Origin of the sequence: Mesorhizobium sp. BR1-1-16, from assembly GCF_020165495.1 — a bacterium.
In the GTDB taxonomy this organism is placed as follows: Bacteria; Pseudomonadota; Alphaproteobacteria; order Rhizobiales; family Kaistiaceae; genus Kaistia.
The window spans coordinates 285,275-341,829 of the sequence record NZ_JAIUIE010000005.1; the positions used below are offsets into that span (position 1 = coordinate 285,275).

At 66.6% G+C, this 56,555-nt stretch carries 57 protein-coding genes and 1 pseudogene (2 of these 58 running past the window's edge); 15 read left to right on the forward strand and 43 right to left on the reverse strand.

Annotated features, from left to right (window positions below; all coding sequences use genetic code 11):
- The 3 genes in view from LB518_RS13960 to LB518_RS13970 are tightly spaced (at most 30 nt apart) and all read right to left on the reverse strand, a layout consistent with a single transcriptional unit that may run on beyond the window.
- A protein-coding gene (locus LB518_RS13960; protein WP_224578121.1) for a DUF1272 domain-containing protein crosses the window boundary here: on the reverse strand, window positions 1-4 show its start. Its footprint begins 266 nt before the window's first position; 4 of the gene's 270 nt are visible here — the first part of the coding sequence; the start codon lies at window positions 2-4; its stop codon lies beyond the left edge, outside the window.
- Between the two features lie 7 nt (window positions 5-11).
- The gene (locus LB518_RS13965; protein WP_073053052.1) at window positions 12-314 is read right to left on the reverse strand and encodes an urease subunit gamma; all 303 of its coding nucleotides are present in this window, start codon (window positions 312-314) and stop codon (window positions 12-14) included.
- A 30-nt stretch (window positions 315-344) separates the two neighbouring features.
- Window positions 345-1,217: an urease accessory protein UreD gene (locus LB518_RS13970; protein ID WP_224578122.1), complete on the reverse strand. Its 873-nt coding sequence runs from the start codon at window positions 1,215-1,217 to the stop codon at window positions 345-347.
- A gap of 234 nt (window positions 1,218-1,451) precedes the next feature.
- Here LB518_RS13970 and LB518_RS13975 point away from each other — a divergent pair, with 234 nt between their 5' ends.
- Together LB518_RS13975 and LB518_RS13980 are read left to right on the forward strand one after the other, a co-directional pair.
- Complete coding sequence (locus tag LB518_RS13975; protein WP_224578123.1) at window positions 1,452-2,765, forward strand: D-alanyl-D-alanine carboxypeptidase family protein; 1,314 nt, start codon at window positions 1,452-1,454, stop codon at window positions 2,763-2,765.
- The gene (locus LB518_RS13980; protein WP_224578124.1) at window positions 2,762-3,898 is read left to right on the forward strand and encodes a CobW family GTP-binding protein; all 1,137 of its coding nucleotides are present in this window, start codon (window positions 2,762-2,764) and stop codon (window positions 3,896-3,898) included. The genes LB518_RS13975 and LB518_RS13980 overlap by 4 nt, the downstream gene beginning before the upstream one ends.
- 22 nt (window positions 3,899-3,920) lie before the next feature.
- On the opposite strand, the gene LB518_RS13985 is transcribed toward LB518_RS13980, so the two are convergent.
- The 3 genes from LB518_RS13985 to acnA all read right to left on the reverse strand — a co-directional run bounded on the left by LB518_RS13985 (window position 3,921) and on the right by acnA (window position 8,215).
- On the reverse strand, window positions 3,921-4,583 hold the full coding sequence (locus LB518_RS13985; protein ID WP_224578125.1) for an HAD family hydrolase: 663 nt from the start codon (window positions 4,581-4,583) through the stop codon (window positions 3,921-3,923).
- Window positions 4,584-4,619: 36 nt separating this feature from the next.
- On the reverse strand, window positions 4,620-5,384 hold the full coding sequence (locus LB518_RS13990) for a DUF1223 domain-containing protein (protein ID WP_224578126.1): 765 nt from the start codon (window positions 5,382-5,384) through the stop codon (window positions 4,620-4,622).
- A gap of 137 nt (window positions 5,385-5,521) precedes the next feature.
- On the reverse strand, window positions 5,522-8,215 hold the full coding sequence (gene acnA / locus LB518_RS13995; RefSeq protein WP_224578127.1) for an aconitate hydratase AcnA: 2,694 nt from the start codon (window positions 8,213-8,215) through the stop codon (window positions 5,522-5,524).
- Window positions 8,216-8,520: 305 nt separating this feature from the next.
- Here acnA and ccmA point away from each other — a divergent pair, with 305 nt between their 5' ends.
- Window positions 8,521-9,111 (forward strand): heme ABC exporter ATP-binding protein CcmA, encoded by a 591-nt coding sequence (gene ccmA, locus LB518_RS14000; protein WP_224578198.1) that lies wholly within the window; start codon window positions 8,521-8,523, stop codon window positions 9,109-9,111.
- Window positions 9,112-9,130: 19 nt separating this feature from the next.
- The gene (ccmB, locus tag LB518_RS14005; RefSeq protein ID WP_224578128.1) at window positions 9,131-9,799 is read left to right on the forward strand and encodes a heme exporter protein CcmB; all 669 of its coding nucleotides are present in this window, start codon (window positions 9,131-9,133) and stop codon (window positions 9,797-9,799) included.
- On the opposite strand, the gene putA is transcribed toward ccmB, so the two are convergent.
- Complete coding sequence (gene putA, locus LB518_RS14010; protein ID WP_224578129.1) at window positions 9,796-13,644, reverse strand: trifunctional transcriptional regulator/proline dehydrogenase/L-glutamate gamma-semialdehyde dehydrogenase; 3,849 nt, start codon at window positions 13,642-13,644, stop codon at window positions 9,796-9,798. The two genes, ccmB and putA, sit on opposite strands and share 4 nt — an antisense overlap.
- A gap of 311 nt (window positions 13,645-13,955) precedes the next feature.
- Between putA and LB518_RS14015 the strand changes: the two genes are divergently transcribed.
- From LB518_RS14015 to LB518_RS14035, 5 genes are all read left to right on the forward strand, one after another.
- Window positions 13,956-14,516 carry a F0F1 ATP synthase subunit delta gene (locus LB518_RS14015; RefSeq protein ID WP_224578130.1) on the forward strand — a complete coding sequence of 187 codons (561 nt, stop codon included), beginning with the start codon at window positions 13,956-13,958 and terminating at the stop codon, window positions 14,514-14,516.
- On the forward strand, window positions 14,516-16,045 hold the full coding sequence (gene atpA, locus LB518_RS14020; RefSeq protein WP_224578131.1) for a F0F1 ATP synthase subunit alpha: 1,530 nt from the start codon (window positions 14,516-14,518) through the stop codon (window positions 16,043-16,045). The genes LB518_RS14015 and atpA overlap by 1 nt, the downstream gene beginning before the upstream one ends.
- A gap of 63 nt (window positions 16,046-16,108) precedes the next feature.
- Entirely contained in the window at window positions 16,109-16,990 is an 882-nt protein-coding gene (locus tag LB518_RS14025; RefSeq protein ID WP_224578132.1) for a F0F1 ATP synthase subunit gamma, read from the forward strand.
- Window positions 16,991-17,016: 26 nt separating this feature from the next.
- Complete coding sequence (gene atpD, locus LB518_RS14030) at window positions 17,017-18,465, forward strand: F0F1 ATP synthase subunit beta (RefSeq protein WP_224578133.1); 1,449 nt, start codon at window positions 17,017-17,019, stop codon at window positions 18,463-18,465.
- A 27-nt stretch (window positions 18,466-18,492) separates the two neighbouring features.
- Complete coding sequence (locus LB518_RS14035) at window positions 18,493-18,897, forward strand: F0F1 ATP synthase subunit epsilon (RefSeq protein WP_224578134.1); 405 nt, start codon at window positions 18,493-18,495, stop codon at window positions 18,895-18,897.
- Between the two features lie 84 nt (window positions 18,898-18,981).
- On the opposite strand, the gene LB518_RS14040 is transcribed toward LB518_RS14035, so the two are convergent.
- The 23 genes and pseudogenes from LB518_RS14040 to phaR form a co-directional block, all read right to left on the reverse strand.
- A complete protein-coding gene (locus tag LB518_RS14040) occupies window positions 18,982-19,311 on the reverse strand; it encodes an RcnB family protein (RefSeq protein ID WP_224578135.1) in 330 nt (109 codons plus the stop codon).
- Window positions 19,312-19,474: 163 nt separating this feature from the next.
- On the reverse strand, window positions 19,475-19,993 hold the full coding sequence (locus tag LB518_RS14045) for an RNA pyrophosphohydrolase (protein ID WP_224578136.1): 519 nt from the start codon (window positions 19,991-19,993) through the stop codon (window positions 19,475-19,477).
- A gap of 29 nt (window positions 19,994-20,022) precedes the next feature.
- Window positions 20,023-20,292 carry a hypothetical protein gene (locus tag LB518_RS14050; protein ID WP_224578137.1) on the reverse strand — a complete coding sequence of 90 codons (270 nt, stop codon included), beginning with the start codon at window positions 20,290-20,292 and terminating at the stop codon, window positions 20,023-20,025.
- 74 nt (window positions 20,293-20,366) lie between these two features.
- Window positions 20,367-21,701: a S41 family peptidase gene (locus tag LB518_RS14055; protein WP_224578138.1), complete on the reverse strand. Its 1,335-nt coding sequence runs from the start codon at window positions 21,699-21,701 to the stop codon at window positions 20,367-20,369.
- Entirely contained in the window at window positions 21,698-23,068 is a 1,371-nt protein-coding gene (locus tag LB518_RS14060) for a murein hydrolase activator EnvC family protein (RefSeq protein WP_224578139.1), read from the reverse strand. The genes LB518_RS14055 and LB518_RS14060 overlap by 4 nt, the downstream gene beginning before the upstream one ends.
- A 111-nt stretch (window positions 23,069-23,179) precedes the next feature.
- Complete coding sequence (gene rlmH, locus LB518_RS14065; RefSeq protein ID WP_224578140.1) at window positions 23,180-23,659, reverse strand: 23S rRNA (pseudouridine(1915)-N(3))-methyltransferase RlmH; 480 nt, start codon at window positions 23,657-23,659, stop codon at window positions 23,180-23,182.
- Between the two features lie 15 nt (window positions 23,660-23,674).
- Entirely contained in the window at window positions 23,675-24,187 is a 513-nt protein-coding gene (gene rsfS / locus LB518_RS14070) for a ribosome silencing factor (protein WP_502845831.1), read from the reverse strand.
- 43 nt (window positions 24,188-24,230) lie between these two features.
- Window positions 24,231-24,872 (reverse strand): nicotinate-nucleotide adenylyltransferase, encoded by a 642-nt coding sequence (locus LB518_RS14075; RefSeq protein WP_224578200.1) that lies wholly within the window; start codon window positions 24,870-24,872, stop codon window positions 24,231-24,233.
- Between the two features lie 2 nt (window positions 24,873-24,874).
- Complete coding sequence (locus LB518_RS14080; RefSeq protein ID WP_224578141.1) at window positions 24,875-26,170, reverse strand: glutamate-5-semialdehyde dehydrogenase; 1,296 nt, start codon at window positions 26,168-26,170, stop codon at window positions 24,875-24,877.
- Window positions 26,171-26,181: 11 nt separating this feature from the next.
- Complete coding sequence (proB, locus tag LB518_RS14085) at window positions 26,182-27,357, reverse strand: glutamate 5-kinase (protein WP_224578142.1); 1,176 nt, start codon at window positions 27,355-27,357, stop codon at window positions 26,182-26,184.
- Window positions 27,354-28,397, reverse strand: coding sequence for a GTPase ObgE (gene obgE / locus LB518_RS14090; protein ID WP_224578143.1), 1,044 nt, complete (start codon window positions 28,395-28,397; stop codon window positions 27,354-27,356). Before obgE ends, proB begins: the two co-directional genes overlap by 4 nt.
- Window positions 28,394-28,948, reverse strand: coding sequence for a GNAT family N-acetyltransferase (locus LB518_RS14095; RefSeq protein ID WP_224578144.1), 555 nt, complete (start codon window positions 28,946-28,948; stop codon window positions 28,394-28,396). Before LB518_RS14095 ends, obgE begins: the two co-directional genes overlap by 4 nt.
- A complete protein-coding gene (locus LB518_RS14100; RefSeq protein ID WP_224578145.1) occupies window positions 28,923-29,648 on the reverse strand; it encodes a GNAT family N-acetyltransferase in 726 nt (241 codons plus the stop codon). The genes LB518_RS14095 and LB518_RS14100 overlap by 26 nt, the downstream gene beginning before the upstream one ends.
- Before the next feature lie 117 nt (window positions 29,649-29,765).
- On the reverse strand, window positions 29,766-30,038 hold the full coding sequence (gene rpmA / locus LB518_RS14105; protein ID WP_224578146.1) for a 50S ribosomal protein L27: 273 nt from the start codon (window positions 30,036-30,038) through the stop codon (window positions 29,766-29,768).
- Window positions 30,039-30,152: 114 nt separating this feature from the next.
- Window positions 30,153-30,461: pseudogene (gene rplU / locus LB518_RS14110) on the reverse strand (50S ribosomal protein L21); the annotation flags it as partial.
- A 180-nt stretch (window positions 30,462-30,641) separates the two neighbouring features.
- Window positions 30,642-31,346 (reverse strand): tRNA (guanosine(37)-N1)-methyltransferase TrmD, encoded by a 705-nt coding sequence (gene trmD / locus LB518_RS14115; protein ID WP_224578148.1) that lies wholly within the window; start codon window positions 31,344-31,346, stop codon window positions 30,642-30,644.
- Entirely contained in the window at window positions 31,343-31,894 is a 552-nt protein-coding gene (rimM, locus tag LB518_RS14120) for a ribosome maturation factor RimM (RefSeq protein ID WP_224578149.1), read from the reverse strand. The genes trmD and rimM overlap by 4 nt, the downstream gene beginning before the upstream one ends.
- Complete coding sequence (locus LB518_RS14125) at window positions 31,887-32,048, reverse strand: hypothetical protein (RefSeq protein ID WP_224578150.1); 162 nt, start codon at window positions 32,046-32,048, stop codon at window positions 31,887-31,889. Before LB518_RS14125 ends, rimM begins: the two co-directional genes overlap by 8 nt.
- Before the next feature lie 48 nt (window positions 32,049-32,096).
- Entirely contained in the window at window positions 32,097-32,459 is a 363-nt protein-coding gene (rpsP, locus tag LB518_RS14130) for a 30S ribosomal protein S16 (RefSeq protein WP_224578151.1), read from the reverse strand.
- Between the two features lie 61 nt (window positions 32,460-32,520).
- Window positions 32,521-34,068, reverse strand: coding sequence for a signal recognition particle protein (ffh, locus tag LB518_RS14135; protein WP_224578152.1), 1,548 nt, complete (start codon window positions 34,066-34,068; stop codon window positions 32,521-32,523).
- A 301-nt stretch (window positions 34,069-34,369) separates the two neighbouring features.
- Window positions 34,370-34,885 carry an invasion associated locus B family protein gene (locus tag LB518_RS14140; RefSeq protein WP_224578153.1) on the reverse strand — a complete coding sequence of 172 codons (516 nt, stop codon included), beginning with the start codon at window positions 34,883-34,885 and terminating at the stop codon, window positions 34,370-34,372.
- Window positions 34,886-35,087: 202 nt separating this feature from the next.
- The gene (locus LB518_RS14145) at window positions 35,088-35,471 is read right to left on the reverse strand and encodes a YkvA family protein (protein WP_224578154.1); all 384 of its coding nucleotides are present in this window, start codon (window positions 35,469-35,471) and stop codon (window positions 35,088-35,090) included.
- Window positions 35,472-35,585: 114 nt separating this feature from the next.
- On the reverse strand, window positions 35,586-36,179 hold the full coding sequence (gene phaR / locus LB518_RS14150; RefSeq protein ID WP_224578201.1) for a polyhydroxyalkanoate synthesis repressor PhaR: 594 nt from the start codon (window positions 36,177-36,179) through the stop codon (window positions 35,586-35,588).
- Window positions 36,180-36,467: 288 nt separating this feature from the next.
- Between phaR and LB518_RS14155 the strand changes: the two genes are divergently transcribed.
- Entirely contained in the window at window positions 36,468-37,649 is a 1,182-nt protein-coding gene (locus LB518_RS14155; protein WP_224578155.1) for an acetyl-CoA C-acetyltransferase, read from the forward strand.
- 55 nt (window positions 37,650-37,704) lie between these two features.
- The gene (gene phbB / locus LB518_RS14160; protein WP_224578156.1) at window positions 37,705-38,433 is read left to right on the forward strand and encodes an acetoacetyl-CoA reductase; all 729 of its coding nucleotides are present in this window, start codon (window positions 37,705-37,707) and stop codon (window positions 38,431-38,433) included.
- 39 nt (window positions 38,434-38,472) lie between these two features.
- Here the strand turns inward: phbB and LB518_RS14165 are convergent, their stop codons facing one another.
- The 5 genes from LB518_RS14165 to htpX all read right to left on the reverse strand — a co-directional run bounded on the left by LB518_RS14165 (window position 38,473) and on the right by htpX (window position 46,259).
- Window positions 38,473-40,233, reverse strand: coding sequence for an NYN domain-containing protein (locus LB518_RS14165; RefSeq protein ID WP_224578157.1), 1,761 nt, complete (start codon window positions 40,231-40,233; stop codon window positions 38,473-38,475).
- A gap of 96 nt (window positions 40,234-40,329) precedes the next feature.
- Window positions 40,330-41,946, reverse strand: coding sequence for a bifunctional phosphoribosylaminoimidazolecarboxamide formyltransferase/IMP cyclohydrolase (gene purH / locus LB518_RS14170; RefSeq protein WP_224578158.1), 1,617 nt, complete (start codon window positions 41,944-41,946; stop codon window positions 40,330-40,332).
- Between the two features lie 83 nt (window positions 41,947-42,029).
- Window positions 42,030-43,802, reverse strand: coding sequence for a heparinase II/III family protein (locus LB518_RS14175; protein WP_224578159.1), 1,773 nt, complete (start codon window positions 43,800-43,802; stop codon window positions 42,030-42,032).
- 148 nt (window positions 43,803-43,950) lie between these two features.
- Window positions 43,951-45,318: an RsmB/NOP family class I SAM-dependent RNA methyltransferase gene (locus LB518_RS14180; RefSeq protein ID WP_224578160.1), complete on the reverse strand. Its 1,368-nt coding sequence runs from the start codon at window positions 45,316-45,318 to the stop codon at window positions 43,951-43,953.
- Window positions 45,315-46,259 carry a zinc metalloprotease HtpX gene (gene htpX / locus LB518_RS14185; RefSeq protein WP_224578161.1) on the reverse strand — a complete coding sequence of 315 codons (945 nt, stop codon included), beginning with the start codon at window positions 46,257-46,259 and terminating at the stop codon, window positions 45,315-45,317. Before htpX ends, LB518_RS14180 begins: the two co-directional genes overlap by 4 nt.
- A gap of 119 nt (window positions 46,260-46,378) precedes the next feature.
- Here htpX and LB518_RS14190 point away from each other — a divergent pair, with 119 nt between their 5' ends.
- Together LB518_RS14190 and LB518_RS14195 are read left to right on the forward strand one after the other, a co-directional pair.
- Complete coding sequence (locus LB518_RS14190) at window positions 46,379-47,680, forward strand: SAM-dependent methyltransferase (protein ID WP_224578162.1); 1,302 nt, start codon at window positions 46,379-46,381, stop codon at window positions 47,678-47,680.
- 25 nt (window positions 47,681-47,705) lie between these two features.
- Window positions 47,706-47,903, forward strand: a complete 198-nt coding sequence (locus LB518_RS14195; protein ID WP_224578163.1) for a DUF1674 domain-containing protein — start codon at window positions 47,706-47,708, stop codon at window positions 47,901-47,903.
- Window positions 47,904-47,913: 10 nt separating this feature from the next.
- Here the strand turns inward: LB518_RS14195 and LB518_RS14200 are convergent, their stop codons facing one another.
- The 8 genes from LB518_RS14200 to tsaD form a co-directional block, all read right to left on the reverse strand.
- A complete protein-coding gene (locus LB518_RS14200) occupies window positions 47,914-48,603 on the reverse strand; it encodes an HPP family protein (protein WP_224578164.1) in 690 nt (229 codons plus the stop codon).
- Window positions 48,604-48,689: 86 nt separating this feature from the next.
- Window positions 48,690-50,642 (reverse strand): acetate--CoA ligase, encoded by a 1,953-nt coding sequence (gene acs, locus LB518_RS14205; RefSeq protein WP_224578165.1) that lies wholly within the window; start codon window positions 50,640-50,642, stop codon window positions 48,690-48,692.
- Window positions 50,643-50,782: 140 nt separating this feature from the next.
- Entirely contained in the window at window positions 50,783-51,499 is a 717-nt protein-coding gene (locus LB518_RS14210; RefSeq protein ID WP_224578166.1) for a class I SAM-dependent methyltransferase, read from the reverse strand.
- On the reverse strand, window positions 51,460-51,879 hold the full coding sequence (locus LB518_RS14215) for an EVE domain-containing protein (protein WP_224578167.1): 420 nt from the start codon (window positions 51,877-51,879) through the stop codon (window positions 51,460-51,462). Before LB518_RS14215 ends, LB518_RS14210 begins: the two co-directional genes overlap by 40 nt.
- Window positions 51,880-51,890: 11 nt before the next feature.
- A complete protein-coding gene (locus tag LB518_RS14220) occupies window positions 51,891-52,169 on the reverse strand; it encodes a YciI family protein (RefSeq protein WP_224578168.1) in 279 nt (92 codons plus the stop codon).
- An 83-nt stretch (window positions 52,170-52,252) separates the two neighbouring features.
- Complete coding sequence (locus LB518_RS14225; protein ID WP_224578169.1) at window positions 52,253-53,221, reverse strand: NAD(P)H-dependent glycerol-3-phosphate dehydrogenase; 969 nt, start codon at window positions 53,219-53,221, stop codon at window positions 52,253-52,255.
- Window positions 53,218-53,739 (reverse strand): NUDIX domain-containing protein, encoded by a 522-nt coding sequence (locus LB518_RS14230; protein WP_224578170.1) that lies wholly within the window; start codon window positions 53,737-53,739, stop codon window positions 53,218-53,220. Before LB518_RS14230 ends, LB518_RS14225 begins: the two co-directional genes overlap by 4 nt.
- Entirely contained in the window at window positions 53,736-54,827 is a 1,092-nt protein-coding gene (tsaD, locus tag LB518_RS14235; protein ID WP_224578171.1) for a tRNA (adenosine(37)-N6)-threonylcarbamoyltransferase complex transferase subunit TsaD, read from the reverse strand. Before tsaD ends, LB518_RS14230 begins: the two co-directional genes overlap by 4 nt.
- A 129-nt stretch (window positions 54,828-54,956) precedes the next feature.
- On the opposite strand from tsaD, the gene hemC reads away from it, so the two are divergent.
- On the forward strand, window positions 54,957-55,898 hold the full coding sequence (hemC, locus tag LB518_RS14240; protein WP_224578172.1) for a hydroxymethylbilane synthase: 942 nt from the start codon (window positions 54,957-54,959) through the stop codon (window positions 55,896-55,898).
- Window positions 55,899-55,902: 4 nt separating this feature from the next.
- On the forward strand, window positions 55,903-56,555 hold the 5' portion of the coding sequence (locus tag LB518_RS14245; protein ID WP_224578173.1) for a uroporphyrinogen-III synthase. The gene runs 49 nt beyond the window's last position; only the first 653 of its 702 coding nucleotides appear in the window; it begins with the start codon at window positions 55,903-55,905; its stop codon lies off the right edge, out of view.

Genomic DNA, 56,555 nt, shown 5'->3' on the forward strand with positions numbered 1-56,555 from the left:
GCATCGCAGGCCTACCGGATTGGCTGGTGCACGGTGACCAGCTTGGTGCCGTCCGGGAAAGTCGCCTCGACCTGGACGTCGTGGATCATCTCGGCGATGCCATCCATGACCTGCGCCCGCGTCACGACATGGGCCCCGGCCTCCATCAGATCGGCCACGGTCCGGCCATCGCGTGCACCCTCGACCACATAATCGGTAATGAGAGCGATCGCCTCGGGGTGGTTGAGCTTGACGCCCCGTTCCAGACGCTTGCGGGCCACGATCGCCGCCATGGCAACCAGCAGCTTGTCCTTCTCGCGCGGTGTCAGATTCATGGCTTCAGACCCTGTCCGTCCGTTCGTGCATCAGCATGACCACACGCGCGGCATCGGCCGCCCGCGCAAGGCCAAGATCACGCTTTCCACGTCTTGCCGCAAGGCCTGCCCGGACGTTGCGAGAAATCGCACGGTCATGAGGTCGCCAAATGCGCTGGCGCCAGCCTCGCCCTTGCAGACATCGAGCCGCGCGCGCACCGCGCCCAGCATCGACGCAACATCGGGCCCGACCATGACGAGGCTCGCCACCGCGACGCCGCCGCGTGCCGTGGCGCCGCGCTTCAACAGCGCCTGTGCATCGCCGTCGACGACGATCCCATCGCCATAGATCAGCCGCCCGCCGCGGCGCACCCGCCAGCGATCGGCGAGCGAGACCGTCGTCAGGCTCTCGCCCATGGCCGTGCGGCCGAAGACATAGGCCTCCAGCATCAGCGCCGTGGCATCCGCAGCCAGATCGACCTCGAGGCTGCGCGTGATCGCCGACCGCTCGAACAGGATCGTCTCCTGCGGCAACCAGTCGACATGGCCGCCGGCCGCCACCGCGATCCGGTTTTCAACCCGCGCCGGCACCGCGCCGGTGGAACGGCGATAGATGCGCTCGGCGGCCTGCGTCGTCACGGTCATCGAGACGCCGGCGCCTACATCCGCCTCATAGACAAGATGATCGCCGCCCGTGATGCCTCCGGCCGTGTTGAGGAGAACCGCATCAGGCGGCAATCCAGGCTCGCCGCGCGGCAGGCGCACCTTGCAACAGCCTTCCTGGATGAATTCCGTCAACCGCGTCGCGTCGCCATCACGGCGGAAGCCGACGCGCGCCCGACCGCGCGAGCGCTGCATCCGCGCCATGTCGTCCGCCTCCGAGACGCGCAGGCCGCGCTCGGCGATCACTTGAAGCCCTGGCATGAATTCACGGTCTGGATCGGCCCCTGGATGGCGCAATGCGCGTCCCGGCGAGACGCTTGGCGCGCACCGGACAGAGCGCGAGAATTTCATGCCGCCGGCCGCCGCGCAAGGCGCGCCGGCCCCTGATTTCGCCTCGACTTTTGCCAAGAGGCGCCGCTTTGGTCTATGAAGGGCGCCGGGTCGCTGCCGACAGACCCATCCCTTTTCGCTCACAACGACCAGGATCTGCCCGTGATGCGTTCGCTCGCCCGCTTCATCGTCGCGCTCATGCTGATGCTGCCCGGCGCCATAGCCGCCTGGGCAGTCGAGACGCCCTATATCGTCGTCGACATGGCGAGCGGCCGTGTGCTGTCCGAGCGCAACCCGCATCAGATGTGGTACCCCGCATCGGTCACCAAGCTGATGAATGCCTATGTCGTCTTCAAGGCGCTGCGCGCCGGCGAGGTGTCGCTCGCGACCCGCGTGATCGTTTCGAAGAACGCGCTGGCGGAGCCGCCGAGCAAGATGGGCTTCAAGGTCGGCACGGCGATCGACCTCGACAACGCCATGAAGATGATGCTGGTCCACTCGTCGAACGACATCGCGGTCGCGGTCGCCGAGACCGTTGGCGGCAACGAGGCGGCCTTTGTCGGGCGCATGAATGCCGAGGCGGAGCGCCTCGGTCTGAGCTCGACGCATTTCATCAATCCGAATGGCCTTCCAGGCGCCGGACAGCATTCGACGGCGCGCGATCTTGCGGTGCTCGCCCGCACCATCTGGACCGAATTTCCCGAATGGCGGCCGATCTTCTCGATCTCCGCGATCCAGTCGGGCAAGCGTGTGCTCAAGTCGGCCAACAATCTCCTCGATCGCTATCCAGGCACCCTCGGCATGAAGACCGGCTTCATCTGCTCGTCGGGGTTCAATGTCGTCGCGGTCGCGCAACACGGCAGCACGACGTTGCTCACCGTGGTTCTCGGCATGGACAACGCCAAGGATCGCGCCGAACTGGCGGCCCGGCTGATGAATGACGGCTTCGGGGGTCGTTCGAAGCCCGGCCCGACGCTCGCAAGTTTCCGCGGCAGCTCGCCCGTGCCCTATGCAATCGACATGCGCGGCGAAATCTGCCAGCGCAAGGATCGCGGCGAGCATGAGGTCGATGCCGAGGCGGCGCAGGTCAGCGCGCTGGTGCCGAAGTTCAAGTTGATGGATCCCGTCCCCGTCACGACCCTCGGCATGATGACGGCAGACGGCACTATCAAGGCCGTCTCGACCGACCCCGATCCCGCCGCTCCCGCCGCCAAGAAGAAGGCGAGCAGCAAGAAAGCGACCAGCAAGGCTGCAAAAAAGTCCGGCAAGGCGGCCGTCACGGCGGCGACAGGCGACAGCGAATTGCCAGCCGACGCGACAAACGCCCCGGCCGCGACGCCTGACGCAACCCCGGCCAGCAGTGCCCCCGCGACGAAGAAGTCCACCAAGAAGACGGCGGCCCCCACCAAGCTCGAGATCGGCGTTCCCTTTGATTCGACCGACATCGCGCCGCTGCCTGAACAAGGCGAACTGCATTGAAGCCGCCCGTACCGCTCACGGTCCTCACCGGCTTCCTCGGCGCTGGCAAGACGACGCTGTTGAACCGGCTGCTGCAGGATCCTGCCCTTGCCGGCACCGCGGTCATCATCAATGAGTTCGGCGATGTCGGGCTCGATCACCTGTTGGTCGGCGAATCCGAGGACGGCATCATCGAGCTCTCGTCGGGCTGCCTTTGCTGCACGATCCGCGGCCAGCTCGCGACGACCCTCGAAGCGCTGCTGCGTGCGCTCGACAACAAGCGCATCGCACGGCTTGATCGCGTCATCATCGAGACGACGGGGCTCGCCGATCCGGCCCCCGTGCTGCAGAGCGTTCTGCTGCATCCTTATCTGTCGCTGCGCTACCGGCTCGATGGCGTCGTGACCGTGGTCGATGCCGTCAATGGCGCGAAGACGATCGCCGCGCATGACGAGGCGGCCCGCCAGGTCGCCGTCGCCGACCGGATCGTGCTGACCAAGACCGACATGCCGGCGGCAGATCCGGCGGTGCGTGCGGCCATCCGCGCGCTCAATCCATCGGCGCCCATTCTCCCAGCGTCCGGCGATGCCCCTGGGGCGGCGGAGCTTTTCGACAGCCAGCCCTTCGCGACCGCCGGAAAGATCGCCGCCGTCGAGGAATGGCTCGCGGCCGAACCGCAGGATGATCATCACGATCACGGGCATGATCATCATCATGACCACGACCATGACCACGACGCCCATGCACATCACGACATCAGCCGTCATGATGCCCGCATCCGCACCTTCACGGCGATCCGGACGACGCCGATCGGACGCGCCAGCCTCGAGAGCTTCCTGGAGCGCTTGGCCCGCAATCACGGGCCGCAACTGCTGCGGGTCAAGGGCCTGATCCAGACCGTGGATGACGGCGACCGGCCACTGGTCATCCAGGCGGCGCAGACGGTGTTTCATCCGCCGGAGCGGCTGCCTGCCTGGCCGAGCGCCGACCATCGCTCGCGGCTCGTGCTGATCGTCATCGATCTTTCCGAAGACGCCGAAGCCGCAATCACCGCTTCATTCTCCAGCCTCCCCTCGATCGACCATGCCGACGCGGAAACGCTCGCCGACAATCCGCTGGCGATTGCCGGTTTTTCGGGGCGGTTCGCGCGCTAGTGCCGGTTGAAAGGTCCCCGGTTCAACGACGTGGAGATCCGCCGAGCGCGAGATGCTGCAGGCGAGGATGGCCGCTGACATCTCCAGCCGATCGAAAGACCGCCGCGTCCCAGCCGGCGCTTTGGGCGCAGGCAACGATCTCCGGCTGGTCATCGAAAAAGAGCGGCGGTTGCGCCGGATCGATGCGAAGCGTCTGGTTGATCGCCTCGAAAAAACGGACGTCCTTCTTCGGATAACCGAGCGACGCGCTGTAGAACATGCCGTCGAAGCGCTCGGAGAGGCCGAGATCGTTCCACAGATAGCGGGCGCGGTGATGCTCCTGGCCCGTGGCGATGTACACCTTCGCGTCGGCGCGTCGCTTGAGCTCCGCCACCAGATGCAGGACCGCGGCGTTGAGGTTTGAATCCTTTTCAAACCAGTAGCGCATGAAATCCTTCACCTCGCCGCGATACCCGATGTCGGGCAGAACGCCGGCCAGGGCTTCCGCGAGGTCGAGACGACCGATGACGCATTGATGCATCAGCGCTTCGGATCGTTGCCCGCTCGCCCCGAAGAAGCGCGTCTGGAAAGCGGCACGATCGACGCCGAGATCCGCCGTGATGGTCGCGTCCCACGGCTTTCGCAGGGCGGCATCGGCATGCCAGCCGTCGATCAGGACGCCATCGACATCGAAGAAAATCAGCATCGGCCTCGGTCTCGCATTCGCAACGGAACGCAGAGCCTACCAGCCGCCGCCGGCCTTTTCGACATGCGCGGCGCCGATGATCGGGCCCGGCTGGTCGTCTGCGCCCGTCTCCTGCAGCAGGATGGCGCAGCCGTCGGTGCCGCTCTCGCGATATTCCGCCATCGGCAGGTCGACCTTGACCGGCTCGCCGCGCCAGACGGCGATCGGCCTCAGCTTGCGCACGACATTGTAGTAACTGAGCGTGCGGTTGCGGTTCTCGCCGCGCTCGATCGGCACCTTGACGTGCCGCTCATAGAGCGCGAGCCACAGCGTTGCCTTGCGCGGACCGCCCCGATCGGCGGCCCCGACCGAAACGCTGATCGCATCGCCCATCATGCCGACCTGGATCGGCACCGATGGCGCTGGTCCAGCGGCAATGGCCTTCTCGATCGCCTTCGCGTCGCTGCCGACCACATGCACGCGGCCATTGACCACCATCTGCGGCGTATAGACCTGCCTGTCGCCACGGGCGGCGGCATAGGCCTTCTGGCGGACGGTGAACTCGTGTTCGGCGAGCGTGTCCTTCCAGCCCTGATAGTCCCAATAGTCGACCGAAAAGGAGAGCGCGACGATATCGGGACGTTCGCTGAACGATTCGAGCGCTTCGTCCGCCGGCGGACAGGATGCGCAGCCCTGGCTGGTGAAGAGTTCGAGCACCGCCTTCACCTGCTCATCGCCGTCGCGGTCGTCGGCAGCGCCAGCCGCGCCCGCCACGAAGCCGGAGCAGATCAGGATCGCCACGATGGACGGGATGCGGGACATGCGTCGAAGAATGCGTTCTCGAGAGGGGCGGCCACATGACGCGGCCCGGGTCACTCAAATACGACCGCGCCCGATCGCGAACCAGTCAATTCAAGGTGACCGGCGCCGCGGCGCCGGTCCCGATCGCGCCTGAAGGCTCAGGCGACGAGATTGCGCAGCACGTATTGCAGGATGCCGCCATTCTTGAAGTAGTCGAGCTCGTCCAGCGTATCGATGCGGCAGAGCAGCGGCACGACCTTGGTGGTACCGTCGGCGAAGGTGATCTCCGCGTCCAGCATCTGCCGTGGCTTGAGGTCGCCGGCGATACCCCGGATCGTCACCGTCTCGTCGCCCTTGAGGCCGAGCGTCAGCCAGGAGACGCCTTCCTCGAAGACGAGCGGCACGATGCCCATGCCAACGAGGTTCGAGCGGTGGATGCGCTCGAACGATTGGGCGATGACCGCGCGGATGCCGAGCAGCTTGGTGCCCTTGGCCGCCCAGTCGCGCGACGAGCCGGTGCCATATTCGCGGCCCGCGAACACGACGAGCGGAACGCCCTCGGCCTTGTATTTCATCGCCGCGTCGAAGATCGGCATTTCGACGCCATCCGGCCAATGACGGGTGAAGCCGCCTTCCTTGCCGCCGAGCATCTGGTTCTTGATGCGGATATTGGCGAAGGTGCCGCGCATCATCACTTCATGATTGCCGCGCCGCGTGCCGTACTGGTTGAAATCGATCGGGCGGACCTGATGATCGCGCAGATAGACGCCTGCGGGGCTCGCCTCCTTGATCGAACCGGCCGGCGAGATATGGTCGGTGGTGATCGAATCGAGGAAGAGCCCCATCACCCGGGCATTGATGACGTCCGAGACCGGCTCGGGCTCCATCTTCATGCCCTCGAAATAGGGCGGGTTCTGCACATAGGTTGAGCCATTGTCCCAGGCATAGGTCTCGCCCTCGGGCGCCTGGATCTTCTGCCAATTCTCGTCGCCCTTGAAGACATCGGCATATTTCGCCTTGAACATCGCCTGCGTGATGTTGTCGGCGATGAATTCTGCGATTTCCTTCGAAGACGGCCAGATATCGCGCAGATAGACCGGCTGCCCGTCCGTGCCCGTGCCGAGCGGCTCGGTGGTCAGATCCACCTGTAGCGAGCCGGCCAGCGCATAGGCAACGACCAGCGGCGGCGAGGCGAGATAATTGGCCTTCACATCCGGGTTGACGCGGCCCTCGAAATTGCGGTTGCCGGAAAGAACGGCCGCGGCAACGAGGTCATGCTCGTTGATCGTGCGCGAGATATCCTCCGGCAGCGGGCCGGAATTGCCGATGCAGGTGGTGCAGCCGAATCCGACGATGTTGAAGCCGAGCGCGTCGAGATCCGTCTGCAGGCCCGATTTGCCGAGATATTCGGCGACGACCTGGCTTCCGGGCGCGAGCGATGTCTTGACCCACGGCTTGGCGGAGAGCCCCTTGGCAAGCGCATTGCGGGCGAGCAGGCCGGCGCCGATCAGCACCGAGGGATTCGACGTGTTGGTGCAGGAGGTGATGGCGGCGATCGTCACCGCGCCATGGCCGAGATCATAGTCATGGCCTGCGACGGCGGCGCGCTTGCCGGCTTCGCCCGGCTTCTTGAACTCGCCTTCGAGGGCAGCCAGGAAGCCGCTCTTCGCATCGGTCAGCAGGACGCGGTCCTGCGGACGCTTCGGACCGGCGAGCGACGGCAGCACGGTGCCGATATCGAGCTCGAGCACGTCGGTGAACACCGGATCGGCCGTCGAGCCGTCGTGCCAGAGGCCCTGCGCCTTGGAATAGGCTTCGACCAGCGCGATGCGCTCGGCCTGGCGGCCGGTCTCGTCGAGATAGTCGATCGTCTCGGCATCAACGGGGAAGAAGCCGCAGGTGGCGCCGTATTCCGGCGCCATATTGGCGATCGTGGCGCGGTCGGCGAGCGTCAGATGGCTGATGCCTTCGCCATAGAACTCGACGAACTTGCCGACGACGCCCTTCTTGCGCAGCATCTGCGTCACGGTGAGCACGAGATCGGTTGCCGTGATGCCTTCGCGCAGCGCGCCGGTCAGGCGGAAGCCGACAACCTCGGGCACGAGCATCGAGATCGGCTGGCCGAGCATGGCCGCCTCGGCCTCGATGCCACCGACGCCCCAGCCGAGCACACCGAGGCCGTTGACCATCGTCGTGTGACTGTCGGTGCCGACAAGCGTATCCGGATAGGCGATCTCGGCGCCGGTGGCCTCGTCGGTCCGCGTCCACACGGTCTGGGCGAGATATTCGAGATTGACCTGATGGCAGATGCCGGTGCCCGGCGGCACGACGCGGAAATTCGAGAAGGCCGACTGACCCCATTTCAGGAAGCGGTAGCGCTCCTGGTTCTGCTCATATTCCCGGTCGACATTCTGCTTGAGCGCGGTCGCATTGCCGAAGAAATCGACGACGACCGAATGGTCGATGACGAGATCGACCGGAACGAGCGGATTGATCTTTTCCGGATTGCCGCCGAGCGCCTTCATGGCGTCGCGCATCGCGGCGAGATCGACCACCGCCGGCACGCCGGTGAAATCCTGCATCAGCACGCGGGCCGGGCGGAAGGCGATCTCGCGATTGCTCTTGCGCGTCGTCAGCCACTCGGCGATCGCACGGATGTCATCGGCCGAAACGGTACGGCCGTCTTCGTTGCGGAGGAGATTTTCGAGCAGAACCTTCAGGGAGAAGGGAAGGCTGGAGATCCCGGGAAGCCCGTTCTTCTCTGCGTCCGGCAGGCTGAAATAGACATAGGACTGTCCGCCGACCTGAAGGGTCTTGCGGGATTTGAAGCTGTCGGGGTGCGGAGTGCTCACGATGGATCAGGCCCTCGGTTCGATCGCAAAAGAAACCTGACCGAAGCCGATGCACGAACCATGCCCGCCTCGATCCGGCGAAACCGGCAAGTCGGGCGCACGAACTGCCGCCAGGCGGCAGATGCAGCGCGCTCTCAAGCGCCGGTCCGGACTGTCTGTCCTCGCCGCGGCGCGGCCCCGCGCCGGGTTGCAGGGCTTATAGTGAATTTCGTAAGGAGAAGCCACAACGAGGAAAGTTGCCGCGGCTGGAACGGTTCGAATTCGCCGCTCCCCTTCGGCTCGCCGCCAGCCCGGGAGGTTGCGTGATCCGTCTCGACGTCAGGGACCTTGCCGTCGAGCGCGGCGGCAGACCCGTCCTCGCCGGGATCGGCTTCGCGCTCGCGGCGGGCGAGGCGCTTGCGCTCACGGGCGCGAATGGCGCCGGAAAATCGACGCTTCTGCGCGCCGTCGCTGGTCTGGTGCCGCTGACCGGCGGGCGGATCGACTGGCAGGGCAGCGGCGAACCCATCGCCGAGGCGATCCACTATTTCGGCCATCTCGACGCGTTGAAGCCCACCCTCGCGGTCGCGGACAACCTCATTCTGTGGTCAAAAGTCGCAGGAGTGCCGGGCCTCTCCGTGATCGAGGCGCTGGAGCGGGTCGGGCTCGACCATCTCGACGACATGCCGGCCGCCTATCTTTCTGCCGGCCAGCGGCGGCGTGTCGCCTTTGCCCGCCTGCTCGTGGTGCGACGGCCGGTCTGGCTGCTCGACGAGCCGACCGCCGCGCTCGATGCCGGCGCGGAGGCGACCTTCGGTGATCTCCTCGCCGATCATATCGCGTCCGGCGGCCTTGCCCTCGTCGCGACGCACCGGCCCTTGCCGATTCCGGCCGCAACGCTGAGGCTTGGCGCATGACGTTCGTCCTTGGCGCATCATGACCGGATTCTTCCTCGCCCTTGCCGGACGGACAGCGCGCCTTTCGCTCGGCGCCGGCGGCGGAGCATTCACCGGCCTCGTCTTCTTCCTGTCGGTGGTGGCCGTCGTGCCCTTTGGCGTCGGGCCTGACATGCCGCTTCTCGCCCGCATCGGCCCGGCCATGCTGTGGATCGCTGCGCTGCTCGCGACGCTGCTCGGTCTCGACCGGCTGTTCCAGGACGATCGCGACGACGGCTCGCTCGACCAGATGATCCTCTCGGGCCTGCCGCTCGAACTGATCGTGCTCGCCAAGGCCATCGGCCACTGGCTGGCCACCGGCCTGCCCCTCGTCGTCGGCGCGCCGCTGTTCGGGTTGATGCTCGGCGCCGATGGCCACGCGATCCTCTTCGTGACGCTGACGCTCCTGATCGGCACGCCGGCGCTGACCTTCATCGGCGCGATCGGCGCAGCCCTGATTACCGCCATGCGCCGCGGCGGCCTGATCGTCGCCGTGCTGGTGCTGCCGTTCACGATCCCGGTGCTGATCTTCGGGGTCAGCGCGGTCGCGGCCGCGACAGGCGGTTTCGACCCGGCCACACCGCTGATGGTCCTCGCCGGGCTCGCCCTCGGATCGCTGGTCGCCGGCCCGATCGCCGCCGCGGCTGCGCTGCGGGCGGCGCTCGATTAGCCGATCGACATCAGGCTCGCATTGCCGCCGGCCGCCGCCGTATTGACGCTGATCGAGACTTCCTCGATCAGCCCGTCGAGATAGAAGGTCTCCCGCCCGCTGGCGAGGCCGTCGCTGGAAACGGCATGGATGGCGACGATCGGGCCTTCGCGAGCGGCGATACGGCCGGCAAGCAGCGCCAGCCGGTCCGCATCGCCTTCGAAGAGGACCGCACCGAGCGGCATGGTCTCGGCGTCGTCGATCACGTCGATGCGCCGCGCGACCTCCGTAGGCAGGGCGCCGAGCAGCGCGGCGATGGCCTCGCCCGGTGAGAGCACGGCGCGGTTGCCTGTCGCCAATGCCGCACCGAGCGCGACCGTCAATCCGGCCGGCGTCTTCGCCTCGATCAGCACGCGCCCGCGGGCCCGCGTGAAATAGCTGTCGCGCTGCCCCACCGGCCCCGCAAGAATGCACTCCGCGCCCACGCCGGCCCGTTCGATGAAACCACGCACCCGCGCCGCTGCGTCGCCATCGCCCCGCCGCGCCAGCCAATCAGCGAAGGTCTGAGCGACCGGGTCGCCTCCACCTGAAGGCGCGTCCCCGCCAGCCGCTTCATGCGGCTGCACGAGACGTCCGAGATAAAGCGGGCCGCCGGCCTTCGGCCCGGTGCCGGAAAGGCCGTTGCCGCCGAACGGCTGCACACCGACCACGGCGCCGACGACGTTTCGATTCACATAGAGATTGCCGGCATGAACGCGCGCCGTGACGGCGGCGATCGTCTCGTCGATGCGCGTATGCAGGCCGAATGTGAGGCCATAGCCGGTGCCGTTGATGGCATCGACCAGAACTTCGAGGCCGTCGCGGGCATAGCGCAGCACATGCAGCACCGGCCCGAACACCTCGCCAGGCACGTCCTTGATCGCATCGATCTCGATCAGCGCCGGCGCGACGAAGCTGCCCGGCCTCGCCTCGTTCCCCGCGGCAAGCCGGTGCACCTTGAAGCCGCGCGCCGCCATGGCCGCTATATGCGCCTCGAGCTTTTCGGCGGCTTCCTCCGTGATGACAGGCCCGATATCGGTTGAAAGCAGCGCCGGATCGCCCAGCGACAATTCGGCCATCGCGCCTTTCAGCATGGCGATCATCCGGTCTGCGACGTCATCCTGGATACACAGCACCCGCAGCGCCGAACAGCGCTGGCCCGCGCTGTCGAAAGCGGAGAGGATCGCGTCGGCCGCGACCTGCTCGGCAAGCGCCGAGGAATCGACGATCATCGCGTTCTGGCCGCCCGTCTCGGCAATCAATGGCAAAGTGCGGCCATCCGGCGTCAAACGGCTTGCGAGGCTGCGATTGATCGCGCGCGCGACCTCGGTCGAGCCGGTGAACAGCACACCACGGACGCGCGAATCGGCGACAAGCGCCGCACCGACATCGCCCGCGCCCGGCAGAAGCTGGACAGCCGCCGCCGGCACGCCGGATGCGCGCAGGATACGCACCGCCTCGGCGGCAATGAGCGGCGTTTCCTCGGCCGGCTTCGCGAGCACGGGATTGCCGGCCGCGAGCGCCGCCGCGACCTGGCCGGTGAAGATCGCGAGCGGGAAATTCCACGGGCTGATGGCGACCACCGGGCCGAGCGGCCGATGCGTATCGGCGGCAAAACCCGCCCGCGCGGCGCCGGCATAATAGCGCAGGAAATCGACCGCCTCGCGCACCTCGGAGACGGCGTTCGGGATCGTGCGCCCCGCCTCGCGCACGATGAGGCCGACGAGCTCGGGCAAGCGGGTTTCCAGCGCATCGGCGGCACGCTCCAGCGCGGAAGCACGCTCGCTGGCCGGCGTCGCGCCCCAGATCGGCGCGATCGCCTCGGCCTCGGCAAAGGCCGCGTCGATCGCCTCCGGCGAAGCGACGATCATGCCGCCGACACGGTCACGCCGATCGGCCGGATTGAGAATGTCGATCGCCTCACCGGCAAGCTCGTCCGTCCCGACCAGCGGCGCAGCGCTCCACGGCCCCGCGGCACTGCCGATCAACGCCACCGCGAGCGCGGCGAGCCGCTGCTCGTTGGCAAGATCAAGTCCGGCCGAATTGATGCGATCAGCGCCATAAAGCGCGCGCGGCAGGGCGATCTTCGGATGCGGCGCGCCGACCGGCTCCAGCGCGAGCGCTTCCGTGACGGGATCGGCGATGAGCGCCTCGACCGGCACCCCGGGGTCGGAGATCCGGTTCACGAAGGAGGTGTTGGCACCGTTTTCGAGCAGCCGCCGCACGAGATAGGCGAGCAGCGTGTCATGCGTGCCGACCGGCGCATAGATGCGGCAGGGCCGGCCGAGCTTCCCCTCGCCCACCACTTCCTCATAGAGCGGCTCGCCCATGCCGTGCAGGCACTGAAACTCATACTGGCCGGGATAATAGTTAGCGCCGGCCATCTCCATGACGGCGGCCAGTGTCTGCGCGTTATGCGTCGCGAACTGCGGGAAGATCGCATCCGGCGCCGCGAGCAGGCGCCGGGCGCAGGCGAGATAGGAAACGTCGGTGTGCAGCTTGCGGGTGAAGACCGGGAAGTCCTCCAGCCCGGCCTCCTGCGCCCGCTTGATCTCGCTGTCCCAATAGGCGCCCTTGACGAGGCGCACCATCAGTCGCCGCCGGCTGCGCCGCGCGAGATCGACCAGCCAGTCGATGACGAAGGGACAGCGTTTGCCATAAGCCTGGATGACGAAGCCGATGCCGTTCCAGCCGGCAAGGTCCGGATCGAAGGCGAGCGCCTCCAGGAGATCGAGCGAGATCTCCAGCCGATCCGCCTCCTCCGCATCGATATTGAGCCCGATATCGTAGCGCTTCGCCAGCACCGCGAGACCCTTCAAGAGGGGCAGCAGTTCGGCCATGACGCGGCCGCGCTGTGCCCTTGCATAACGGGGATGCAGCGCCGAGAGCTTCACCGAAATGCCCGGCCCCTCATAGATGCCGCGCCCGCCCGCCGCCTTGCCGATGGCATGGATCGCCTGCTCGTAATCGGCGAGGTAACGCGCCGCGTCGCCGGCGGTCATCGCCGCCTCGCCAAGCATGTCGTAGGAATAGCGGAAGCCCTTCGCCTCCATGCGGCGACTATTGGCCAACGCCTCGCCGATGGTCTGGCCGGTGACGAACTGCTCGCCCATCAGCCGCATCGCGATCTCGACGCCCTTGCGGATCAGCGGCTCGCCGCCCTTGCCGATCAGCCGTGTCAAGGCGGCGGAGAGGCCCCGTTCGCTGTTGGTCGTGTTGAGCTTGCCGGTGACGACGAGACCCCATGTGGCCGCGTTGACGAACAGCGACGGGCTGTGACCGACATGCGCGCGCCAATCGCCCGCCGAGATCTTGTCGCGGATCAGGGCTTCGCGGGTCGGCCGGTCGGGGATGCGCAGCAGCGCCTCGGCAAGGCACATCAGCGCCACGCCTTCCTGCGTCGACAGCGCGTATTCGCGCACGAGCCCGTCGACGCGCCCGGCCGGCTCCTTGAGGCGCAGCCGCTCGACGAGTTGCCGCGCCGTCCGCTCCGCCCGGGCCTTCGCGGCTGGATCGAGCTGCGCCTGCGGGATCAGCAGCGGCAGGCATTCCGTTTCCGGCATCCGCGTCGCCGCGGTGATCCGAGCGCGGAGGGCGCTCTGGGGGGCCAGATCGCGCGCGAAGCCGACAAATGGACCTTGAGCGGGCTGTGGAACCGGCTCCGCGTCGTCATCCGCGTCGAAACGCTCGCCGCGCTCCACACGTTCGATCGCCGCGATGACTCCGGTCCGTGCCAGCCAATGCGGCGAGCGCCCGACCATCGCAGCCGCCGCCTTCAGCCGCGCGCGCAGCACCTCGTCCACCTTGATCGCAATCGTCCCCGCCATCGTCTCAATCCCGCTAGCCTCGATCCATCGGTGTTACTCCGTCCCGTGACGGGTGTCACCCGCCACGCGCAGCCCACGGCAATCGGTAATACCGCCTTCGCCATGGGATTCAGGCCCCGGCCGAAGCAAATCTCGGCGTGCTGGCGAGTTGCGACGGGCGGGAGGCTGTGCTAACGAACGCGCGGCTTACGGGCGGGCCATTCTCGACGGCTTCTAGCTGCTTCGACAAAATCCAATCCGTTCAGTGTGTTGCACGGCAGCGACCGGAACGGGACCGAAGCCCGGTCGTGGCGTCTTAAAGCGAGGATCAGGTGGCGGAAGAGAAAAGCATCGTCTCAGGGGTGTCCGGGCGCTACGCCACGGCCCTTTTCGAGCTCGCGCTCGACAGCGGCGCTATCGACGCCGTCGAGGCCGACCTTTCCCGCTTCACCGCCCTGCTCGCCGAGAGCGACGACTTGACCCGCCTCGTGCGGAGCCCGGTCTTCGCCGCCGAAGATCAGTTGCGCGCCGTGACGGCCGTGCTCGCCAAGGCGGGTATCGGCGGGCTCGTCGCTAATTTCATCAAGGTCGCTGCCGGCAATCGCCGGCTGTTCGTCCTGCCCGGCATGATCACCGATTTCCGCCGCCTCGCTGCCGCCCATCGCGGTGAGGTGACGGCCGAGGTGACCAGCGCCGAGCCGCTCAGCGATGCCGCGACGGCCGCGCTGAAGGAGGCCCTGAAGGCCAAGATCGGCAAGGACGTCACGCTCGTGGCGCATGTCGATCCGGCCCTTATCGGCGGTCTCGTCGTCAAGGTCGGCAGCCGTATGGTCGACACGTCGCTGCGTTCCAAGCTCAATTCACTCAAGATCGCCATGAAAGAGGTCGGCTGATGGACATCCGCGCCGCTGAAATCTCCGCAATCCTCAAGGAGCAGATCAAGAACTTCGGCTCCGAGGCTCAGGTTTCCGAAGTCGGACAGGTTCTGTCGGTCGGCGACGGTATTGCCCGCATCTACGGCCTCGACAATGTCCAGGCCGGCGAGATGGTCGAGTTCCCGGGCGGCACCCGGGGCATGGTGCTGAACCTCGAAACCGACAATGTCGGCGTCGTGATCTTCGGCTCCGATCGTGACATCTCGGAAGGCGACACCGTCAAGCGCACCGGCGCCATCGTCGACGTTCCCGTCGGCAAGGCCCTGCTCGGCCGCGTCGTCGACGCCCTTGGCAACCCGATCGACGGCAAGGGCCCGATCGAGACGACCGAACGTCGCCGCGTCGACGTCAAGGCGCCGGGCATCATCCCGCGCAAGTCCGTGCATGAGCCGATGCAGACCGGCATCAAGGCCATCGACGCCATGATCCCGGTTGGCCGTGGCCAGCGCGAGCTGATCATTGGTGACCGTCAGACCGGCAAGACCGCCGTCGCGCTCGACACGATCCTCAATCAGAAGTCGGTCAACGACACGGGCGACGAGTCGAAGAAGCTCTATTGCGTCTATGTCGCGATCGGCCAGAAGCGCTCGACCGTGGCGCAGTTCGTGAAGGTGCTCGAGGAACGTGGCGCGCTCGAATATTCGATCGTCGTCGCCGCCACTGCCTCCGACCCGGCTCCGATGCAGTATCTCGCCCCCTTCGCCGGTTGCGCGATGGGCGAATATTTCCGCGACAACGCCATGCATGCCCTGATCGTCTATGACGATCTCTCCAAGCAGGCCGTCGCCTACCGCCAGATGTCGCTGCTGCTGCGCCGCCCGCCGGGCCGTGAAGCCTATCCGGGCGACGTGTTCTATCTGCATTCCCGCCTGCTCGAGCGCGCGGCCAAGCTGAACGATGATAACGGCAACGGTTCGCTGACCGCCCTGCCGATCATCGAGACGCAAGCCAACGACGTGTCGGCCTATATTCCGACCAACGTGATCTCGATCACCGACGGCCAGATCTTCCTTGAGACGGACCTGTTCTATCAGGGCATCCGTCCCGCCGTGAACGTCGGCCTTTCGGTGTCGCGCGTCGGCTCGGCCGCCCAGATCAAAGCGATGAAGCAGGTCGCCGGCCCGATCAAGGGCGAGCTGTCGCAGTATCGCGAGATGGCGGCCTTCGCCCAGTTCGGCTCCGATCTCGACGCCACGACCCAGCGCCTGCTCAACCGCGGCGCCCGCCTGACGGAACTCCTGAAGCAGCCGCAGTTCTCGCCGCTGAAGGTCGAGGAACAGGTCGCGGTGATCTATGCCGGCGTGAACGGCTATCTCGACAAGATCCGGGTGGATCAGGTCAGCCCGTTCGAGCAGGGCCTGCTCGCCGTGCTGCGCACCGAGCACAAGGATCTTCTCGATCTCATCCGCGACAAGCGCGAGCTGAATGACGAGATCCGTTCGAAGCTGAAGGCCGCCCTCGACGCCTTCGCCAAGAACTTCGCCTGAACCTAGGGAAGGGCCGGATCGCCTCGCGCGGTCCGGCCTTCATTCCGCTCGACAGGGACGCTCATGCCGAGCCTCAAGGAACTCCGAAACCGCATCGCCTCGGTCAAGGCGACGCAGAAGATCACCAAGGCGATGCAGATGGTCGCCGCGGCGAAGCTTCGTCGCGCCCAGGCCGCCGCCGAAGCGGCCCGCCCCTATGCCGAACGCATGGGCGCGGTGCTGGCCAATGTCGCCGCCGGCGTCGCCGGCCAGTCCGATGCGCCGCGCCTTCTCGCCGGCACCGGATCGAGCCAGACACATCTCCTGATCGTCTGCACGGCCGAACGCGGCCTTTGCGGCGCGTTCAACTCGTCGATCGCCCGCCTCGCGCGTGAGCATGCGCTCTCGCTGCAGCGCCAGGGCAAGACGGTGAAGATCCTCTGCGTCGGCAAGAAGGGCTACGACGCTCTCCGCCGGCAGTTCCAGAGCGAGATCATCGAGCTCATCGAGCTGCGCACCGTGAAGCAGATCGGCTTCGAGAACGCCGACCAGATCGCCCGCAAGGTGCTCGCGCTCTATGGCGAGGGCCAGTTCGACATCGCGACGATCTTCTATGCGAAGTTCCGCTCGGTCATCCAGCAGATCCCGACGGCGCAGCAGCTGATCCCGGCAGAGGTGCCGACCAACGACAACGCCGCCCCGACTGTGGCGACGCTTTATGAATACGAGCCGGACGAGGCAATGATCCTGGAGGATCTTCTGCCGCGCAACATCTCGGTCCAGATCCTCGGCGCGCTGCTGGAGAACGTCGCGTCGGAGATGGGCGCCAAGATGTCGGCGATGGACAACGCGACGCGCAATGCCGGCGAGATGATCAAGAAGTACACGCTGCGCTATAATCGCACGCGCCAGGCGATGATCACCAAGGAACTGATCGAGATCATTTCGGGCGCCGAGGCGCTCTGACCGGACTTTTGGAAGGCGAGAACACCATGGCGAATACCACCAATCAGAAGGCCGAATCGGGCCGCATCACGCAGGTGATCGGCGCCGTCGTCGACGTTCAGTTCGAAGGCCATCTGCCGGCCATCCTGAACGCGCTCGAGACCAGCAACAACGGCAACCGCCTCGTGCTCGAGGTGGCCCAGCATCTCGGCGAATCGACTGTCCGCTGCATCGCAATGGACATTTCGGAAGGCCTCGTCCGCGGCCAGCCGGTCCGCGATACCGGCGTTCCGATCCAGGTTCCGGTCGGCATCGGCACCCTCGGCCGCATCATGAACGTCATCGGTGAGCCGATCGATGAGGCTGGCCCGGTCGAGGCCGAAGGCCTCCGCCCGATCCACGCGCCTGCTCCGTCCTATTCGGAACAGTCGACGGAAGCCGAAATCCTGCTCACCGGCATCAAGGTCGTCGACCTCCTGGCGCCTTACGCCAAGGGCGGCAAGATCGGCCTGTTCGGCGGCGCCGGTGTCGGCAAGACCGTGCTGATTCAGGAACTGATCAACAACGTCGCCAAGGTCCATGGCGGCTATTCGGTGTTCGCCGGCGTCGGCGAGCGCACCCGCGAGGGCAACGACCTCTATCACGAGTTCATCGATTCCAAGGTGAACGCCGACCCGCACAATCCCGATCCGTCGGTGAAGTCGAAGTGCGCGCTGGTGTTCGGCCAGATGAACGAGCCGCCGGGCGCCCGCGCCCGCGTCGCGCTGACCGGCCTGACCGTCGCCGAGCACTTCCGCGACCAGGGCCAGGACGTGCTGTTCTTCGTCGACAACATCTTCCGCTTCACCCAGGCGGGTTCGGAAGTGTCGGCTCTGCTCGGCCGCATCCCTTCCGCGGTGGGTTACCAGCCGACGCTCGCCACCGACATGGGCGCGCTGCAGGAACGCATCACCACCACGACCAAGGGCTCGATCACCTCGGTGCAGGCCATCTATGTGCCGGCCGACGACTTGACCGACCCGGCGCCGGCGACCTCCTTCGCCCATCTGGACGCGACGACGAACCTGTCGCGCGCCATTTCCGAGAAGGGCATCTACCCGGCGGTGGACCCGCTCGACTCGACCTCGCGCATGCTGACGCCGGCAATCGTCGGTGAGGAGCATTATGCGGTGGCGCGTCGCGTGCAGCAGATCCTGCAGCGCTACAAGGCGCTCCAGGACATCATCGCGATCCTGGGCATGGACGAGCTTTCCGAAGAGGACAAGCTCACTGTTGCCCGCGCGCGCAAGATCGAGCGCTTCCTATCGCAGCCCTTCGACGTCGCCGAGGCCTTCACCGGCCAGCCGGGCGTCCAGGTGCCGATCGCCGATACGATCAAGGGCTTCAAGGGCCTCTGCAACGGCGATTATGATCATCTGCCCGAGGCGGCCTTCTACATGGTCGGCACGATCGATGATGCGATCGCCAAGGCGAAGAAGCTCGCGGCCGCGGCCTGAGCGTCCGACGAGAAGAGGTAAGTTCCCATGGCCGATCCGTTCCCGTTCGAACTCGTCTCGCCTGAGCGGCTGCTCCTCTCGGAGCCGGCCCTCTCGGTCGTCGTGCCGGGATCGGAGGGCGAGTTCGAGGTTCTGAAGAACCACGCGCCCTTCATGTCGACCATCAAGCCCGGCGTCGTCACGGTGACGCTGGCCTCTGGTCCTGCCCAGCGCTTCTTCGTGCGCGGCGGTTTTGCCGACGTGAATGCGAGCGGTCTGACGATCCTCGCCGAGCAGGCGATTCCGGTCGAGAGCCTGAACGCCGAGGACATTGCGAAGCAGATCCGCGATGCCGAGGAAGATGTCGCCGACGCGCGCGACGACATCTCGAAGACGGCCGCCGCTACACGGCTCGCCCAGTTGAAGGATGTCCAGGCGGTTCTGGGTCACTGACCCGGGCTGAACCTCGCCGACAATCAAAACCCGCCGCCATCGGCTGATGGCGGCGGGTTTTTTCTTGTTGAATTCGCGCGAGTGTCAGTGGCCGTTCAAGATCGATGCGATGATGCCCGAGGCGATGCCGACCATCAGGTACTGGTTGCCCTGCTGGACCCAACGATAGCCACGCGGCGGTGCCTTCAGATGATGGTGGCGATAGTCGACGTCCCGGCCCCACTGGCTCTGCGGAATGCGCTGGCCTTTTCTCCAGGCCTGCTGCTTGCCATGCGAGCCGCGGCCGTCATGGACCTGATCCTTGCCATGCGAGCTGTAATGGTTCTGGCTCGGCGCACGATAGGACTGCTGGGCGTTGGCAGCCGGGATGGCGAGCGCAGCGACAGCGATTGAAGCTAGAAGAATGCGTTTCATCGGAAAGCTCCTCGGTTGGTCGATGCACGCTTTCTAGCGCGCCTGCGATGAACCGAGACTGAACGGCAACCTTATTATCTGTTCAGGTTATTTTCTTTTGAGCTTACCATTTCGCCGTAGCCAGCGCCGGCCGGCCCTGAAGACGAGATGGTACGCGCTCCGGTCAGCCTGCCAGATGGCTGAACGCCGCGACGACCTGTTCATAAACCTTGCGCTTGAATGGAACGATCAGCGTGGGCAGCGTGGCGAGCTTTTCCCAGCGCCAGGAAATGAACTCGGCTTCATACTGGCCGCCGCCCGGCGCGAGGACGTCGATCTCGCTCTCTTCCCCTTCGAAGCGGAAGGCGAACCACTTCTGGCGCTGGCCGCGAAATTTGCCCTTGAGCGCAATGCCGACGAGTTCGGGCGGCAGGTCATAGTCGAACCAGCCCTCGGCCTCGGCAAGCAGGGCGACCGACTTGATGCTGGTCTCCTCATAGAGCTCGCGATAGACGGCCGGCAGCGGCGCTTCGCCCTCATCGATGCCGCCTTGCGGCAATTGCCAGACGGGGTCGCCCGCGACCAGTTCGGCATTCGGCGACCGCTCGCCGATGAAGACTTTTCCTTCACGGTTGAACACCACGGCGCCGACGCAGGGGCGATAGGGCAGCGTCGCCGGGTCGACCGGCTTCTTCTTCGACATGGCAGTTCTCCGGGATGTCGGGCGGCGCGTCAGGGATCGCGAATGATGATCTGGCCGTTCGGGTCGTCCGGTTCCGCGGGCGGCTCGGGCGGCTTTGCAGCAACAGGCGGGGGCAGCGGCGGAAGGTCGACCGTAACATGCGGCTGCCCACCATAGGGGTCGCCCTTCACGGCCGCCCAGACGGCAAGAGCAGCCAGGATGATCAGCGTCGGACCGGCGAGAAATGGCCAGATCGGCCAAGGACGGCGCGCCGCCGCCGGGCGGTCGAGGCCGAGGGGAGCGCTGTAGTCGTCGGGCACGTCCGCTCGCTATCGTCGGGCGTTGAAAGGAAAACGGCGCCCCTTGGGGCGCCGTCATGGGATGTCGTTTCGGCTTAGTTGGGCACCGCAGCCTTGGGGTTCGGCGGGAAGGCGCTGTTGGCCTGCTTGCCGTCCAGAAGGCCGATCGCCTCCTGAAGCTGCTTATCGTCCTTGGCTTCCGGCGGCACATAGGCCTGCGAGCCCGTGCCCTCGTCGCCGCCCGCTTCATTGGCGAGGTGGCCCTTGAGCGATGCCTCGCCCTTTGTGTCGGTCACCTGATCCTTCAGCTCCGGCGGCAGATCCTGCACGACCTGGATATCGGGATCGATGCCCTTGGCCTGGATCGATCGGCCGGACGGCGTGTAGTAGCGCGCCGTGGTAAGGCGGATCGCGCCATTGGAGCCGAGCGGAATGATCGTCTGCACCGATCCCTTGCCGAAGGAACGGGTGCCGAGAATGGTCGCGCGCTTCTGGTCCTGCAGGGCGCCGGCAACGATCTCGGACGCCGAGGCCGAGCCGCCATTGATCAGCACGATCACCGGCTTGCCATCGGTGAGATCACCATCACGGGCATCATAGCGAGCGTTCTGGTCAGAATGCCGTCCGCGCGTCGCGACAATCTCGCCCTGGTTCAGGAAGGCATCGCCAACCGCAACCGCCTGGTCGAGCAGGCCGCCGGGATTGTTGCGCAGGTCGAGGATGTAGCCCTTGAGCTTGTCCTTGCCGATATCCTTGTTGAGCTTGTCGACGGCGGCCTTCAGCCCGTCGAACGTCTGCTCGTTGAACGAGGAGATGCGGATATAGCCGATATCGCCCTCGGACCGCGACTTGACCGACTGGATGCGGATCACGTCGCGTACGACCTTGACGTCGAACGGCTTCGCGGTGCCCTTGCGGGCGATCTGCAGCGTGATCGGCGTGTTGACCGCGCCGCGCATCTTTTCGACGGCCTGGTTCAGGTTCATGTTCTGGACCGGATCGCCGTCGATGGCGATGATCAGGTCGCCGGCAAGGATGCCGGCCTTGGCCGCCGGCGTATCGTCGATCGGCGACACGACCTTGACGACGCCGTCCTCCATCGTGACCTCGATCCCGAGCCCGCCGAACTCACCGCGGGTCTGGACCTGCATGTCCTTGAAGTCTTTCGGATTCATGTAGCTCGAATGCGGGTCGAGCGAGGTCAGCATGCCGTTGACGGCTGCCTCGATCAACGCGCTGTCGTCCGGCTTCTCGACATAGTCGGCGCGGATGCGCTCGAACACGTCACCGAACAGATTGAGCTGCCGATAGGTGTCCGAGACTGCGGCGTGAGCCGCACTCGGCACCAGACCGGGCACCTGGGCTATCGTGATAGCCGCCGTGGCGCCGATGATCGTACCGGCCAGGAGAAGCGAAGCATTGCGAATCATCCGCCAACCTTTTCGTCGCTGGATCGCGCCCACCATGGGGCCGGGTCGATCGAGGTTCCGTCTTTTCTGAATTCGACATAGAGCAGGGGCTGCTGGGCGCCAATACCTTCAGCACCCATGCTCGCGAGCTGGCGGGTCCCCATTACGCCGACCGGCTCGCCCGCGAGAACGAACTGCCCGAGTTCGACGTTGATGCGCTCCATGCCTGCCAAGAGCACATGATACCCGCCCCCGGCATTGATGATCAAGAGTTGCCCATAGGAGCGGAAGGGACCTGCATATACCACCCAGCCATCGCTGGGCGAAGATACGCCGGCACTGGCGCGTGTCGCGATCGAAACGCCGGCGGTCGTGCCGCCAAGCCCATCGGCATCGCCGAAGCTTTTCACCTCGACGCCGTTGACCGGGCGCGGCAGCAGGCCCTTGGTATCGGCAAAGGCGACGGCCGGCTCGATCCGGTTGGCGGCGCCGAGATTGTCGGGCTGGCGCGGTGCTTCGCCCGATGCGATGGCCGCCTTGTTGCGTTCCTCGGCCGCCTTCGCCGCTGCCGCGGCATCGGCCGACGCGGCAACCTGCTTCTCGAGCGAATCGATCAGATCCTGCAGGCTGCTCGCCTGCGCGGCGAGCTGTTCTGAACGCGTCTGCTCGGAGGCGAGCGCCTCCTCGGAAGCCGCGCGTGCCTTTTTCTTTTCTGCCACCAGCAGCTGGATGCGTGTCTGCTCTTCGGCGAGCGCCGTCGCATCAGCACGGACGCGATCGCGCTCCCGCGCCTTCTCATCCTTGAGTGCTAGGAGGTGCTGCAGGTCGGCGGTGAGTCCGTCGGCCTCGGTGCGCAGCTCCGGCACGACCGCGCCGAGCAGCATCGCGCTGCGCACGGCGGCAAGCGCGTCCTCAGGCCGTACCACGATCGCCGGCGGCGGCTTGCGACCCATGCGCTGCAGCGCGGCCAGCACATTGGCGAGCACGCCGCGCCGAGCCGAAAGCGAGGCCCTGACGGTCTTTTCCTCGTCGAGCAGGCTGCTCATCCGCATTTCAGCCTCGCCGAGCTGGCGCTCGAGCTGCTTGGCCCGCTCGCCGGTCTCGACCATGCTTTGCGTCAGCGACGCGCTATCCTTGTCAAGCTTGTCGATTTCCGCCTTGAGTTCGTCCTGCCGCGCCCGCGTGACCTCGATATCATGCGTGATCGCGTCGAGTTCGGCGCGGCGCTGGGTCCGCGCCGCCTCGGCCGGATCGACAGGCGCCGTCTCCGCGGCAGCCGGCTGAGCAGCCGGAGCCTGCGCGGCGGCACGTTCCGGCCACAGCAGGACGCTCGCCGCGGCGAAGGCGACGAAAGCGAGGCTGAGCGAAAGCGGCAAAGGTCGGATCAAGGAACGGCCCGGATGGCAGCAACGGCTCGTCCGGACGAAGCGAGGCGGTCTTCGCCGCCGGAAGTGCACAGATCTCATGCTGACCGCCAATTGCGGCCGAAGCTGGACGGGTCAGGCGCGGTGATAGGGATGGCCGGAAAGGATCGTTGTCGCCCGATAGATCTGCTCGGCGAGCATCAGCCGCACGATCTGGTGCGGCCAGGTCATCGCCCCGAAGGCGAGACTTTGGTCGGCCCGCCGCCGCAAGGCTTCGCCATGGCCATCGGCACCACCGATCGCGAACACCACATCCCGAAGGCCGCCATCGCGCAGGGTGCCGAGACGCTGGGCGAACGCCTCGCTCGAGACCGTGTCGCCGCGCTCGTCGAGAGCGATCAGCCGCGCCCCTTCAGGCAGGACGCCCATGAGCGTCGCAGCTTCCTGCGCCATCCGCTCCTCGGCCCGGGTCGCGCGGCTCTCGGGAAACTCCCGCACCGCGACAGTGAGCCCGAGCGCGCGGCCGGTCTGGCCGGCACGCTCCAGATAGCGCTCGACGAGAAGACGCTCGGGACCGGCCTTCAGCCGGCCCATAGCGGCAATGGTGATCTGCATGGCGGCTCCGGAGAACTAGTCCTCCGGCGCCTCGGCGACGGGACGGATCCCGCTCCCCTTCGGCGCGTCGGGCGACCACATCTTTTCCAGATTGTAGAAGCTGCGCACCTCGGGCCTGAAGATATGGACGATGACATCGCCCGCATCGATCAGCACCCAGTCGCAATGCGGCATGCCCTCCATGCTGCCGACCCGACCGCCGGCTTCCGTGATGTCACGGTCGAGATGGTCCGCGATGGCGCCGACATGTCGCTGCGAGCGCCCGGTGGCGATGACCATGTAGTCCGCCAGCGCCGATTTACCCGCAATGTCGATCGAGACGATTTCCTCGGCCTTCGAATCATCGAGGCTCTCGAGGACGGTTCTGAGAACGTCGTCCGCCGCAATCTGCCGGCGTACCGCCGTCTTGTGAGGCAGGCGATCATTCGCAGCCTCGGTTTGGATTGCCGTCGTCAGTGGTTGATCCTTTCGCCAAAAGGCGCGCTTGATCCGGAAATGGATCTGATCATTCTCGCTCCCCTGCGGCACGATGTCCGCATGATGAGAAGATAGGCACGAGCGGGTGAAGCTTTCAAGACCGCGCCGATTCCTTCATCGACCCCGCCCGCAGCGCGGTCGATGACATTGCAACGCGCGGCCCATGCAGGAAGACCCAGGCCGGTGTCGCGTGTCCCGGCAGAAGGGCTGCATCCGCCTCGTCGAGCCGGAAGCGCGCCAATGCATGCGCGGCAGGCGAGGCCATCGCGCGGAACGTGCTGCCAGGCCGGTCGTAGACCGCGATCGGCATCGTCTCGGCGATCTGCCGCCAATGTCGCCAGCGATGAAACTGGCTGAGATTGTCGGCGCCCATAAGCCACACAAGCTTTACCCCGGCAAGCCGCCTGGCGAGGATTGTGAGCGTATCGGCCGTATAGCGCGTCCTGAGCGAGGCCTCGACCGCCGTCACCGTGATGCGCGGATCGCTCGCCATGGCCTCTGCCGCCGCCAGCCGTCGCGCCAGCGCACCCGGCGCATGGTCCTTGAGAGGATTGCCGGGCGTCACCAACCACCAGACGGCATCGAGCCGCAGCCGCCGGATCGCCATCAGGCTCAGGGTCAGATGACCCTTGTGCGGCGGATCGAACGAGCCGCCAAACAGTCCGATGCGCTGCCCCGGCAACGCCAGCGGCAGGCGGAGCGCCGATCCGGGCGCCGGATCGGCGGCATTGTCCATCGTCACGGCCGCGTCTGCCCGCTGCCGTGAACGCGATAGTTGAACGAGGTCAGTTGCTGCGTGCCAACCGGCCCGCGCGCATGCATCCGGCCAGTGGCGATGCCGATCTCGCCGCCGAAGCCGAACTCGCCGCCATCGGCAAACTGGGTCGAGGCATTGTGCATCACGATGGCCGAATCGACCTCGGCGAGGAACCGCGCCGCAGCGGCGTCGTCCGCCGTCAGGATCGCATCGGTGTGATGCGAGCCGTAATGCTCGATATGGGCGATGGCCGCGTCGATGTCGTCGACGACGCGCACCGAAATGACGGAATCGAGATATTCCGTCGACCAATCGGCTTCCGTCGCCGGGCTCGCCTCGCCGACCAGCGCCCGCGTCTCGGCGTCGCCGCGAATGCTGCAGCCCGCCTCGATCAGCGCGCGCACGATCGGCACCAGATGGGTGGCGGCGACGGCGCGATCGAACAGCAGCGTCTCGGCCGCGCCGCAAACCCCGGTGCGCCGCATCTTGGCATTGACGATCAGGGGGATCGCCATCGCGAGATCGGCCTTCGCATGCACATAGATGTGCACGATCCCTTCGAGATGAGCGAAGACAGGCACCCGCGCCTCGCTCTGCACCCGCGCGACAAGGCTTTTGCCGCCGCGCGGCACGATGACGTCGATGGCCCCGCCAAGCCCGCCCAGCATCGCGCCGACGGCAGCCCGATCGGCGGTCGGCACCATCTGGATCGCGTCACCCGGAAGGCCCACAGCCTCGAGCCCGCGCACCAGCGCGGCATGGATGGCATGCGAGGAGCGGAACGAATCCGAGCCCCCGCGCAGGATCACGGCATTGCCCGCCTTCAGGCAGAGCGCGCCAGCATCGGCGGTGACATTCGGCCGGCTTTCATAGATGACGCCGATGACGCCGAGCGGCGTGCTCACGCGCTCCAGCTTCAGGCCGTTTGGCCGCTCCCAGGCCTCGAGAACGCGGCCAACCGGATCGGCCAGCGCCGCGATATCCTCGACGCCAGCCGCCATCGCCTCGATCCGCTGCGGATTGAGCGTCAGTCGATCGATGAATGAGGCCAGCGCGCCTTCCTTCGAGATCGCGGCGACATCGAGCGCGTTCGCTGCGAGGATCGCCGGCGCATCGGCACGGAGCGCATCAGCCATCGCGCGGAGCGCCGCATCCTTTTGCTCAGTCGTGGCAAGCGCTAGACGGCGCGCCGCGGCGCGGGCCTGTCGGCCGATCGCGTCCATCGTCGCTGCCACATCGCCGGCAGCGTCGGTCCTGTCGAGGGCCGTGAGGCTCATGGCATCCGCTCCTATTCGCCCCTGAGGGCCATGTCGTCGCGATGGATCATCGCGGCGCGGCCGGCATAGCCGAGAATGGCTTCGATCTCGCCCGAATTGCGCCCGGCGATCCGCTCGGCATCGCCCGCGTCATAGGCGACGAGACCGCGGCCGACTTCCTCGCCGGCCTCGCCCTGAATCAGGATGGCGTCGCCGCGCTGGAAGCGCCCCTCGACGCGGCGGACGCCTGCTGGCAACAGGCTCTTGCCCGAACGCAGCGCCCTGACAGCACCGGCATCGATGACGACGAGACCGCGCGTCTCCAGATGGCCGGAGATCCACTTCTTGCGCGCGGTGACCGGATTGGCCTCGGCCAGGAACCAGGTCGCCGGCGCGCCCTCGGAGATCCGGCGCAGCGGGTTCTGCGGCTTGCCGAGCGCGATCAGCATGTTGCAGCCGGCGCTGGTGGCGATCTTGCCGGCCTCGACCTTGGTGCGCATGCCGCCGCGCGAATATTCGGACGCGGCCCCGCCGGCCATCGCCTCGATCTCCGGTGTGATCCGCTCGACGACCGGAATGAAACGCGCGGCCGGATCGGTATGCGGCGGCGCCGTATAGAGGCCGTCGATATCCGACAACAGCACCAGCAGGTCGGCGCCCATCATCGAGGCGACGCGTGCCGCGAGGCGATCATTGTCGCCATAGCGGATCTCGCTCGTCGCCACGGTGTCATTCTCGTTGATCACCGGGACCGCGCCCATGCGCAGCAACGTCGTGATCGTCGAGCGGGCATTCAGATAACGGCGGCGCTCCTCGGTATCGCCGAGTGTCAGCAGGATCTGGCCGGCGATGATCTGGTGCGCGCCCAGCATTTCGGAATAGGCGCGGGCCAGCGCAATCTGGCCGACCGCCGCCGCCGCCTGGCTCTCCTCGAGCTTCAGCACGCCGCGCGGCAGGCCGAGCACGCCCCGTCCAAGCGCGATCGCGCCGGAGGAGACGACCAGAACGTCACGGCCGCCGCTCGCAAGACGCGCGACGTCATCGACAAAGGCCGCGAGCCAGTCGGCGCGCAGCGCGCCCTTGTCCCGGTCGACCAGCAGGGCCGAGCCGATCTTGATCACGATGCGGCGAAAGTTCTCCGGCTTCAGCGACGCAAGGTCCGAACGGCCGGGAAGCAGGGCGCCGGTGAGGGCCTCCCCCTGGCTCATGGCTGCCACGTCTCCGGGCGGGGGGAAGGAATATCGTTGGGATCGGCGACGCGGCCCTCATCGATAACTCGCCCGAGCGCGCGCAAGGCGGCCTCGATGCCTTGACGCGTCGCGGCGGAGAGGATCAGCGGCTTCTGCCCGCTCGCCTTCTGCAGAGCCTTGGTGCGAGCTTCCAGCTCTTCGGCCGGAATGGCGTCGGCCTTCGAAAGCGCCACGATCTCGCGCTTCTCGGGCAGGCCCGCGCCGTAGGCGTCGAGCTCGCCGCGCACCACGCGATAAGCCTCGGCCGGATCGTCCTGCGTCCCGTCGACGAGATGCAGCAGCACGCGGCAGCGCTCGACATGACCGAGGAAACGGTCGCCGAGGCCGACGCCCTCATGGGCGCCCTCGATGAGACCGGGAATATCGGCCAACACGAATTCGCGCCCGTCGCTGCGCACCACGCCAAGGCCCGGATGCAGCGTCGTGAACGGATAGTCGGCGATCTTCGGCCGCGCCGCCGTGACGGCGGCGAGGAAGGTCGACTTGCCGGCATTGGGAAGCCCGATCAGGCCGGCATCGGCGATCAGCTTCAGCCGCAGCCAGATCCAGCGCTCCAGCCCCTCGAGGCCGGGATTGGCGCGGCGCGGCGCCTGGTTGGTCGAGGTCTTGAAATGAGCGTTGCCGAAACCGCCATTGCCGCCCTTGGCAAGCAGGATCCGCTCTCCGACCCGCGTCAGGTCGGCGATCAGCGTCTCGTTGTCTTCATCGAAGATCTGCGTGCCGACCGGCACCTTCAGCGTGACATCGGCACCCTTGCCGCCGGCCATGTTGCGGCCCATGCCATGCACGCCGGTCTTGGCCTTGAAATGCTGCTGGTAGCGATAGTCGATCAGCGTGTTGAGACCATCGACACATTCAGCCCAGACATCGCCGCCACGGCCGCCGTCGCCGCCGTCGGGTCCGCCGAACTCGATGTATTTCTCGCGCCGGAACGAGACCGAGCCGGCCCCGCCGTCGCCCGAGCGGATGAAGACCTTGGCCTCGTCGAGGAATTTCATGGTGTGAACTCTTGATGACGCGCGCGCGTCAGTTGGGTGTCGATATGCGCAAGATCACGGCCGAGCGCAAGATTATGCAGCCGCGAATGGCTCGAAACGACGAAGCCGAACCGCGTCTGGATGGCCAGCGAACGCTGGTTGCCCTCGAAGACGCCTGAGCGGATCATCGTGACTTCAGGGCTTTCGAAGGCCGCGGCGATCAGCGCGCCGACCGCCTCGGTCATATAGCCCTGCCCCCAATGTCGACGCGCCATCCAGTAACCGAGCACCGGTTCGGCACCCCGGCCCCGCAGCGATGCGATGCCGACGAGCCCGCCGGCATCGATGCCGACGACCCGATCCTCGCCCCGAACCCGCTCAGCCTTCTCCCAGGCGATGAACCGCCGCGCCTCGTCGAGCGTGTAGGGATAGGGCACGCGCGACAGCCATCGGGCCACCTCGAAATCGCCGAGACCCTCGACGAGCGCCTCGGCATCGCTGCCGAGGATCGGCCGCAGCGTCAACCTTGCCGTACGCATCGTCCAGTCAGGCGGCATCAATTGCGTCACCATCGTCTCGCGCCTTCCGGCCCTCGCGTCCCAGCCTAGCATGGCCCTGGCCGGACCCGACATCCGCCCGCTCGCCGGAACAAACCGTCTCGCGCGCCGATGCCCGTTCGCTGCTCCACGACTTGAGGCTGGCCCAGACCCGCCGCTCGAGCACGAAACGCTCGACCGGAACCGTGCCGCGCGTCGCCAGGGAACGGACCAGCCCGGTGTCACGGAACTGGAAGCCACACTTCTCGGCGACCCGCCGCGCCGATCCGCTGGTCACGCGGATGGCGCACCACAGCCGTTCTGCACCGCCCGCCTCGAAGGCATGATCGACAACGGCATGCGCGATCTCCGTACCAAAGCCGCGTCCCCAGAAAGGCTCCGCAACCCAGAACGACAATTCGAACCCGCCCGGCCAGGTGTCGCTCGGCCGATGAAAGCCGGCCCCGACCAGTTCGCCTGAGGCGACTGAAAGCGCGACCAGCGTCGTGCCGGGCGCCTTGCTGGGGACGCGGGCGCGCTCGATCCAGCCTTCCGCGTCGGCCCGCTCATAAGGATAGGGCACATCGAAAAGGCTCATCGCGACGCGGGGGTTGCCCACTGCGATCGCCAGTGCTGCGGCGTCGCCCGGCTTCGGTGCCCGAAGGCGCAACCGCCGTGTGAAATAGCCTCGTGTTCCGTCCTCGCTCGTCTCGTCTTCGCGTGTCGCCTCGGGCATCGATGCCTCCCGTCGGGCCAATGAAAAAGGGGAGATGGTGTCCCATCTCCCCTCGTCACTGACCATCACGGTCCACCGGGTCGATGCGACACCGGCGTTCCATGGGAAGGTCCGGTTTTATTCTGCAGCCTCCACCGCCATCGGGGCGACGGATACGTAGACACGGCCATTGGCTTTGCGGCGGAACGCGACATTCCCGTCCGTCACGGCGAAGATCGTGTGATCCTTGCCGAGGCCAACGCCGGTGCCTGGGTGCCACTGCGTGCCACGCTGGCGAATGATGATGTTGCCGGAAACGACCGACTCGCCACCGAACTTCTTCACGCCGAGACGGCGGCCAGCCGAGTCACGGCCGTTGCGCGAGGAACCGCCTGCCTTCTTGTGTGCCATGATCGAACTCCAATCTGACTGATGCACCGCTTTCGCGGTGCGCGGCTCACGCGGACCCTAACGGGGCGGAGCCATGATAATCTTGGGCTTGCCTTCAGAGCTTTCGCTTCAGGCCGTCTTGATCCCGGTGATCTTGACGACGGTGAGGCTCTGCCGATGGCCGCGGCTGCGCTTCGAATTCTGGCGCCGACGCTTCTTGAACACAAGGATCTTGCGCGTGCGGATCTGGTCGACGATCTCGGCCGAAACGCTGGCGCCGGCAACAGTCGGCGCACCAATGGTGGTGCCGTCCTCGCCGCCGACGAGGAGCACCTCGTCAAAGGAAACCGTGTCGCCGGCTTCGCCGGTCAGGAGCTCGACTTCGAGCTGGTCGTTGGCGGCAACGCGATACTGCTTGCCGCCGGTTTTGATGACTGCGAACATTGTTCTTTCCAGTTGTTCAGCCGCGCCTCGAAGGGCGAGCTTCTTCAGTCAGGTTCATTGGATAATAACGGCACCGTCTTTCGACACGCCGAGATCGGCCGCTGTTATACGGCGGGAGGCCGGTCTGTCAACCCAGAAACGGCCGGACGCTGCGGTTTTCTGCGATCGGCTGCGGTATGCTCAGCGATCGAGCAGGTCCGGGCGCCGCTCGCGCGTGATCCGCTCGGCCTCGGCACGGCGCCAGCGGGCGATCGCGGCGTGATCGCCCGAGAGCAGCGTCGGCGGGATGGCTCGACCCTCCCATTCGCGCGGCCGGGTATAATGCGGATATTCGAGCAGCCCGCCCTCGAAGCTCTCCTCGGAACCCGAGTCGGCAGCGCCCATCACGCCGGGCAGCAGGCGCACGACGGCATCCAGCAGCACCATGGCGCCGAGTTCGCCGCCTGAGAGCACATAGTCGCCGATCGAGATTTCCTCGAGCGCGCGCGCCTCGATCACCCGTTCGTCGACGCCTTCGAAACGGCCGCAGAGAATCACCGCGCCCGGCCCCTCGACGAGATCGCGCACCCGGCGTTGGTCGAGCGGCCGGCCGCGCGGGCTCATCAGGATGCGCGGCCGCGGATCACCCTCGGGCGCCGCGGCATCGATCGCCCGGGCGACGACATCGGCGCGCATGACCATGCCAGGGCCGCCGCCGGCCGGCGTATCGTCGACATTTCGATGCTTGCTGGTCGCGTGGGCGCGGATATCGAGCGCCTCCAGTGACCAGACCCCCTCGGCAAGCGCACGGCCCGACAGCGAGAGGCCGAGCGGACCGGGAAACATCTCGGGATAGAGCGTCAGCACGCTCGCCGCGAAAGGCGCGCGGCTGGCCACGGTGCTCACGCCTCGTCCTCGCCCGCGGCGGCGCCGTCATCCTCGCGCGCCTCGATTTCAGGCGGCGGTTCGACAACCAGTCGGCCCTCGGCGATATCGACAAGCGGCACCACAGCGCGCGTGAACGGCAGATAGAAACTGCGGGCACCCGGCGCAGGCAGGATCTCGATCAGGTCGCCGGCGCCGAAATTCTGCACAGCGACGATCGTGCCAAAGGGCGAACCATCGGCGCGCTCGGCGCGCAGCCCAACGAGATCGGCATAATAGAAGTCGTCCTCTTCCTCGATCGGCGGCAACACCGAACGATCGACGGAGAAGCGGCGATTGCGGAGCGTCTCGGCACCGGTGCGATCGCCGATGCCGCCGACCCGGGCGACGATCCCGTCACCCTGCATGCGCACGGCCACGATCTCGACGACGCGGCCGTCATCGAGCGTCACGGGGCCATAATCGGCGACGCCGAGCGGATCCTCGGTATAGGCGTTGAGCTTCACCTCGCCGCGAATGCCATGTGCGGCACCGAACTGGCCGAGAATGACGCGGTTTTCGTCAGCCATGCGGATATCCCTGGCACACAAGACGATCGGGGCTTCCGATCGCCACGCCCGCGGCCTCTGCCCGGAAATCGCCCGGACGCCCCTGCCACGACAGCGCCTTCAAAAACAGGATTGCCGGGTCGAGCCCGGCAATCACAACGAACGGCACGATCAAGGTCCGGCGCCGCATCGCGAAGCACCGGAGACGATCGGTTTTGCCAGATTACTCGGCAGTAGCGGCCGCAGCGGCTTCAGCCTTCTTGGCGCGCTCGGCGGTCCGCTCCTGGGCCTTCTTGCCGGGGACGGCCTTTTCCGGATTGTTGCGCGTCTCGCGCTTCAGGAGGCCGGCCGCATCGAGGAAACGCTCGACACGATCGGTCGCCTGCGCGCCGACCGACAGCCAATGCTTGGCGCGCTCGACGTCGAGCACGACGCGCTTCTCATTGTCCTTCGCCAGCATCGGGTCGAACGAGCCGATACGCTCGATGAAACGGCCATCGCGCGGCGAACGGGCGTCGGCGATCACGATGCGGTAGAACGGACGCTTCTTGGCGCCGGCACGGGCGAGACGGATCTTGAGGGACATTGTTTTCCTTTCGGTATCGTTCTGAGTGTGTTCAATCGAATAGCGAGGCGCCGAGGCGCCGTTATTTCTTCTTGCCGGGCAGGCCCGGAAAACCACCGCCGCCGAAGCCGGGCAGCTTGTTGCCGAGGCCGGGCAGGCCGCCGAGGCCGCCGGCAAGGCCCTTGGGCATGCCGCCGGCGCCGCCCATCTGCTTGGCGAGGCGCTCGAGCTCGGCCGGATTGATATTGGGCATGCCGCCGGGAGGCATGCCGCCGCCCATGCCACCGCCGCCAAGCGCACCCATCATCTTGCCGAGCATGCCGCCGCCCTTCTGCTTGCCCATGGCCTTCATCATGTCGGCCATCTGGCGATGCATCTTGAGCAGGCGGTTGATTTCCTCGACCTTGGTGCCCGAGCCGGCGGCAATGCGCTTCTTGCGGCTGGCCTTGAGGATGTCCGGATTGCGACGTTCCGCCTTGGTCATCGACGAGATGATGGCGATCTGCCGCTTCATCATGCCGTCGTCGAGATTGGCGCCTTCCATCTGCTTCTTGATCTTGCCGACGCCGGGCATCATGCCGAGCATGCCGGACATGCCGCCGATCTTCTCCATCTGGCGGAACTGATCGGCGAGATCGTCGAGATCGAAGATGCCCTTGCGCATCTTCTCGGCCGCCTTGGCGGCCTGCTCCATGTCGATGTTCTGCGCCGCCTTCTCGACGAGGCTGACGATGTCGCCCATGCCGAGGATGCGGTTGGCGACGCGGCCGGGATGGAAATCCTCCAACGCGTCCGACTTTTCGCCCGTGCCAAGCAGCTTGATCGGCTTGCCGGTCACGGCGCGCATCGAGAGCGCGGCGCCGCCGCGGCCGTCGCCGTCGGTTCGGGTCAGCACGATGCCGGTGATGCCGACGCGCTCGTCGAAGGAGCGCGCGAGATTGACGGCGTCCTGGCCGGTCAGGCTGTCGGCGACGAGCAGGATTTCGTGCGGCTTGGCGATGGCCTTGATATCGGCCATCTCCATCATCAGCGGCTCGTCGATATGCGTGCGGCCGGCCGTGTCGAGGATGACGACGTCATAGCCGCCGAGACGCGCCGCCTGCTGCGCGCGCGTCGCGATGTCGGTCGGCGACTGGCCGGCGACGATCGGCAGTGTGTCGATCGAATTCTGCTGGCCAAGAATGCGGAGCTGTTCCTGCGCGGCCGGACGACGGACGTCCAGCGAGGCCATCAGTACCTTGAGCTTCTGCTGCTGCGTCAGGCGGCGGGCGATCTTGGCCGACGTGGTCGTCTTGCCCGAGCCCTGCAGGCCGACCATCATGATCGCGACCGGAGCCGGCGCATTGAGGTCGATCGGCTGGGCCTCGGAGCCGAGCATCTCGACCAGCTGGTCATGAACGATCTTGACGACCATCTGGCCGGGCGTCACCGAACGGATGACATCGGCACCGATGGCGCGGGCGCGCACCTTGTCGGTGAACGAGCGCACGACATCGAGCGCGACGTCCGCCTCGATCAGCGCACGGCGCACCTCGCGCATGGCCTCGTTGACATCGGCCTCCGACAGCGCACCGCGGCGGGTGAGCTTGTCGAAAATGCCGGAGAGGCGCTCGGACAGGGTGTCGAACATCAGAACCTTTTCCTCAAAGGGCAGCCTTTTCCCACAATGGGAAGCGGACCGATCCGCCGAATGGACAATGACGATCGACGCCCGCGGGCGCGACGCGCTGGCGGACGTTGACCTCCGGACTCTTAGGTCCGGTCGGCGGCTCGGAGGAAACCTCTTCGCGAATGACCGCGGCTTCTACGTGGAAGCGGCGGCAAAGTCAATCAAGGCCGGGATCGGCCGTGCCGATCCCGAGGCCTCTGCACGCGCGAACCGGAGGCAGCGCCTGTCGCGCCGCGCTCCGGCAACAGCGCGGAAGTACGTATTAGCGCCCGACCGGACAGTTCTTGACGACTGCGTCGAGCGAAGCCGAAACCCCTGACAGAGAATAGGCATCCGTCGTCACGGTCCCACGCTTCGAGGTGCCGGATATCGACATCGCGTGGCCCTTGCGCATCGCCGCCAGCAGCGAGACTTCTTCCGCTGCGTTCTCGACCCAGGCGCCATCATCCTTCGTGAACATCGAGAACTTCTGCCCGTCGACGTCCACCGTGACTTTCGAGCCTTCCTTGAACGGATAGCCGATGATCACGGACACTTCGCTCTTCACATTCTCGGCCGGGCGGGCCGTGACCATGAAATAGGCCGGATCGCGGTTCAGGCCGTCCGGCTTCTGGCTCTTGGGCTGCGACGCCGCGTAGCACACCTTGCCCCTCTTGTCGGCATAGGCGTAAGCGCTCCAATCATTGAAGGTCCCGACGCGGTTCGGGGTCTGCGCCTCGGCAACGCCGATGGCGGCGACAGCGATGAGCACGGCAGTCGTGATCCTCAGTACATTCATTTTCAATCCACCCAATGACCAGCCGCCCCGCGCCCAACCGAATGTCGAGCGCTCCCATGACTCAAACTGCAAATTGCAGCTTAACATTTCGTGAACCAAATGACGCACTGGCGCAGCCGCAGGACGCGCAAGACTTGGTCCGGTCAATGGGGCAATACTGTGGCTACTGCGGCAGCCCGGCGGATTGGCAGGGTTGGCGCGCTCAGCCGGCGTCCTCGCCAGCCAGCGCGCGGCGCGCGGCTTCGCGGTGCACCGGCTTCAGATGCGAGCCGAGCATCGTCAGCGCGGTCATCAGCACGGTCGCATCGTCTGCAAAGCCGATGCCGGCAAGGAAGTCCGGAACGGCATCGATCGGCATGACGAAATAGGCCAGCGCCGCGATCAGCATGGCACGGACGCGAAACGGTGTATTCGTGTCGAAGGCGCAGAAATAGGCGGCAACCGCATCTTCGGCGAAGGGAATGTTGCGAGCGCCACGACGCAGCACCTTCCAGAAATCGCGGCGCACGCGCTCCTCGCGCTGGCCGTGCTCCTTGCCGCCCGCATCGCCTTTGCCAAGTATCTCGCCGAACAGCGGCCGCGCCATCGCAGTCATCCCTCGCCCAGATGCGGCCATTCGGCCGTACGGGCATGAATGTAGGAAGTCTTGCGCGGCGCACAACGGCGGCGACAGAAGACCGGCGAAAGCCTCGTTCGACGGTCAGCCCTTGCCGGCGAGCTGGTCGATCTTCTTCTGCATCTCGTCGAGTTGGCGCTTCAGCGTATCGAACTCACCGTCGGCGCGTGCCTCCGGCTTCGGCTCGACACGACCACTGGCCGGCGAAGCCGGCAGATCGCCGCGCCCGCCGCTGAACGGCAGGAACATGCGCATCGCCTGCTCGAACATCTCGGTATTGCGCCGCACTGTCTCCTCGATCGCCGTGAAGGCGCTGGGGCCGAAGGCATTGGCCATCTGGCTGCGCAGCTTGTCCTGATCGCGTGTCAGGCTGTCGATCGAAAAGTCGAGATAGGTTGGAACCAGGTTCTGCATCGAGTCGCCATAGAAGCGGATCAATTGGCGCAGAAAGGTGATCGGCAGAAGATTATGACCCTTGTTCTCCTGCTCGAAAATAATCTGCGTGAGAACCGAACGGGTGATATCTTCACCAGACTTGGCATCGAACACAACGAAATCTTCGCCGGTCTTCACCATCACCGCAAGATCTTCGAGCGTGACGTAAGTCGAGGTACCGGTATTATAGAGACGACGATTTGCATACTTCTTGATCGTCGTCGGTTCCTGATCCTTGGCCATACCCACTCCCATGATGACCGTCGCGCGGCCGGCACACCGCCGGCATCGACCGGCTATGCGCCGATGCGACAGAAACTCCTCCCCGCAGCAAGAGGATAGGGACTTTTCTCCCGCGCCGCCAACGTTTTGTGCGTCGCATTGCTGCAGCTTTGCTGCGCACAAGATGCGGCGCAGCAAGGGGCGCCTTTCGGCCTCGGTTGACAGCGCTGCCGACCCGGTCTTGGATCGCGCGATATCCTCGATCATGCCGATACCGCCGGATCGGCTGCAGGAAACGGGAGACCGGGCATGGCTCAACAGAACGACATCGTCATCGTAGCGGCTGGCCGCACGGCCGTCGGAGCCTTCAATGGCGGCTTCGCGAATACACCCGCGCACCAGCTCGGCGCTGCCGCCATCAAGGGTGTGCTTGAAAGGGCTGGCGTCGACGCGGACGAGGTCGACGAGGTCATTCTCGGCCAGGTCCTGACCGCGGCTCAGGGCCAGAACCCGGCCCGCCAAGCCTCGATCGCCGCTGGCCTGCCGATCTCGACCACCGCCTGGGGCCTCAATCAGGTCTGCGGCTCCGGCCTCCGCGCCGTGGCTCTCGGCATGCAGCAGATCGCGACCGGCGACGCGTCGATCATCGTCGCGGGCGGCCAGGAATCGATGTCGCTGTCGCCCCATGCCGCCCATATGCGCGCCGGCACGAAATTCGGCGATCTCAACCTCATCGACACGATGATCAAGGACGGGCTCTGGGACGCCTTCAATGGCTATCACATGGGTGTCACCGCCGAGAATGTGGCCCGCGAGTTCCAGATCACCCGCGAGCAGCAGGACGAATTCGCCGTCGCCTCGCAAAACAAGGCCGAGGCGGCGCAGAAGGCCGGCCGCTTCAAGGACGAGATCATTCCCTTCGTGATCTCCGGAAAGAAGGGCGATACGACGATCGACAACGACGAGCACATCCGCGCCGGGACCACGATCGAGGCTGTCGCCAAGCTGCGCCCCGCCTTCGCCAAGGATGGCACCGTCACGGCTGCCAATGCCTCGGGCCTCAATGATGGCGCCGCCGCCTTCGTGCTGATGACCGCTGCCGAGGCCGAGCGCCGGGGCATCACCCCGCTCGCCCGCATCGCCTCCTGGGCAACCGCCGGCGTCGATCCGAGCGTCATGGGCACCGGGCCGATCCCGGCCTCGAAGAAGGCGCTGGAGAAGGCCGGCTGGTCGAAGGAGGATCTCGATCTCGTCGAGGCCAACGAGGCCTTCGCCGCGCAGGCCTGCGCGGTCAATAAGGGGCTCGGCTGGGATCCGGCCAAGGTCAACGTCAATGGCGGCGCCATCGCCATTGGCCATCCGATCGGCGCCTCCGGCGCGCGCATCCTGGTAACGCTGTTGCATGAGATGGTGCGACGCGATGCCAAGAAGGGTCTTGCGACGCTCTGCATCGGCGGCGGCATGGGGATAGCGCTCACCGTCGAGCGCTGAACACGGCCAATCGACAGCCGGGTCAACCGGTCTCAATCACGGGGGAAACATCACGATGGGTAGAGTTGCGCTCGTCACGGGCGGCACGCGCGGAATTGGCGCCGCCATCGCCACCGGCCTCCAATCTGCCGGCTATACGGTTGTGGCGACTTTTGCCGGCAATGTCGAAAAGGCCAACGCCTTCAAGGCGGAGACCGGCATCGAAGTCTTCCAGTGGGATGTCGCGGATCCTGACGCCTGCGCGGCTGGCGTCACCGCCGTCGCGGGCGCCGTCGGGCCGGTCGACATCCTCGTCAACAATGCCGGCATCACGAGGGACGGCTGGTTCCACAAGATGGATCACGCCGCGTGGTCTCAGGTGATCGCGACCAATCTCGGCTCGATGTTCGCGATGACGCGTCCTGTCATCGAGGGCATGCGCGACCGCGGCTTCGGCCGCATCGTCAATATTTCTTCGATCAACGGGCAGAAGGGGCAGCTCGGCCAGGTCAACTATTCGACCGCCAAGGCCGGTGTCATCGGCTTTACCAAGGCGCTGGCGCTCGAAAATGCCCGCAAGGGCATCACGGTCAACTGCATCTGCCCTGGTTATATCGATACCGACATGGTCTCGGCGGTACCCGAGAAGGTCCTGGAGGGGATCATCGCGCAGATCCCGGTCGGCCGGCTCGGCAAGGCGGAGGAGATCTCGGCGCTCGTCGCCTATCTCGCTTCGGATGCCAGCGCCTTCATGACCGGTGCCGTGCTGACCATCAATGGCGGGCAATATATGGCGAACGGCTGATCCAGCCGTCCGGCGCCATCGCCGCGCCGGCGCGGCGGCCTAGCCGCCCGCCGGCTTCCTGTTCTGGTTATAGGCCGAGAGAATGCGCTGGATCTCGTCGCCGATATCGGCGTCGACCTCGGCTTCGGCAGCGCTCTTCTCCGGCGCCTTGTCAGCACCAACAGCGGCATCCCGGGGCGTGACGGAGGGCGTCGGCGCGCCCTCGAGACGCGGCTCGATCCGCGCTTCAGGCACCACGACCGGCGGTGCCGCCTCGGCGCGCCCCGGCTCGACCGCCTGCACCGCCTCGGCGATCGCCGCGAGCAGCGAACTCTCGAAAGGATCGAGCGGCGCCTCTGCCGGGCGGCTGGCGCCACGCTGCCCCGGCCCGCGCGGCACAGGCGGCCGCACGGCTGGCGCGGCACGAACGGGCGCCGGCTCGATGGCAATCTCTGGCGCCGTATTGTCCTCGGCGTCGTCCCCGTCCTCATCAGCCGCATCGGCGAGGGCGATCAGCTCCGCCTCGCTTTCCGGTTCGACATCCTCGGCGCTTTCGGGCGCCGGCAGCGCGATGACATCAGGCACCGGTTCGGGCAGCAGCTCCGGTTCGGGCGCGTCCTCGGTCTCGGTCGCGGCAACCGCTTCTTCCTCGCGCACCGATGCTTCCGCCACCTCGGCCTCGATCGGACCGGCCATCACCACCGCCTCGGCGGCCAGCGTCGCCACAACCGGATCGGGTGATACGGCGACGACCGCCGCCGGGACTTCCGCGTCGGCTTCGGCTTCTGCTTCGGCCTCATGTGGCACGGCTGGCGACTCTGTCGCGGGCTCGATGGCAACGGGCGGTTCCGCAGCCAGGCTGCCACCGGCAATCCAGCCATGGACCTGGCGCTCGACGCGCGGATCGATCTCGATGCCGGCATGGCGAGCGAGATAGATCACCTGCTCGCGAAAGACATCCGCCAGCCGCTGCGGCGTGTCGGTGTCTGAAAAGACATGGCCCTTCAGAGCGAGGCCTTTGACGACGAAGGCGATCTGCCGGCGCGAGGCCTTGCGCCCGCCCGCGATCAGCCGGCCGGCGACATTCTCGGCCGTATCGAGGAAGTGATAGCCGTTCTCGGCGATCTCGGCAGTGAGCGCGTTGAAAAGCTCCGCGTAGACCTTCGGCGGAAACAGCGGGACATTGGTCGCGTTGTGGATGCGCCGGGCAAGCGCCGCGAGATCTTCGCGACCAGCGGCCTGGCGGACGGCCACCTCGTCCTCTTCATCCTCGTCGGCGACGTCGGCGCCCTCAAGGCTCGCGAGCAGCGCCGTCAGCACGCGCTCCTCCAGGATGCCGTCGGCGATGGCGCGGTAGCTGCCAGCGGTCGCCGCCGTCGCGAAGATGGTCGCAGCGCGGTTATGGGCGCGCAGGCGATAGATCAGCGGCGTGAAATCGGTATCGGCGCCGAGCAGGATGAATTCGTCAAAAGCCGTCGTGTGGCCGAGCGCGTCGAGCGTATCGAGCGTGATCTGCACCTCCGCCGAATTGCGCTCCCGGCCGGGCAGGGTCGGACAGTCGACGATCTGGAAGCCTTGCGAAACGAAGCTGTCGCGCGCCTTGCCGAGCGAGCGCGGATCGGCATAGCAGCGCCGCATCAAGACGCGCCGCTTCGCCTGACCAAGCTGCGCGGAATCAATCAGCGTTCCGGCCTCGATCGCCTCCAGCAGCGCACCCGGCCGCGCCGCAAAGCGGCGGGCAAGGGCGGGATCGCGCGCATGAAGAGCGAGATGCAGACTGTCATAGTCGATGAAGAGAACAGTCTTCAGCATATCGGTCATGGACGCTCCCGGCGGATTATCTGCCGGTTGCATGCCCCCGAGAAAAGGGGGCCGCCGGCCAATCGGGCCGAACCTTGGTCTGCTTGGGCGGCAGCGTCAATGCCGGAAATGCCGGATACCTGTGAAGACCATGGCGAGCCCCGCCGCATCCGCCGCCTCGATGACGAGATCATCGCGCATCGAGCCGCCAGGCTGGATCACCGCGGTGGCCCCGGCTTCCGCCGCAGCCAGAAGACCGTCCGCAAAGGGGAAGAACGCGTCGGAAGCGACAACCGATCCGATGGCGAGGCTCTCCGGAAGACCCGCCGCCTTGGCCGCCTCCGCCGCCTTGCGCGCCGCGATGGTGGAGGAATCGACGCGGCTCATCTGCCCGGCGCCGACGCCAACCGTCGCACCATTCTTAGCATAGACGATGGCGTTCGACTTCACATGCTTGGCGACGCGGAAGGCGAAGACGAGATCGGCGATCTCAGCCGCCGTCGGCTGGCGCTTGGTCACGACCTTGAGATCATCAGCCGCGACATGGCCCGAATCGCGATCCTGCACCAGGAAGCCGCCGGCAACCGATCGGAACGAGAGGCCGGGCGCGCGGGCATCCGGAAGCCCGCCGGCAACCAGCAGGCGCAGGTTCTTCTTCGCCGCGACAATGGCGATCGCCTCGTCGGTGGCATCAGGCGCAATGATCACTTCGGTGAAGATCTCGACGATCTTCCGCGCTGCATCGGCATCGAGCGTCTGGTTCAGCGCGACGATACCGCCGAAGGCCGAGACCGGGTCACAGAGAAGGGCCCGCTCATAAGCCTCCGCGAGACTTGCGCCCGTGGCGACGCCGGCCGGATTGGCATGCTTGATGATCGCGACGGCCGGCGCGAGCGCCGGGTCGAACTCGGCCACCAGCTCATAGGCCGCGTCGGTGTCGTTGATATTGTTGTAGGAAAGCTGCTTGCCCTGCAGCTGGCGCGCCGTGGCGACGCCCGGGCGCTGCTCGCCGGTCACATAGAAAGCAGCGCGCTGATGCGGGTTCTCGCCATAGCGCAGCGTTTCGGCCAACTTGCCGCCGAGGCTGCGCCAGGCTGGCGCCGGCTCGTCGAGCGCGGCCGCGAACCAGGTCGAGACCGCAGCGTCATAGGCGGCCGTGCGGGCGAAGGCCTTGGCGGCGAGGCGCTTGCGATAGGCAAGCGGCGTCGCACCGCCATTTTCGGCCAGCGTCTCGAGCATCGCGCCATAATCGGCCGGATCGACCAGGATCGCCACGAAACCATGATTCTTCGCGGCGGCGCGCGTCATCGCCGGACCGCCGATATCAATGTTCTCGACGATATGGGCGAAGTCCGTCGTCGTCGCGATCGTCTTCTCGAACGGGTAGAGATTGGAGACGACGAGGTCGAACGGCTCAATGCCATGCTCGATGAGCTCGGCGGCGTGGACGGGATCGTTGCGCAGCGCCAGCAGGCCGCCATGCACCTTCGGGTGCAGCGTCTTGACGCGGCCGCCGAGGATCTCGGGAAATCCGATGAGGTCGGCGATATTGATCACCGGCAGGCCGGCGCCGACGATCGCCTTGGCCGTCGAGCCCGTGCCGAACAGCTTGACGCCGCGCTCATGCAGCGCGCGGGCGAGATCGAGCGCCCCGGTCGTATCGAACACGGAAAAAAGAGCGCGCTTCATCGGGACGAGGTCGGGCAGATCGACCTTCGGCGGTGGCACAGCCATCATGACCTCGCAGATACAACGAAACGTTCGGGACCGGCGCGCGATAGCATGATTTCACGCCGCGTACAGCCCCTTTGCGGCGGTCAGCCCCCGCCTTCGTCCAGGCCGAGCATTTCGGTTTCGCCAACTTCCGAGCGTCGGCGCGGTCCACCCTCGGCGACCTTTTCGAAATGCCAGTGCACCGCATCAGCATGCATCGCACGGCCATAGACGACGATCTGCTCGGCGCGGCGGCTGCCGCGGATATCGGAAAGGCGGATGCTCTCCTCGATCAGGACATCGTGGCCAGCGGCCTCGAATTCCCAGCCCGAGCCGTCGGGAAGTGCCAGCAGCACAGCCTGGCCGGCCTTGATCCGGCTCGCTTTCACGGCCGGATGCAGGTGGAAGCGGATCGCGAAAGCATCCTTGCCGCCGCGCGCTACAGGGCCGCCATTGAGGCTCGTAAAGCTGTCGACGCCATCGAGCCGCGTCCCCTCGCGCGGCAGGAACAGCCGTCGTTCGTGACGGATGCCGAAGCGCCCGACATAGCCGTCATGCGCCGCGGTCACGAAGGTCTGGCCGCGCTCCTCTTGCCGCGACGATTCGACCATCCTCGGACCGGCGATGACGATCTCGCCGAGGCGATGGGCGAGAAGGCCGCCGGTCAGAAAGCGGCAGGACGACGTATCGTTGAGCGTCACCGTCGAATGCGCGGCCGTGGTGCGGGCCAGCCGGCGCAGCGCCGGGGCGCCGGGCCCCGGAATGCCGCAGTTCACCACGAGCGGCTGGCGGCCAACGCTGAGCTCGAAGGACAGGCAGCCGGCATGAGCTTCCGTCGACAGCGCCGGCGCCGGCGCGGCGCCGGTGTCCATGACGATGATGGTCTCGCCCGCTTCCAGCCGCTGATAGCCAGAATGCGGCGCGTTGCGCAGCGGTGCGCCGCGCGCGTCGTCATGCGCGAGCACGGTGGCAAGCAGACCGAGTTGGGTTTCGCCCATGCCGTTGAACTTGGCAAACGAACCGTCGCCGAGGCGGAAGAAGCGCAGCATCGGCATCATCCGGTCGATCGCGCCGAGCAGCACCGGCGATGGCTGCAGCCCGCGGGCCGTGAAGGCCTGGCGGAGCGGCAGGAGGTCGACGAGGATATCGAGCACCGCGGCCGGATTGCGTCCGATATGGCCGCCGTCCGGCAGGATCTGGCGGGCCAGTTCCTGGTCGACATAGCGCGAGGCCTGACGCACGAACCGGTTCTGGTCGGCGAGCGAGAGCGCCGCTGCCGCCAGCGCCATGGTGACGGCAAGGCGCGGCCGACCGGGCGGCACGTCATGAACGACGCGGCGGAGCTGGCGCACCTGCCGCGTCAGCGCGCGCATGAAACGGCGATAGAAGCCGTGGTCGCATCCTTCGAGCAGCAGCGGCGTCTGGGCGAGCCATGAAGCGATGCGGCGTGCCGTCACCACCGGATCACGGGCGACCGGGTCGTGGCTCTTCTGGAAGCGGATCCATTCGTCGATCAGCGCGCGGGCATTGGAGCGCGAGACCGTGAGCTCCGACGCGCGAAGATGCCGAAGCCAGCCGAAACCGTGCAGCGCGGCCGCCCAGGACCGCGACGGCGCCTCGATCTCGAACACGGAGAACCCCGCGACATCGACCGCTTCGCCGCTGAAGACATAGCGGCCGGCATAGATGTCGTGCGCAATGGTCGGATCGGCGGTCCTCAGATCCGTCGGCGCGATCAGCAGCCGGTCCGGCACCGGACCGAGATGGCGCCAGCGATAAAGCACGCCGGAATGGAAGGCATAGCGGGAGCGGCGCCAGGCCGAAGCCAGCGCAAACCGGACGAGCCGGCCCTGCCCCGCCTCACTTCCAAGTGCCATCCGGATGGGTCCCTTTCCGCCACATGCCGCGCAGGCGATCGAATCGTTCCCGCGCCGGGATGGAGCAATCTATCGGCGGCCTCAAGCGAATTGAACCGCCCATTCGGACGGAAGCATCGCCTCCGGCCGGACTTTGATCCATCTTTCGCTAAGTTTTCACGAACCGCGCCGCGAAGAAACCATCGAGGCCGCCCATGCGCGGCTCGGTCGCCGGCAGATCGGTCGGCAGACTGCGCAGCTGACCGCTGCGGCAAAGCTCGGAAAGTCCGCCAATTTCGGAAGGCTCGATCGGCACCAGTCGCAGCGGCAGCCTGGCAAGGGCACGCTGAACCTGAATCTCTCCCTCGGCCGGCTCCAGCGAGCAGGTCGAATAGACGAGTACGCCGCCGGGCTCCAGGAGATCGACCGCGCGCGCGATGAGATCGGCCTGCAGCTTGGCGAGCGAGGCTATGTCCGCCGGACGTTTCAGAAGCGCCACATCCGGATGGCGGCGGATCGTGCCGGTCGAAGAGCACGGCGCGTCGAGAAGAACGGCATCAAAAGTCCGCCCTGGATGCCAGTCGAGAATATCGGCCGCCACAAGCTCGGCATCGAGGCCGATGCGATCGAGATTCTGGCGAACGCGATGCAGCCGATCGACGGAGATGTCGACAGCCGTGACGCGGGCGCCGCGGGCCGCAAGCTGCAGCGTCTTGCCGCCGGGCGCCGCGCAAAGATCGGCGACAGCCTTGCCTTCGACGGTACCAAGAAGCCGCGCTGGCAGGGCTGCGGCTGCATCCTGCACCCACCAGGCCCCCTCCTCGAAGCCCGGCATGGACTCGATGGAGCGATGCCCGACGAGCCGCACGGTGTCGTTCGGCAACACGATGCCTTCGAGCTTTTCGGCCCAGAGCGCCGGATCTGACCGAACCGTCAGGTCGAGCGCCGGTTCCTCGAGATGGGCAATGGCGATCGCCCGGGCGGTGTCCGCGCCATAGGCCTTGGTCCAGCCGGCGGCGAGCCAGTCCGGCGTGTTCAGCACCGCTTCGTCCTGGCTGGCGAGGATCGCGTCACGGCCCTCGGTCAGCCGCCGCAGCACGGCATTGACGAGGCCCTTGAAGTGGCGCGCATCATGGTCCTGGCTGGCGAGATCCACGGCGATCGAGACCGCTGCGTGATCGGCGACATCCATGAACAGGATCTGCGCCGCGGCGACATGCAGGATCGCGGCAAGGTGCCCCGATTTGCGCGGCAGGCTCTTTTCGACGAACCGGCCGAGCGCGTCGATGATCTGGCCATGCCGGCGCAGCGCAATGCCGAGGATCGCGCGGGCAAGCGCCCGCTCGCGCGGATCGAGGCCCGCAAACGGACCATGCGGATCGTCGAGCACGGTGTCCGCCGGCCGATGCTCGGCGAAGACGGCATGGACCGCCGTGATCGCAGCGACACGGGCGGCAACGCCTGGCGCCAGCTTGACCGGAGGGCGCTTGGCGCCCTTGGATCGATCGGACTTCGCCGCGGCGGGACGCGGGCTCAACCCCAGGGTCCCCGGCGCGCCGCAGGCGCCGCCGTACGCCGGGTGCCGAAGCCGCCCGGCAGGCCGACACGGGCTGAGCTCGCCGTCGGCTGAGACCGCTGCGTGCGATCGAGTTCCATCAGCGCCGCGATGCGGTTTTCAGTCGCCGGATGGGTCGAGAAGAGGTTGTCCATCCGCTGCCCCGAGAGTGGATTGATGATGAAGAGATGCGCCGTGGCCGGATTGGCCTCGGCGGCGGGATTGGGAACATGCGCCGCGCTGCCGGCGATCTTTGAAAGGGCCGAAGCGAGCGCGCGCGGATTGCCCGAGATCTGCGCTCCAAGCCGGTCGGCCGAATATTCGCGCGTCCGGCTCACCGCCATCTGCACCAGCATGGCGGCGATCGGCGCGAGAAGGGCCGCAGCGATCGCGCCAAAGGCCCCGAAAGGGCTGCGCTCATCGCGATGTCCGCCGAAGAAGAAGGCAAAATTCGCCAGCATCGACACCGCGCCGGCGATCGTCGCGGTGATCGTCATCGTCAGCGTGTCGTGATTCTTCACATGCGCCAGCTCATGAGCCATCACGCCCGCAACCTCTTCGGCGCTCAGCGTCTGCAGCAGCCCGGCAGAGGCCGCAACCGCGGCATTCTGCGGATTGCGCCCGGTGGCGAAGGCGTTCGGCTGGGGCGAATCGATGATGTAGACCTTGGGCATCGGCAGGCCGGCCCGGGCGGCGAGATCGCGGACGATGCCGTAATACTGCGGCGCGGTCCGTTCGTCGACCTCGCGTGCACCATACATCGACAGCACCATGCGATCGGCGTTCCAATAGCTGAACACATTCATCGCCGCCGCGAAGGCGAGCGCGATCAGCATGCCCGACTGTCCGCCGACCAAATATCCAACCGCCATGAAAAGGGCGGTCAGAGCCGCGATCAGCATGGCAGTCCGCATCATGTTCATGCGACAGAGCCGCTCGTGCAGCGGCCTCCCTCTTGTGTGACCCCCATATGATGGTAGTGCATGAAGCCGTGGGCAAGGCTGGGATCGGCGCGCGAAAAGCGCCCAATGGGGGTTCGGATATGACGACGTCGGCACGCTTCGAGCGTCTCAAGACCCTGATCGCGAACATACGCGAGACGCTCGGCGTGTCCCTCGTCTTCCGCCTCTGGGACGGCACGACGATCCCAGCCGATGCGGCCCCCGATGCGCTGACGATTGCGATCGCAGACGAGGGCGTGATCTCCGCGCTGTTCCGTAAGCCTAAGATCGACACGCTGCTCAATCTCTATGTCACGAGGCGGCTCGATCTCCTGAACGGCACGTTGTTCGAACTCGTCGCCGAGCGCCCGAAGATCCGCAGCCGCGACGTGCGCCGCGCGCTCGACAAGAAACTGGTGTTGCGCTCGCTCGCCGACTTCATGTTCCGCTCGCGCGGCGGCCCGTGGCCGCTCGAGGCGATCAAGGGCCACAAGGCGCAGCGCGATGGCAGCGAGACCGCCAACAAGGAGAACGTCCACTACCACTACGACGTCTCCAACGCTTTCTACGCGCTCTTCCTCGATCCCGAGATGGTCTACACCTGCGCCTATTTTCGCGACTGGGACAACGACATCGCGACGGCACAGCGCGACAAGCTCGACATGATCTGCCGCAAGCTGCGCCTTCAGCCCGGCGAGACCCTGCTCGACATCGGCTCCGGCTGGGGTGCGCTGGTCTGCCATGCTGCGCAGCATTATGGCGTCAACGCCGTTGGCGTGACGCTGGCCGACGAGCAATATGTGTTCGCGCGCGAGAAGGTGACCCGGCTCGGCCTGCAGGACAGGATCCGCTTCGAACTGCGCGACTACACGCAGGTGCAGGGCCAGTTCGACAAGATCGCCTCGATTGGCATGTTCGAACAGGTCGGCATTCCGAACTATCCGACCTATTTCCAGACGGTGCATCGCCTGCTGAAGCCGGGCGGGCTTTATCTGCACCACGCCATCGCCCGGCCAGCGAAGAAGACCGACAAGGCCTTCCGCCGCACCAATCCGGAATATGCCGCCATCCGCCGCTATATCTTTCCGGGCGGCGAACTCGATCATCTCGGCATGTCGGTCGCCAATCTCGAGCGCTACGGTTTCGAGGTGCATGACGTCGAAGGCTGGCGCGAACATTACCAGATGACGCTGCGCCATTGGCACGACCGCCTTTTCGCCCGTTACGACGAAGCGGTCGCCGAAGTCGGAGAAGTGAAGACGCGGCTCTGGCTCGCTTACATTGCCGGCTGTTCGATCGCCTTCCAGCGCAATTCGGTGACCATCAACCAGACGCTCGCCTCGCGCCGCCAACGTGGCCCCTCGGGTCTCCCGCCGACGCGCGCCGATCTCTATATCGGCTGAAGCAGCGCCCGATCAGGAGACAGCCATGCCCGAAACGACCGAAACGCCCAATGATGCGAGGCCGCTGAGCCCGGCGGCGGAGCGCGCACTCGCCGAAGCCAAGGCGCGCCGCGCTGAAATCGATGCGGCGAGCGATCGCCCGCGCGAGATCCTCGGCCGCGAGGGCCCCGAGCCGGTCCGCTATGGCGACTGGGAGAACAAGGGCATCGCCAGCGATTTCTGAGGCGGCGACCTCAGATGCCGGGGCGCATCCGGACGAGAGCCCGCCGCTCGACATCGCGCAGCAGCCGCTCAAGATCTTCGGGATCGATATCGAAGGTCTCGCCACCCTCTGCGATCGCCGCAGCGAGATCCTCGCGGCTGAAGCTCCAGGGCGGAACCGGCGCGCCCTGCTTCACGGTCGCCGCAACATGTGGGTAGCTGTGGCCGGAGATACGGTGGAAGAGCCAGGCGCAGCCGACCATGAGAACGGCGTTGATCCCCACCGGCAGCAGCGGAAACGCAAGGCTTGACGACGCGCCGGCGAAGAGGCCGACAAGCGCCGCCGCGCCACCGGGCGGATGCAGAGAGCGCGTGATCGACATCAGGGCGATCGCCGCGCCAACCGCGAGCCCGGCCGAGAGGGCCGAAAGCGGCATGGCATGCGCCACCAGCACGCCGACGAGCGCTGACAGGACATTGCCGCCGATCGTCGGCCAGGGCTGCGCCATCGGGCTCGCGGGCACGGCGAAGAGGAGGACCGCGGACGCACCCATCGGCGGCACGAGCCAGAGGCCGTGCGCCGCATCGGGCGCCAGCAGCGCCGAGATATAGCCGGAGAGCGCGATGCCGATGGCAGCGCCGAGGCAGGCGAGAGCCCGGTCCCAGGGGCGGGCGCCCGCCAGGATCGGACGGAAGAGAGAGAAGCGGACGTGAAGGGACAAGCCGTGTTCCGGATCTTTGTGAGGGCGGGCTCGCCCGCGCGGGATTGGCGGCGCACCGCGATGCGCCGCACGCCCTTTAGGGCCGGCTAGACCGCTTCTTTTTTCCGGTTCTGCCGGTTGGCGATCAGGTCCTCGACGACGGCCGGATCGGCGAGCGTCGAGATATCGCCAAGGGCGCCGAATTCATCCTCGGCGATCTTCCTGAGGATGCGGCGCATGATCTTGCCCGATCGCGTCTTCGGCAGGCCAGGCGCGAACTGGATGAGATCCGGCGTCGCGATCGGTCCGATTTCCTTGCGCACCCAGCCGGCAAGTTCCTTGCGCAGCGCATCGCTCGGCTCGACCCCCGCCATCAGCGTGACATAGGCATAGATACCCTGCCCCTTGATGTCGTGCGGGTAACCGACGACCGCCGCCTCCGAAACGCCCGAATGCGCCACGAGGGCGCTTTCGACCTCGGCCGTGCCCATGCGGTGACCGGAGACGTTGATGACGTCGTCGACGCGGCCGGTGATCCAGTAATAGCCATCGGCATCGCGCCGGCAGCCATCGCCGGTGAAATACATGTTCTTGTAGGCCGAGAAATAGGTCTGCTCGAACCGATCGTGATCGCCATAGACGGTGCGCATCATGCCCGGCCAGGCATCGAGGATCACCAGATTGCCCTCGCAGGCGCCGTCCATGATCTTGCCTTCGGCATCGACGATGGCCGGCTGAACGCCGAAGAACGGCCAGGAGGCGGAGCCCGGCTTCAGGGGCGTCGCACCGGGCATCGGCGTGATCAGGTGGCCGCCAGTCTCGGTCTGCCACCATGTGTCGACGATCGGACATCTGTTGTCGCCGACGACGCGGTAATACCACTCCCACGCCTCGGGATTGATCGGCTCACCGACCGAGCCGAGCAGGCGCAGCGAGGCGCGCGACGTCGACTTGACCGGCTCATCGCCCGCCTGCATCAGCGCGCGGATCGCCGTGGGCGCCGTATAGAAGATCGTGACCTTGTGCTTGTCGATCACCTGCCAGAAACGGGCATTCGACGGATAGTTCGGCACGCCCTCGAACATCAGCGAGGTCGCGCCATTGGCGAGCGGCCCATAGACGATATAGCTGTGCCCGGTGACCCAGCCGACATCCGCCGTGCACCAGAAGACGTCGTTCTCCTTCAGGTCGAACACCAGCTCATGCGTCATCGCCGCATGCAGCAGATAGCCGCCGGTGGTGTGCAGCACGCCCTTCGGGCGGCCGGTCGACCCAGACGTATAGAGGATGAACAGCGGATCTTCCGCGCTCATTTCCTCCGCCGGGCAGTCGGCCGAAACTGTCTCCGCGAGCTCGTGATACCAGAAGTCGCGGCCGGCATGCATCGCCACCTCGCCGCCCGTGCGGCGGATGACCAGCACCTTCTCGTCGCCGATGGTCTTGGTCAGCGCCGAATCGGTATTGTGCTTCAGCGGCACTTTCTTGCCGCCGCGCAGGCCCTCGTCCGCGGTGATCACCAGCGTCGAGCGGCAGTCGCCAATGCGACCGGCGAGGCTGTCAGGAGAGAAGCCGCCAAAGACGATCGAATGGACAGCGCCGATGCGGGCGCAGGCCAGCATCGCCATCGCGGCCTCGGGGATCATCGGCAGGTAGATCGTGACACGATCGCCCTTCGAGACGCCGAGCGACTTCAGCACATTGGCAAAGCGGCACACCTCGGCATGCAGCTCGCGATAGGTGATCGAGCGGCTCTCGGAGGGATCATCGCCCTCCCAGAGGATCGCGACCTTGTCGCCCCGCGTCGCGAGATGGCGATCAAGGCAATTGGCCGCGACATTGAGCGTGCCATCCTCGAACCAGCGGATATCGATATTCCCAGGCGCGAAGGACGTGTTCTTGACCTTCGTGAACGGCTTGATCCAGTCGAGGCGCGCCGCCTGCTCGCGCCAGAATCCGTCAGGATCCTCGACCGAGCGGCGATACATGTCCTGATAGGTCTTGATGTCGACATGCGCCGAGGCAGCCCAATCGCTTGGGACCGCGTGAATGATCTCGTGCATTCTATCCTCCCTCATCCGCGCCCGCGCACGCCTGCGGGTGCGGCAACCTCCGTGGGTCACTTAATCCGTTCCATGCCGATGCCGCAAGATTCGCGCGGCGGAACGGCAGGGGCGCGCTGTCGCAGCCGTCTCCGCAGGCATCACGCGGGCAGGATCGTCAGGATGGCGACGGCCTTCGAAGCCGAATCCTCCAGCGCCGCCTCGACGGGCACGGTAATGGTCGCGCGGAGAGCGACGCCGCCTTCGGGACGATAGCTGCGGCCAGGATCGCCGACCACGACCGTGATACCGGACGCGGCAAGCCGTCTCAGCCAGGGCAGCACTGTCGCCGTCATCGCCCGGTCGTAGAAGATATCGCCGCAGAGCACCACATCCGCTTCGACGCCGGCGCCGACCAGATCCGCCATCAGCGGCGTGACCGCGACACGATTGGCCGCGGCGTTGAGGGTGATCGCCGCCATCGCGAAGGGATCGATATCCGCTGCCGTCACGGAGCTGGCATCGGCAAGCGCGGCCGCGATGCCGACAAGCCCGGACCCAGAAGCGAAATCGAGCACGCGGCGGCCCCGAACAAGTTCCGGCCGGTCGAGCACATGACGCGCCAGACCGCGCCCGCCCGCCCAGGCAAAAGCCCAGAAGGGCAGCGCGGCGCCGATGACGCCGAGTTCATCCTCGCTCCGCTGCCAGAGCAGCGTCGCGTCATCCGCCTGCCAGAGCCGGATCTCGGGCACATGCGGCACCGGCGAAAGGCGCGTCTCCGCCTGGATGAAACGGATGCGGGCGGCCGCGTCGTCGGGGACGGCGGGGCCAGGAATGATCAGGGTGAAATGCCCGCCATCTCGCAGACGACCGCCCATTCGGCATCGGTCACGGGCTGAACTGAAAGGCGCGAGTTTGAGACGAGCGCCATGCCCTTCAGGCGCGGCTCGGCCTTGGCGGCGACCAGTGTCACCGGCGTCTTCACCGGCGCGACCGCGCGGATATCGACGCACTCCCAGGTGCCGCTGTCATCGGTCGAATCGGGATGGATCTCCTTCATCACCTCGACAATGCCGACGACTTCCTTGCCTTCGTTCGAATGGTAGAAGAAGCCGCGATCCCCGACCTTCATGGCGCGCATATGATTGCGTGCCTGATAATTGCGGACGCCGTCCCATTCCTGTCCGGTCTTGCCCTTGGCGACGAGGTCGTCGAAGGAAAACGCGTCCGGCTCCGATTTGTACAGCCAATGCGCCATGGCGATGCTCCTCAGGCCGGCTTGCCCCAGCCCCAACGCCACGCTTTCACCTCGACCGACTTGAAGAGACCGGCCTTGGCATAGGGATCTTCGGCAAGCAGCGCCTTGGCAGCCGCCTCGTCCTCGGCCTCGATGACGAGCATCGAGCCGACCATGTCGCCCTTGGCGTCGAGAAAGGGTCCCGCGATCGGTACCGGCGCGGTCTTCAGCCAGTCGAGATGCGCCGGCCGCGTCGCGACACGCTTCTCGAGCGCGCCGTCATAGTCGGTGAGGATGGCGACGAAATGCATGGGAACTCCTCCGAAAGGTCGGGCGCACGTTAGGTCCGCCGCTCCGGCTGGTAAAGGCCCCGGTGCATCGGATGATCGCGGCGTTATTCGGTCTCGTGCTTCAGCGGCCGGCTCATCAGGGCCGCCATTGCCCCGTCGATATCAGTCTCGCCCTCGACCACGGCCGCCACCTGCGCCGTGATCGGCATGTCGACGCCGAGCCGGGCGGCAAGCGCCCGCGCCACGGCCGCCGTCGTCGCGCCCTCGACGAGCACATGCGCCGGCGCCTCGCCCCGGCCAAGCGCCAGGCCATAGGAGAAATTGCGCGACTGCGGCGAGGCGCAGGTGAGGACGAGATCGCCGAGCCCCGAAAGCCCCATCAGTGTATCGGGCCGCGCGCCGAGCGCCGCACCGATCCGCCGGAGTTCGGCAAAGCCGCGCGCCGTCAGCGCCGCGGCGGCACTGGCGCCGAGCGCCCGCCCGGCGACGATGCCGACCGCGATCGCCAGGACATTCTTGAACGCGCCGCCGACCTCGACGCCGATCATGTCGGTCTCGGCGTAAGGTCGGAAGCTGGTCGAGCCGAGCGCCTGGCAGAGCGCCATGGCGAGCTTTGGCTCGGCCGCCGCGATGGTCACCGCCGTCGGCAGGCCCCGCGCCACATCGATTGCGAAGCTCGGGCCGGAGAGCACGGCCGGGGCGGCGGGTGGCAGCGCCTGCTCCAGCACTTCGGTCGGGCGAAGTTCGGTTCCGCGTTCGAGTCCCTTGGCGCAAAGCACGATGGGCGTATCGTCCGAGATGCCGGCAAGCGACGCCGCGACGCCGCGCACCGTCTGTGTTGGCGTCGCAATCAGGATCGCATCGGCGCCGATCACATCAGCGAGCCGATCCGTGATGGCGAGGTCGGGCGGAAGGGCGATACCGGGCAGATAGGCGCGGTTTTCGCCCGCCGCGACGATGTCACCGACATCGCGTCCGTAAAGCGTCACCGCCCGCCCGGCACGATGGGCGGCGAGCGCGAGCGCGGTGCCCCAGGCTCCAGCCCCGACGATGGCGATGCGCTCCAGTCTCATCGGCCAGGAACCTCCAGACCGAGATACATCAGCAACTCGGGCAACTTGGCATCAAGCCGCCCGAACAGCACCGGCGGCGGCAGCAGCGGCGCGAAGGAAAACGCCATGCGAATCGGCGGCCCACCGCCATCCGGCGTCTGCTCCGTCCACTCCCACGCCTCGGCGGCGACGTCATCCAGCGCGACATGGAAGAAGGAGCGGTGATGCTGGAAGCGAACGGCGCCCGCCTCGAACGTCTCCGACCGGAACACATAGGTCATCTCGCCGAGCGGCACGAAGGCGCCGGATGGTGCGAGGCCCGTCTCTTCCAGCAATTCGCGCCGAGCTGCCGCCTCAAGGTCTTCGCCCTCCTCGACCGTGCCGCCGGGGACTTCGACGCCATGGCTGGGGAAATCGGGTTTGGTGAAGACGAGCAGTCGATCCTGCCACGTCGCATAGATGACGACCTTGCGGCGGAAGCGGGTCGCCGGGGGCGCCTTCGTTCCCGCGGCAGGGTCTTCGCTCACGCTGTCCGTCATGCCTTGGCGCCTTTCATGCCGGAGCCGATCATCGGAAGCGCGACGGTATCGAGCGGCCAGCGCGGCCGAGCCCGTGCATCGAGCCCATCCGCAAGGCCAAGCGCCAGCCGTTCCGCCCCGGCCCAGGCGATCATGGCGCCATTATCGGTACAGAGCGCGAGCGGCGGCGCCACGAGGCGGAAGCCGCGCCGCTCGGCTTCGGTGGCAAGGCCGGCCCTGAGCGCCCGATTGGCGGCGACACCGCCCGCGATCACCAGAACCGGTACGGCGATCTCGGGGAATTCGGCTCGAAACCGATCGAGCGCATGGGCGATCCGGTCGGCGACCACCGCAGAAACCGTCGCCTGGAACGCCGCCGAAAGATCGGCGACATCGCCATCCGACAACGGCGCGGCGGCCTCGGCGGCCTGACGGACGGCCGTCTTCAGGCCGGAAAATGAGAAATCGGCGCCGGCACGGCCCAGCATCGGCCGCGGCAGCGTGAAACGCGCCGCGTCGCCCGTCGCCGCAGCCCGTTCCACGGCCGGGCCACCTGGGTACGGCAGCCCGAGCAATTTCGCCGTCTTGTCGAACGCTTCGCCAAGCGCATCGTCGATCGTCGTGCCCCAGCGCTCATAGGCGCCGACGCCGCGCACCAGCAGGATCTGCGTGTGGCCACCGGAGACGAGAAGCAGCAGATAGGGAAACGCGACATTGTCGGTGAGCCGCGCCGTCAGCGCATGGCCCTCGAGATGATTGACGGCAAGGAGAGGCAGCCCGGCTGCAAAGGCGATCGCCTTGGCCGTGGTCAAGCCAACAATGACGCCGCCGATGAGCCCTGGACCAGCCGTCGCGGCGACGGCATCGAGGTCGCCGAAATCGACACCAGCCTCGGTGAGCGCCGCCTCGACAACCGAATCGAGCGCCTCGACATGCGCCCGCGCCGCGATTTCCGGCACCACGCCGCCGAATGCCGCGTGATCCGCGATCTGCGAAAGCACGATATTAGAGCGGATCGTGCCGCGGCCGTCGTCGCTCCGATGCACCACGGAAGCCGCGGTCTCGTCGCAACTGGTCTCGATGCCCAAAACGAGCTGGCCGGCGGTCACGAGGCGTGCCTTTCGACGGGGACTGGCTGGCGCCGCCGTCCCGATTGCCGCAGCCCCTTCCATCGTCGGAGGGAGCGACTAGACTGCGCGCCGATCAATTCCGCCCACCTAGCATCCGGAGCCGACCGCGTGCAATCCGCCCCTTCCGCTCCGCTCCTTCGCATCGGTACGCGCGGCAGCCCGCTCGCGCTAGCCCAGGCGCACGAGACCCGCGCGCGGATCGCGAGTTTCTATAGTCTCGATCCGGACGAGATCGAGATCGAGGTGATCCGCACCTCCGGCGACCGCATCCAGGACCGGCCGCTGTCGGAAGCTGGCGGCAAGGGTCTGTTCACCAAGGAGATCGAGGAGGCGCTTATCGCCGGCCGGATCGATCTCGCGGTCCACTCCTCCAAGGACATGCCGACGGCGCTTCCCGAAGGTCTCGAGCTTTCCGCCTTCCTGCCGCGCGAGGATGTCCGCGACGCCTTTCTCTCGCCGGTCGCCGGGGCGCTCCGCGACCTGCCGCAAGGCGCCGTGCTCGGGACATCGTCGCTGCGCCGCCGGGCGATGGCGCTCCGCATCCGCCCGGACCTCCAGCCGGTCGAATTTCGCGGCAATGTCGAGACGCGGCTGAAGAAGCTCGCCGATGGCGTCGCGCATGCGACGCTGCTGGCGCTGGCCGGGCTGAAGCGGCTTGGCCTCGAAGCGCACGCGACCTCGATCATCGAGCCCGATGATTTCCTTCCTGCTTGCGGCCAGGGCGCCGTGGCGATCGAAACGCGAATCGGCGACGAGCGGACCAGCGGCCTGGTTGCCCGCATCAACCATGAGCCGACCCAGATCGCCCTCCGCGCCGAGCGGGCCTTCCTGACACGGCTCGATGGGTCCTGCCGCACGCCGATCGGTGGCCTCGCCACGATCGAGGGCGGCGTCGTCACGTTCCGCGGCATGGTTCTTTCTCCCGATGGCCGCCAGTCCGAATCGGTCCAGCTGGAAGGTCCGGTTGCCGATGCCGAGCGGCTTGGCTTCGAGGCCGCGGGCGAATTGATCGGCCGCGGTGGCACAGCCTTCTTCCGCGCGGACGCGTGAGGCGATGCGGCTGCTCGTGACGCGGCCAGAACCGGACGCCAGCCGCACTGCGACCACCCTCGCCGCACGCGGGCATGTCTCGATCCTCGCGCCGATGCTCACAACTGCGTTTCTGCCGCCACCATCCATAATCACGCCGCCGGCCGCGATTCTCTTCACCAGTGTGAATGCCGTCCGCGCCGTCGCAGCATGGCCGCCAGAAACCCTGCCGCGCGACGTGCCAGTGCTCACCGTCGGCGATCGGACCGCCGACGCGGCGCGGGCCGCCGGCTTCGCCGATGTGCGTTCGGCTGACGGCGACAGCGCGGCGCTCGCATCGCTCGCGGCGGAGATTCTCGATCCCCGTGCGGGACCATTGCTTTATCCGACACTCGCAACGCCCTCCGGCGATCTCTCGGCACGGCTTCGGACAGCAGGTTTCACGGTCGACCAGATCGAGGCCTATCGGATGATCGCCGCCACGGCGCTGCCGGAGTTGGCGCGGGCAGCCATCGTCGGCGGCACCCTTGATGGGGCCCTGCTCTATTCGCGCCGGACCGCCGAGACCTTCATCGCGCTGACCGCGCCGCTGAAGCCGCATCTCGCCGCATTGGCCTTCTATTGTCTCTCCGCCGACGTTGCCGCCGCGCTTGAAACCGGCCACATCCGCATCGCGTC

Bases quoted from the DNA above. Each gene is read 5' to 3' on its own strand.
- LB518_RS14225 (WP_224578169.1), bottom strand. From the start codon at position 53,221: ATGAGACTGGAGCGCATCGCCATCGTCGGGGCTGGAGCCTGGGGCACC.
- LB518_RS13985 (WP_224578125.1), bottom strand. From the start codon at position 4,583: ATGCTGATTTTCTTCGATGTCGATGGCGTCCTGATCGACGGCTGGCAT.
- LB518_RS14165 (WP_224578157.1), bottom strand. From the start codon at position 40,233: ATGACCGATATGCTGAAGACTGTTCTCTTCATCGACTATGACAGTCTG.
- acs (WP_224578165.1), bottom strand. From the start codon at position 50,642: ATGCACGAGATCATTCACGCGGTCCCAAGCGATTGGGCTGCCTCGGCG.
- LB518_RS14095 (WP_224578144.1), bottom strand. From the start codon at position 28,948: ATGGTGACGCAATTGATGCCGCCTGACTGGACGATGCGTACGGCAAGG.
- phbB (WP_224578156.1), top strand. From the start codon at position 37,705: ATGGGTAGAGTTGCGCTCGTCACGGGCGGCACGCGCGGAATTGGCGCC.
- proB (WP_224578142.1), bottom strand. From the start codon at position 27,357: ATGAGCCAGGGGGAGGCCCTCACCGGCGCCCTGCTTCCCGGCCGTTCG.
- atpD (WP_224578133.1), top strand. From the start codon at position 17,017: ATGGCGAATACCACCAATCAGAAGGCCGAATCGGGCCGCATCACGCAG.
- rlmH (WP_224578140.1), bottom strand. From the start codon at position 23,659: ATGCAGATCACCATTGCCGCTATGGGCCGGCTGAAGGCCGGTCCCGAG.
- LB518_RS14210 (WP_224578166.1), bottom strand. From the start codon at position 51,499: ATGGGCGGTCGTCTGCGAGATGGCGGGCATTTCACCCTGATCATTCCT.
- LB518_RS14045 (WP_224578136.1), bottom strand. From the start codon at position 19,993: ATGTCGAAGAAGAAGCCGGTCGACCCGGCGACGCTGCCCTATCGCCCC.
- obgE (WP_224578143.1), bottom strand. From the start codon at position 28,397: ATGAAATTCCTCGACGAGGCCAAGGTCTTCATCCGCTCGGGCGACGGC.
- LB518_RS14100 (WP_224578145.1), bottom strand. From the start codon at position 29,648: ATGCCCGAGGCGACACGCGAAGACGAGACGAGCGAGGACGGAACACGA.
- LB518_RS14055 (WP_224578138.1), bottom strand. From the start codon at position 21,701: ATGATTCGCAATGCTTCGCTTCTCCTGGCCGGTACGATCATCGGCGCC.
- LB518_RS14195 (WP_224578163.1), top strand. From the start codon at position 47,706: ATGCCCGAAACGACCGAAACGCCCAATGATGCGAGGCCGCTGAGCCCG.
- rpsP (WP_224578151.1), bottom strand. From the start codon at position 32,459: ATGTCCCTCAAGATCCGTCTCGCCCGTGCCGGCGCCAAGAAGCGTCCG.
- rpmA (WP_224578146.1), bottom strand. From the start codon at position 30,038: ATGGCACACAAGAAGGCAGGCGGTTCCTCGCGCAACGGCCGTGACTCG.
- LB518_RS14040 (WP_224578135.1), bottom strand. From the start codon at position 19,311: ATGAAACGCATTCTTCTAGCTTCAATCGCTGTCGCTGCGCTCGCCATC.
- LB518_RS14025 (WP_224578132.1), top strand. From the start codon at position 16,109: ATGCCGAGCCTCAAGGAACTCCGAAACCGCATCGCCTCGGTCAAGGCG.
- LB518_RS14035 (WP_224578134.1), top strand. From the start codon at position 18,493: ATGGCCGATCCGTTCCCGTTCGAACTCGTCTCGCCTGAGCGGCTGCTC.
- purH (WP_224578158.1), bottom strand. From the start codon at position 41,946: ATGGCTGTGCCACCGCCGAAGGTCGATCTGCCCGACCTCGTCCCGATG.
- putA (WP_224578129.1), bottom strand. From the start codon at position 13,644: ATGGCGGGGACGATTGCGATCAAGGTGGACGAGGTGCTGCGCGCGCGG.
- htpX (WP_224578161.1), bottom strand. From the start codon at position 46,259: ATGAACATGATGCGGACTGCCATGCTGATCGCGGCTCTGACCGCCCTT.
- ccmB (WP_224578128.1), top strand. From the start codon at position 9,131: ATGACCGGATTCTTCCTCGCCCTTGCCGGACGGACAGCGCGCCTTTCG.
- phaR (WP_224578201.1), bottom strand. From the start codon at position 36,179: ATGGCCAAGGATCAGGAACCGACGACGATCAAGAAGTATGCAAATCGT.
- LB518_RS14230 (WP_224578170.1), bottom strand. From the start codon at position 53,739: ATGACGGACAGCGTGAGCGAAGACCCTGCCGCGGGAACGAAGGCGCCC.
- rimM (WP_224578149.1), bottom strand. From the start codon at position 31,894: ATGGCTGACGAAAACCGCGTCATTCTCGGCCAGTTCGGTGCCGCACAT.
- LB518_RS14080 (WP_224578141.1), bottom strand. From the start codon at position 26,170: ATGAGCCTCACGGCCCTCGACAGGACCGACGCTGCCGGCGATGTGGCA.
- LB518_RS14145 (WP_224578154.1), bottom strand. From the start codon at position 35,471: ATGGCGCGGCCGCTGTTCGGCGAGATACTTGGCAAAGGCGATGCGGGC.
- LB518_RS14220 (WP_224578168.1), bottom strand. From the start codon at position 52,169: ATGCATTTCGTCGCCATCCTCACCGACTATGACGGCGCGCTCGAGAAG.
- LB518_RS14075 (WP_224578200.1), bottom strand. From the start codon at position 24,872: ATGGACAATGCCGCCGATCCGGCGCCCGGATCGGCGCTCCGCCTGCCG.
- LB518_RS14155 (WP_224578155.1), top strand. From the start codon at position 36,468: ATGGCTCAACAGAACGACATCGTCATCGTAGCGGCTGGCCGCACGGCC.
- ffh (WP_224578152.1), bottom strand. From the start codon at position 34,068: ATGTTCGACACCCTGTCCGAGCGCCTCTCCGGCATTTTCGACAAGCTC.
- LB518_RS14140 (WP_224578153.1), bottom strand. From the start codon at position 34,885: ATGAATGTACTGAGGATCACGACTGCCGTGCTCATCGCTGTCGCCGCC.
- LB518_RS13990 (WP_224578126.1), bottom strand. From the start codon at position 5,384: ATGTCCCGCATCCCGTCCATCGTGGCGATCCTGATCTGCTCCGGCTTC.
- LB518_RS13975 (WP_224578123.1), top strand. From the start codon at position 1,452: ATGCGTTCGCTCGCCCGCTTCATCGTCGCGCTCATGCTGATGCTGCCC.
- LB518_RS14175 (WP_224578159.1), bottom strand. From the start codon at position 43,802: ATGGCACTTGGAAGTGAGGCGGGGCAGGGCCGGCTCGTCCGGTTTGCG.
- LB518_RS13970 (WP_224578122.1), bottom strand. From the start codon at position 1,217: ATGCCAGGGCTTCAAGTGATCGCCGAGCGCGGCCTGCGCGTCTCGGAG.
- LB518_RS13965 (WP_073053052.1), bottom strand. From the start codon at position 314: ATGAATCTGACACCGCGCGAGAAGGACAAGCTGCTGGTTGCCATGGCG.
- LB518_RS14190 (WP_224578162.1), top strand. From the start codon at position 46,379: ATGACGACGTCGGCACGCTTCGAGCGTCTCAAGACCCTGATCGCGAAC.
- atpA (WP_224578131.1), top strand. From the start codon at position 14,516: ATGGACATCCGCGCCGCTGAAATCTCCGCAATCCTCAAGGAGCAGATC.
- LB518_RS14215 (WP_224578167.1), bottom strand. From the start codon at position 51,879: ATGGCGCATTGGCTGTACAAATCGGAGCCGGACGCGTTTTCCTTCGAC.